The 42,508-nt window shown below is 64.3% G+C and carries 39 protein-coding genes, 1 tRNA gene and 1 pseudogene (1 of these 41 cut by a window edge); 11 read left to right on the forward strand and 30 right to left on the reverse strand.

Annotation, left to right across the window (positions count from 1 at the left end; genetic code table 11):
• Together AC1DW9_RS13045 and AC1DW9_RS13050 are read left to right on the forward strand one after the other, a co-directional pair.
• A protein-coding gene (locus tag AC1DW9_RS13045; protein ID WP_441504867.1) for an ABC transporter permease crosses the window boundary here: on the forward strand, window positions 1-464 show its 3' portion. Its footprint begins 403 nt before the window's first position; only the last 464 of its 867 coding nucleotides appear in the window; the start codon falls outside the window, past its left edge; it ends in the stop codon at window positions 462-464.
• A 49-nt stretch (window positions 465-513) separates the two neighbouring features.
• Window positions 514-1,533 (forward strand): ABC transporter substrate-binding protein, encoded by a 1,020-nt coding sequence (locus tag AC1DW9_RS13050; RefSeq protein WP_441490701.1) that lies wholly within the window; start codon window positions 514-516, stop codon window positions 1,531-1,533.
• A 267-nt stretch (window positions 1,534-1,800) separates the two neighbouring features.
• Here AC1DW9_RS13050 and AC1DW9_RS13055 read toward each other — a convergent pair whose 3' ends face one another.
• From AC1DW9_RS13055 to AC1DW9_RS13090, 8 genes are all read right to left on the reverse strand, one after another.
• Window positions 1,801-2,586: an SDR family oxidoreductase gene (locus AC1DW9_RS13055; RefSeq protein ID WP_441490700.1), complete on the reverse strand. Its 786-nt coding sequence runs from the start codon at window positions 2,584-2,586 to the stop codon at window positions 1,801-1,803.
• Window positions 2,586-3,518, reverse strand: a complete 933-nt coding sequence (locus AC1DW9_RS13060) for a dihydrodipicolinate synthase family protein (protein ID WP_476775035.1) — start codon at window positions 3,516-3,518, stop codon at window positions 2,586-2,588. The genes AC1DW9_RS13055 and AC1DW9_RS13060 overlap by 1 nt, the downstream gene beginning before the upstream one ends.
• 8 nt (window positions 3,519-3,526) lie before the next feature.
• Window positions 3,527-4,951: an FAD-binding oxidoreductase gene (locus AC1DW9_RS13065; RefSeq protein WP_476775036.1), complete on the reverse strand. Its 1,425-nt coding sequence runs from the start codon at window positions 4,949-4,951 to the stop codon at window positions 3,527-3,529.
• Entirely contained in the window at window positions 4,948-5,637 is a 690-nt protein-coding gene (locus AC1DW9_RS13070) for an aspartate/glutamate racemase family protein (protein ID WP_441490697.1), read from the reverse strand. Before AC1DW9_RS13070 ends, AC1DW9_RS13065 begins: the two co-directional genes overlap by 4 nt.
• Window positions 5,634-6,305, reverse strand: coding sequence for a flavin reductase family protein (locus tag AC1DW9_RS13075; RefSeq protein ID WP_441490696.1), 672 nt, complete (start codon window positions 6,303-6,305; stop codon window positions 5,634-5,636). Before AC1DW9_RS13075 ends, AC1DW9_RS13070 begins: the two co-directional genes overlap by 4 nt.
• A 4-nt stretch (window positions 6,306-6,309) precedes the next feature.
• A complete protein-coding gene (locus AC1DW9_RS13080; protein WP_476775037.1) occupies window positions 6,310-7,554 on the reverse strand; it encodes a hydantoinase/carbamoylase family amidase in 1,245 nt (414 codons plus the stop codon).
• Between the two features lie 11 nt (window positions 7,555-7,565).
• Window positions 7,566-8,915, reverse strand: coding sequence for a dihydroorotase (locus AC1DW9_RS13085; protein WP_441490694.1), 1,350 nt, complete (start codon window positions 8,913-8,915; stop codon window positions 7,566-7,568).
• Window positions 8,916-9,056: 141 nt separating this feature from the next.
• Window positions 9,057-10,154, reverse strand: coding sequence for a DUF917 domain-containing protein (locus AC1DW9_RS13090; RefSeq protein ID WP_476775038.1), 1,098 nt, complete (start codon window positions 10,152-10,154; stop codon window positions 9,057-9,059).
• Window positions 10,155-10,274: 120 nt separating this feature from the next.
• On the opposite strand from AC1DW9_RS13090, the gene AC1DW9_RS13095 reads away from it, so the two are divergent.
• The 5 genes from AC1DW9_RS13095 (at window position 10,275) to AC1DW9_RS13115 (ending at window position 14,346) form a co-directional block, all read left to right on the forward strand.
• Window positions 10,275-11,240: a LysR family transcriptional regulator gene (locus tag AC1DW9_RS13095; protein ID WP_441504877.1), complete on the forward strand. Its 966-nt coding sequence runs from the start codon at window positions 10,275-10,277 to the stop codon at window positions 11,238-11,240.
• Between the two features lie 108 nt (window positions 11,241-11,348).
• The gene (locus AC1DW9_RS13100) at window positions 11,349-12,224 is read left to right on the forward strand and encodes a substrate-binding periplasmic protein (RefSeq protein ID WP_441504878.1); all 876 of its coding nucleotides are present in this window, start codon (window positions 11,349-11,351) and stop codon (window positions 12,222-12,224) included.
• Window positions 12,221-12,988: an amino acid ABC transporter ATP-binding protein gene (locus AC1DW9_RS13105; protein WP_441490689.1), complete on the forward strand. Its 768-nt coding sequence runs from the start codon at window positions 12,221-12,223 to the stop codon at window positions 12,986-12,988. Before AC1DW9_RS13100 ends, AC1DW9_RS13105 begins: the two co-directional genes overlap by 4 nt.
• A 9-nt stretch (window positions 12,989-12,997) precedes the next feature.
• On the forward strand, window positions 12,998-13,672 hold the full coding sequence (locus tag AC1DW9_RS13110; protein WP_441490688.1) for an amino acid ABC transporter permease: 675 nt from the start codon (window positions 12,998-13,000) through the stop codon (window positions 13,670-13,672).
• Window positions 13,672-14,346, forward strand: coding sequence for an amino acid ABC transporter permease (locus tag AC1DW9_RS13115; RefSeq protein ID WP_441490687.1), 675 nt, complete (start codon window positions 13,672-13,674; stop codon window positions 14,344-14,346). Before AC1DW9_RS13110 ends, AC1DW9_RS13115 begins: the two co-directional genes overlap by 1 nt.
• An 89-nt stretch (window positions 14,347-14,435) precedes the next feature.
• On the opposite strand, the gene AC1DW9_RS13120 is transcribed toward AC1DW9_RS13115, so the two are convergent.
• Both AC1DW9_RS13120 and AC1DW9_RS13125 read right to left on the reverse strand, forming a co-directional pair.
• Window positions 14,436-14,738, reverse strand: coding sequence for a hypothetical protein (locus AC1DW9_RS13120; protein ID WP_476775132.1), 303 nt, complete (start codon window positions 14,736-14,738; stop codon window positions 14,436-14,438).
• A gap of 109 nt (window positions 14,739-14,847) precedes the next feature.
• Window positions 14,848-15,264, reverse strand: a pseudogene (locus tag AC1DW9_RS13125) (NHL repeat-containing protein); the annotation flags it as partial.
• A 71-nt stretch (window positions 15,265-15,335) separates the two neighbouring features.
• Here AC1DW9_RS13125 and hydA point away from each other — a divergent pair.
• Window positions 15,336-16,778: a dihydropyrimidinase gene (hydA, locus tag AC1DW9_RS13130; protein ID WP_476775039.1), complete on the forward strand. Its 1,443-nt coding sequence runs from the start codon at window positions 15,336-15,338 to the stop codon at window positions 16,776-16,778.
• A 49-nt stretch (window positions 16,779-16,827) separates the two neighbouring features.
• Here the strand turns inward: hydA and AC1DW9_RS13135 are convergent, their stop codons facing one another.
• Both AC1DW9_RS13135 and AC1DW9_RS13140 read right to left on the reverse strand, forming a co-directional pair.
• The gene (locus tag AC1DW9_RS13135; RefSeq protein WP_441504881.1) at window positions 16,828-18,264 is read right to left on the reverse strand and encodes a patatin-like phospholipase family protein; all 1,437 of its coding nucleotides are present in this window, start codon (window positions 18,262-18,264) and stop codon (window positions 16,828-16,830) included.
• Window positions 18,265-18,582: 318 nt separating this feature from the next.
• On the reverse strand, window positions 18,583-18,858 hold the full coding sequence (locus tag AC1DW9_RS13140) for a YMGG-like glycine zipper-containing protein (RefSeq protein WP_441490683.1): 276 nt from the start codon (window positions 18,856-18,858) through the stop codon (window positions 18,583-18,585).
• A 928-nt stretch (window positions 18,859-19,786) separates the two neighbouring features.
• Between AC1DW9_RS13140 and AC1DW9_RS13145 the strand changes: the two genes are divergently transcribed.
• Complete coding sequence (locus tag AC1DW9_RS13145) at window positions 19,787-20,479, forward strand: 3'-5' exonuclease (RefSeq protein WP_476767637.1); 693 nt, start codon at window positions 19,787-19,789, stop codon at window positions 20,477-20,479.
• Between the two features lie 366 nt (window positions 20,480-20,845).
• On the opposite strand, the gene AC1DW9_RS13150 is transcribed toward AC1DW9_RS13145, so the two are convergent.
• Genes AC1DW9_RS13150 through AC1DW9_RS13180 form a run of 7 tightly spaced genes read right to left on the reverse strand, consistent with a single transcriptional unit; the run spans window position 20,846 to window position 28,116 of the window.
• Window positions 20,846-22,546 carry a GMC family oxidoreductase gene (locus AC1DW9_RS13150; protein ID WP_476775040.1) on the reverse strand — a complete coding sequence of 567 codons (1,701 nt, stop codon included), beginning with the start codon at window positions 22,544-22,546 and terminating at the stop codon, window positions 20,846-20,848.
• A 40-nt stretch (window positions 22,547-22,586) separates the two neighbouring features.
• A complete protein-coding gene (locus AC1DW9_RS13155; RefSeq protein WP_441490679.1) occupies window positions 22,587-23,018 on the reverse strand; it encodes a GlcG/HbpS family heme-binding protein in 432 nt (143 codons plus the stop codon).
• Between the two features lie 3 nt (window positions 23,019-23,021).
• The gene (locus AC1DW9_RS13160) at window positions 23,022-23,927 is read right to left on the reverse strand and encodes a carbohydrate ABC transporter permease (RefSeq protein WP_476767638.1); all 906 of its coding nucleotides are present in this window, start codon (window positions 23,925-23,927) and stop codon (window positions 23,022-23,024) included.
• Complete coding sequence (locus AC1DW9_RS13165) at window positions 23,927-24,790, reverse strand: carbohydrate ABC transporter permease (RefSeq protein WP_476775041.1); 864 nt, start codon at window positions 24,788-24,790, stop codon at window positions 23,927-23,929. Before AC1DW9_RS13165 ends, AC1DW9_RS13160 begins: the two co-directional genes overlap by 1 nt.
• A 54-nt stretch (window positions 24,791-24,844) precedes the next feature.
• Entirely contained in the window at window positions 24,845-26,158 is a 1,314-nt protein-coding gene (locus tag AC1DW9_RS13170) for an ABC transporter substrate-binding protein (protein ID WP_476775042.1), read from the reverse strand.
• Between the two features lie 31 nt (window positions 26,159-26,189).
• A complete protein-coding gene (locus AC1DW9_RS13175; protein ID WP_441504887.1) occupies window positions 26,190-26,939 on the reverse strand; it encodes a GntR family transcriptional regulator in 750 nt (249 codons plus the stop codon).
• Entirely contained in the window at window positions 26,917-28,116 is a 1,200-nt protein-coding gene (locus tag AC1DW9_RS13180) for a mandelate racemase/muconate lactonizing enzyme family protein (RefSeq protein ID WP_441504888.1), read from the reverse strand. The genes AC1DW9_RS13175 and AC1DW9_RS13180 overlap by 23 nt, the downstream gene beginning before the upstream one ends.
• Window positions 28,117-28,714: 598 nt before the next feature.
• Here AC1DW9_RS13180 and AC1DW9_RS13185 point away from each other — a divergent pair.
• Window positions 28,715-28,791: transfer RNA gene (locus AC1DW9_RS13185), tRNA-Arg, on the forward strand.
• Window positions 28,792-29,654: 863 nt separating this feature from the next.
• Here the strand turns inward: AC1DW9_RS13185 and AC1DW9_RS13190 are convergent.
• Window positions 29,655-29,807 carry a hypothetical protein gene (locus AC1DW9_RS13190; protein ID WP_476775043.1) on the reverse strand — a complete coding sequence of 51 codons (153 nt, stop codon included), beginning with the start codon at window positions 29,805-29,807 and terminating at the stop codon, window positions 29,655-29,657.
• A 554-nt stretch (window positions 29,808-30,361) separates the two neighbouring features.
• On the opposite strand from AC1DW9_RS13190, the gene AC1DW9_RS13195 reads away from it, so the two are divergent.
• Entirely contained in the window at window positions 30,362-31,054 is a 693-nt protein-coding gene (locus AC1DW9_RS13195; protein ID WP_441504890.1) for a MarC family protein, read from the forward strand.
• A gap of 731 nt (window positions 31,055-31,785) precedes the next feature.
• Here AC1DW9_RS13195 and AC1DW9_RS13200 read toward each other — a convergent pair.
• The 10 genes from AC1DW9_RS13200 to AC1DW9_RS13245 form a co-directional block, all read right to left on the reverse strand.
• Entirely contained in the window at window positions 31,786-33,060 is a 1,275-nt protein-coding gene (locus AC1DW9_RS13200) for a polysaccharide biosynthesis/export family protein (RefSeq protein ID WP_441504891.1), read from the reverse strand.
• A gap of 1 nt (window position 33,061) precedes the next feature.
• Entirely contained in the window at window positions 33,062-34,327 is a 1,266-nt protein-coding gene (locus tag AC1DW9_RS13205; protein WP_441504892.1) for a hypothetical protein, read from the reverse strand.
• Entirely contained in the window at window positions 34,324-35,331 is a 1,008-nt protein-coding gene (locus tag AC1DW9_RS13210; RefSeq protein ID WP_441490654.1) for an SDR family NAD(P)-dependent oxidoreductase, read from the reverse strand. Before AC1DW9_RS13210 ends, AC1DW9_RS13205 begins: the two co-directional genes overlap by 4 nt.
• The gene (locus AC1DW9_RS13215) at window positions 35,328-36,020 is read right to left on the reverse strand and encodes a sugar transferase (RefSeq protein WP_441504893.1); all 693 of its coding nucleotides are present in this window, start codon (window positions 36,018-36,020) and stop codon (window positions 35,328-35,330) included. Before AC1DW9_RS13215 ends, AC1DW9_RS13210 begins: the two co-directional genes overlap by 4 nt.
• A 44-nt stretch (window positions 36,021-36,064) precedes the next feature.
• Window positions 36,065-37,201, reverse strand: coding sequence for a DegT/DnrJ/EryC1/StrS family aminotransferase (locus AC1DW9_RS13220; protein ID WP_441504894.1), 1,137 nt, complete (start codon window positions 37,199-37,201; stop codon window positions 36,065-36,067).
• Between the two features lie 66 nt (window positions 37,202-37,267).
• Window positions 37,268-37,987, reverse strand: a complete 720-nt coding sequence (locus tag AC1DW9_RS13225; protein ID WP_441490651.1) for a nucleotidyltransferase family protein — start codon at window positions 37,985-37,987, stop codon at window positions 37,268-37,270.
• A gap of 706 nt (window positions 37,988-38,693) precedes the next feature.
• Window positions 38,694-39,428: a hypothetical protein gene (locus tag AC1DW9_RS13230; protein WP_441504895.1), complete on the reverse strand. Its 735-nt coding sequence runs from the start codon at window positions 39,426-39,428 to the stop codon at window positions 38,694-38,696.
• 134 nt (window positions 39,429-39,562) lie between these two features.
• Complete coding sequence (locus tag AC1DW9_RS13235; RefSeq protein WP_476767569.1) at window positions 39,563-40,360, reverse strand: FkbM family methyltransferase; 798 nt, start codon at window positions 40,358-40,360, stop codon at window positions 39,563-39,565.
• A gap of 628 nt (window positions 40,361-40,988) precedes the next feature.
• A complete protein-coding gene (locus tag AC1DW9_RS13240; protein WP_441504897.1) occupies window positions 40,989-41,417 on the reverse strand; it encodes a VanZ family protein in 429 nt (142 codons plus the stop codon).
• Window positions 41,414-42,118 carry a helix-turn-helix transcriptional regulator gene (locus AC1DW9_RS13245; protein WP_441504898.1) on the reverse strand — a complete coding sequence of 235 codons (705 nt, stop codon included), beginning with the start codon at window positions 42,116-42,118 and terminating at the stop codon, window positions 41,414-41,416. Before AC1DW9_RS13245 ends, AC1DW9_RS13240 begins: the two co-directional genes overlap by 4 nt.
• Between the last annotated feature and the right edge of the window lie 390 nt (window positions 42,119-42,508).

Below are 42,508 nucleotides of genomic sequence, written 5' to 3' on the forward strand. Positions count from 1 at the left end.
CGATCGCACTCTTGCCGCTGGCATTGATCTGGTTCGGCCTCGGCTCGGGCAGCGTGATCTTCGTGCTCGTGCATTCGGTGCTCTGGGCAATCGCTCTGAACACCCATGCCGGCTTTCGGTCGGTCTCGAATACGTTGCGCATGGTCGGTCAGAACTACGGCTTGCGTGGGTTGAAGCTCGTTCGCCTCATCCTGATCCCCGCCGCCTTCCCGGCCATCCTCACCGGCCTCAAGGTCGGGTGGGCCTTTGCCTGGCGGACGCTGATCGCTGCGGAACTCGTCTTCGGCGTATCGTCCGGCTCGGGTGGCCTCGGCTGGTTCATCTATGAGAACCGCAATCAACTCGAGACGGCCAATGTCTTCGCCGGCCTCTTCACCGTGATCCTGATCGGCCTCTTCGTCGAGAACGTCATCTTCGCCACGATCGAGCGCAGGACGATCCGCCGCTGGGGCATGCAGCACTGAAACATCCAGTCACCAAGGCCGAATGGCCGCATCAAAGGGAGGACGACAGATGAAACACACAAACTGGTTCAAGGGGGCGCTTGCCGCAGCCGTGATCGGGACTGCCTTCTGCGCCGGTGCGGCGCGGGCCGAGGTCAGCGAGGTCCGCGTCTCCAAGGGCTTCGGCATCCTCTACCTGCCGCTGATCGTGATGCAGGACCAGCAGTTCCTCGAGAAGCGCGCGAAGGCGGCCGGACTTGGCGACGTCAAGGTGACGTGGCTGATGCTTGATGGCGGCAATGTCATCAACGACGCGATGATGGCCGGCACGCTCGACTTTGCGGGAACCGGCGCACCCGGCTTCGTCACGCTCTGGGCAAAGGCCAAGGGGATTCCCAATGTCGAGGTCGTCGGCGTCTCCGGCATGAGCTCGACCTCGCTCTGGTTGAACGCCAACAAGCCCGAGCTGAAGTCGCTCAAGGATTTCACGGGCAGCGACAAGATCGCGCTGCCCGGCATCAAGACTTCACTTGCGGCCGTCGTTCTGCAGATGATCGCGGCCAAGGAGTTCGGCCCCGAGAACTACGCCAAGATGGACCCGATGACGGTGAGCTTGCCGCATCCCGAGGCGCTGGCCGCGCTCATCGGCGGCAAGACCGAGATCAAGGCACATTTCACCTCGCCGCCCTTCCAGTACATCGAAGCCAAGGCACCGGGCGTGCACCGCGTCCTGAACTCGGTCGATTATCTCGGCAACATCACGCTCGACGTCACCTTTGCGCCGAAGAAATTCGTGGATGCCAACCCAAAGATGACGCAGGCCTTCATCGAAGCGATGGATGACGCCAACGCGCTGATCGCCAAAGACCAGAAGCTCGCGGCCGAGATCTACGCCAAGAGTTCCAAGGTGAAGGTCGACGCCGCCGAGATCCAGGCGATGATCGAAGATCCCGACGCCCGTTTCTCGACGACTCCGAGCGGCGTGATGCAGTTCGCCGAATTCATGCACCGTGCAGGTACGATCAAGATCAAGCCGGCCAAGTGGAGCGACATGTTCGTCCCGCAGTTGACGGGTCGCTCCGGCAGCTAGCCCCCCAATGGCTCATCGCCGGCGGCATAATGCCGGGCGATGAGCCCGGAATATCGCGATCTGAGCGCCGGCAATGCTACGGGCCCGCTGCGATCGCGGGCAGGACGAGGATCCCACCAGGCGGGCAGGCTCTGATTGCTCCGCCGAGGCACTCGCTACCGGGCCGGCCGGCGTGCCATTCTGCCGCGAACCAATTGGCGCGCGGTTGATCGGCTCACGCAGATCATACCAACGCGCCCAGGCCCCATCCACCGGGGGACGCAGCCGTCAGATCCCTCGGATCAGGCCGCCATCAACCCGAATCTTGGCGCCCGTGACATAGGACGCCCGCTCGCTGGCAAGGAACGCAACGACATCGGCGAATTCCTGTGGCTTGCCGTAGCGGCCGGCCGGAATCGTCGCGATCGAGGCCTTCGTGATCGCGTCTTTCGTCGCGCCGGCCCGCGTCGCAGCTGCGTCGTCGAGTTGATCGACGCGCTCGGTGTGGATGCGACCGGGCAGCACGACATTCACCGTCACCCCCTGCCCCGCAACCTCGGAGGCCAGCGTCTTCGACCAGCCGACGACTGCGGCACGCACGCCATTGGAGAGCGCGAGACGCGGAATCGGCTGCTCGACGCCGGAGGAGACGATGGTGACGATCCGGCCCCAACCCCGCTCGGTCATGCCAGGCAGCAGACGCTGCGCGACATGAAACAGGTTGGCCGCCATGGCCTCGAAATGCATCAGCCAGTCCAGGCGCTTCGCGTCGCGGGCCTCGCCCGGCGGAGGCCCGCCGGAATTGCCGATCAGGATGTCGACGCCGCCCTCGGCAATCAGCTTGTCGGCCAGCGCATCGATCGAGGCGATATCCGCAAGGTCGAGCGTGGCGGCGACCACGCGGCCGCGCTGCTCAGCCGGCAGCTCGCCGATCCAGGCGGCGAGCGCGTCTTGATTGCGCGCCGCCGCGATCACCGTCGCACCTTCGGCGGCGAGCGTGCGTGCGATCGTCGCGCCGAGGCCGCGGCTGGCGCCGAGCACCAATGCGCGCTTTCCGTTGAGGCCCAGATCCATCAGTTGATCTCCTTGAGGCGCCGCGCCTGACGGGCGACGAGACGTTCGATGTCGGCGATGTCGGCCGCCGAAAGGGCTGACCCGGGGCTGCGTACCATGCCCGACGCGATCGCGCCGCGCTTGGCGAGCAGATATTTGCGAATGGCGAGCCCGTGACCAGGCTGCTGCTCATAGCGCGCCAGCGGCAGATAGGCGTCGAACAGGTCATGGGCGCGTTCGACGTCCCCGGCGGCATGGGCCTTCCAGACATCGACCATCATCTCGGGATAGGCAAATCCGGTCATGGCGCCATCGGCCCCGCGCGACAGTTCCTCGGGCAGGAACATCGCGCCGTTCCCGACCAGGATCGATATGCGCCGCCCGCCGTTCTTGTCGCTGGCCGCACGCAGGGCCGAGATCTTGGCAAGCCCCGGCCAGTCCTCGTGCTTCAGCATCACGCAGCTCGGCTGCGCCGCGACGATGCGCAGGATCACCGAGGAGGCGATCTGGACATTGGTGACCAGTGGGAAATCCTGCAGCACGAAGGGGGTCTTCGGTCCGAGCGTCTTTGCGACCATGTCGTAATAGGAGACGATCTGGTCGTCCGTCCGCAAACTTGCGGGCGGCGCCACCATCACGCCCGCGGCTCCGTCAGCCATGACGCTGTCGCTCAGCTCCCGCATCGCGGCAAAGCCCGGCGCCGAGACGCCGACCACGACCGGAACACGCCCCTGCACCCGCGCCAGGACCCGCCGCACGAATATCCGCGATTCCTCTGCCGTCAGTTTCGGCGCCTCGCCCATCATGCCGAGCACGGTCAGGCCGGTGGCGCCCTTCTCGAGGTAGAAATCGACCATGCGGTCGGTGCTCGGCAGGTCGAGCGCGCCGTCCTCCGTGAACGGAGTGACCGCGATTGCATAGACGCCCTTCGCGCCTTCATCCAACAACGCCATGATGATCCTCAGTTCTCGACGGGGTCGGGCAGCAACTTGCCCGGATTGAGCAGATTGTGGGGGTCGAACAGGGTCTTGAGCGAGCGCATCAGGTCCAGCTCGATCGGCGCCTTGCAGCGCGGCATCTCCGCGACCCGAAGCTGACCGATGCCATGCTCGGCGCTGATCGATCCGCGGCGCTTGCACGTCTCGTCATGAACGATGCGGGTGAGTTCCGGTGCGAGGGCGGCGAAGTCCGCATCGCTCTGTCCCATACGCGGCAGCAGATTGTAGTGCAGGTTGCCGTCGCCGAGATGGCCGAACACGATGGGGCGCACGCCGGGAGCAGCAGCGATGACAGCCGCATCGGTGGCTGCGACGAAATCGGCCATGGCCGCGACCGGCACCGAGACATCGTGCTTGGCAGCCTTGCCTTCGCGCACCAGCGCTTCCGAGACGCCTTCGCGGATGCGCCAGAACGCCTTGGCCTGCACACCATCCTGGGCGATGGCGGCGTCGAGAACGATCTCCGTCTCGACGGCTTCTGCCAGCGCGCCTTCGAGCCGCTCGGTCAGCGCCAACTCGTCATCCGCATCGGACAATTCGATCAGCACCGCCGCAGGCGGAACGGCGCCAAGCGGCAACCGCGCCTCGGCGCTGTGCTTCAGGATGAGCGAGAGGCAATCGCCGGTCATGAATTCGAAGGCGGTCAGGCGATCGCCACAGCGCGCACGCACCGAAGACAGCAAGGACAGGGCAGCGTTCGCGTCGCGCAAGGCGACGAAAGCGGTCGCGCGCGCCAAGGGTTGAGGAAACAGTTTCAGGACCGCGCCGGTGATGACGCCCAGCGTCCCTTCCGATCCGATGAACAGATCCCGCAAGGCGTAACCGGTATTATCCTTGCGCAGCGCGGTGAGGCCATCCCAGATCCTTCCGTCCGGCAGAACGACCTCGAGCCCGAGCGTCAGTTCACGCATGGTGCCGTAGCGCAGCACGGCGACGCCGCCGGCATTGGCCGCAAGATTCCCGCCGATCGTGCAGCTCCCCTCGGCTCCAAGGCTGAGCGGGAAGAAGCGTCCAGCCGCTTTCGCGGCCTCCTGGACCTTGGCAAGCACGCTGCCGGCATCGACCGTCATCGTGTTGCCGATCGGATCGACCGCGCGGATGCGGTTCATGCGCGTCAGCGACACGACGATGGCGCGCCCCGACATATCCGGCGTCGCGCCGCCCGACATGCTGGTGTTGCCGCCCTGGGGCACGACCGGAATCCTCCGCGCCGTGCAAAGCGCCATCACGGCCGCGACCTCCTCGGTCGAGCCGGGCCGGACGATGGCGGCAGCAGCCCCCCTGTATTTTCCGAGCCAATCCGTCAGGAACGGCGCCTGCGCTTCGGCATCGACAAGCACATGCCTCTCACCGACGATGTCGGCGAGGCGCGCAACTAGATCCGTCACGCGGCATGTCCCCGAAGCGGGCGGCCGCCCCAGCCGAGCCGGGCGCGGCCGATCGCCATGGTCACCGCAGCCTGCGTCGGCTCGACCACGGGTACGCCGAGCGCCTGCTCGAGCGGGTCCCGGAAACGCGCCATGCCGGCGCAGCCCATCACCAGCACATCGGCGTGATGGGTATCGCGCAAGGTGCGCCCGACATCGGTCATCCGTCCCATGGTCCGCGCGTCATCGGCAAGCTCGGCGACCGTCAGGCCGATCGAAAGATCGCCGGCCAGGCGGTCCGTCACACCCATCGCGCCGAAATAGCGCAAGTGACGCGGGATCGAGGCCGGCAGAATGGCGATCACGCCGAAGCGCTGGCCCAGCGTCAAAGCGGTCAGGACCCCGCACTCGGCAATGCCCAGCACCGGCTTCTCGCTCTGCTCGCGCAGCGCGTACATGCCCGGGTCGGAGAAGCAGGCGATCACGAAGGCCGAAGCCTCGTTCTCCAGCGCGGCGGCCCGCCTCAGCATGGGCTGTATCAGGCCGTCGATATCGCGCTGGGACTGGATGCCAGCAGGCCCCTCGGCCAGGGTCAGGCACTCGATCGGCGGACCATCGACCGAGCGCAGCGGCGCCACCGCGGTATCGATGCCGGCGGTCACTGCCCCGTTCGAATTGGGGTTGATGACAAAGATCGTGCCGCTCACGGGGCCTCTCCTTCGGGCTTCGCACGCAGCGCGCTCTGTTGCGCGCGCCAGGTGTCGAGCGTCTGGCGCGGCGCCTGGAAGCGGTCGCGCATCGTGACATACCAGTCGGAACCATGCAGGCGGCCGACCAGGTCGAGCTTGTCGATGTCGACATGCAGCCGCTCATCGACCGCGCCATCCCGAATATGGATGTGCTGGATTTCGCCGACGACGAGGTTGCGATGGCGTGTGCCCAGCGACAGCGACACCGTCTCGCGGCATTCGAGCTGGACCGGTGACGCTGCGAGGCGTGGCGCGGCGACCTTGCGGCCGGGCGCTGTTTCAAGCCCGGCGGCTGCGATCTCGTCGACATCGCCGGGAAAATCGATCGCGCAGACCTGCATCGCGTCGACGAGCGCCCGGTCGACGAGGTTGACGACGAAACTCCCCGTCGCGCGGATGTTGCGCATCGTATCCTTCAGCGGGGCATCCCCCAGATCGCGGCCTTCGATGCCAAGCACGACGAGCGGCGGTGCGTGGCTGAAGACGTTGAAGAAGCTGAAGGGCGCAGCATTGGCGTGCCCCTGCGCATTCACGGTGGTGACGAGCGCGATCGGCCGCGGCAACACGGTGTTGACGAGCAGCTTGTAGAGATCGCGCTCGGCCAGATCGGTGACGGACCACTCCATCGCGTCAACCCAGGGTCGCGTCGAGCAGGCGCACCGTTTCACCGAGGACGCGTGCGCCATCCCCGGCCTGTTGTGGCTCGATCGACTCTTCCGGGGCGTGGCTGCGGCCATCGAGACAGGGCACGAAGATCATGCCGATCGGACCGGTGCGGGCGACGAACACGCCATCATGCCCGGCACCACTCGGCAGGTCCCGCGTCGACAGACCGAGCGAGGCCGCGGCAGCGGCGATCGCCGAGCGCACGGCCGGCGCGCAGGCCGTCGGCGGCACATGGCTGATCGGTTCCGACCGCACAGTGAGACGCAGCGCCGCCAGTGCCGGCTTCAGATCGCTGACCAGTTCCTCGCCGAACGCCTTGACCGCCGCCTCGTCGCCCGAACGCACCTCGAGCGTCAGAACCGCCTCACCAGGCACGGCATTGGCGGCATTGGGGCTGATCTCGATGCGACCAAAGGTGGCGACCAGGGGTTGGGGATCGTTCGATCGTGCGCCGGCACGCTCGTAAGCGGCCTCGATCAGCTTGGCCGCGCCGACGAGCGCATCGGCGCGCAAGGGCATCGGCGTCGCACCCGCGTGGTCGGCCCGCCCGGACACGATGATGCGCTCGCGCCGAATGCCGACGATGTCTGTAACGACACCGATCGCCGTGCCCTCGCTCTCCAGCACGCGCCCCTGCTCGATATGCACCTCGACATAGGCCGCGACGCTCTCGGCGGTACGCCGCACCGAGGCGAGCTCGTCGGGCCGGCCGCCGACGAAGCCGATACCCTCGCGCAGCGTCATGCCGTCGGGGCGCGTCATCGCCAGCATCTCGTCGGAGAGCGCACCGGCAAGCGCACGGCTGCCGATGCAGGAGAGGCCGAACTCGCTCGGCTCCTCGGCCAGGAAATCGTAAACCTCGAGCGAATGCCGCAGCCGGTCGCCGCGCTCGATTAAGCTTTGCGCGACTTCCAGTCCCGCCAGCACGCCGAGAATCCCGTCATAGCGTCCGCCCGAGGGCACCGTGTCGGAATGCGAGCCGATGATGATCGGCTTCAACGAGGGATCGGCGCCCGCAAAGCGGCCGACGAGATTGCCGCCTGCGTCGATCGTCGTCTCCAGACCGGCAGCGCGGAACTCGGCCGCCAGCCATTTGCGTCCTTCGAGGAAGCGCGGCGTAAAGGAGCGCCGCGTCCAGGGACGATCGGGATCGGTGATCTTGGACAGCGCCTCGATACGCCGCCACAAACGCTCTGCGTCGATCGACATCGTTCGCCGCTTTACGCCGCAGGCCGCAGGAAGCGGCCGTCGCCCGCTTCGTTGCAGATCTTCGCGCCATCCCAGGCAAGAGCGCCACGGACATAGGTCGCAGCCACCCGCACGCGGAATTCGCGGCCCTCGAACGAGCTCCACTTCACCGCCGCAAGGCTCTTGCTCGGATCATGGATGAAGCGGCCGGGCTCGAGCACGACGATGTCGGCATCCGAGCCTGGCGCGAGACGGCCCTTGTCGGCGAGCAGGAAGGCCTTCGCCGGGCCTTCGCAAAGCTGCTTCACCGCCATGGTCGGGGAGATGCCGCGCTCCTCGCAGCCGGTCCACAGCGCCGGCAGCAGGGTCTCGATGCCGGGACCGCCGGAGGTGTTCTTGAAGATGTTGGGGTCGCCCTTCTTCTCCAGCCCCCAGGAGACGTGGTCGGAGGAGATGAAGTCGCAATGACCGGCGGCGAGGTGGCTCCAGAGCAGCTCGCTCTCCGCCTTCGGCCGGATCGGCGGGTAGTGCTTGATCTTGGCACCGAAGCGAGGCGCGTGCTCCTCGGCGTTGAGCATGAAGTACTGCACGCAGCTCTCGACCGTCGCCCTGTAGCCGGCGCGCTTGTAGAGGTTGCAGATCTCGAAGCCGCGCGAGGTCGAGACATGGACGGCATGGGCGCGGGCGCCGGTCTCGGCGCCGATCTCGTAGATCCGCGCCGTGGCGAGGTTCTCGACCAGCGGGGTATGGGCGCGCAGGAAGGCGTCGGAGCCGGTATCGCCGGCCTCGATCAGGCGCGCGATGTTCCGGCGCGTCATCTCCTGGTCCTGGTTATGGACACCGCAAAGGAGCCCCGTCGGCTCGATCAGCTTGAACGCTTCGTAGAGCGTGTCGTCGCCGATGCGCGGGAAGCGTGTCGGGTTCGCCTCGAAGGTCGAGAACTTGAAGGCGCAGGCGCCGGCATCGACGAGGCCCGGAATGGCGTGCAGGCCGTTTTCGATGGTGATCGTGGCATAGAGCGCGACATCGACATGTGCGTCGCGTTCGACGATGGCGACCTTCTCGTTGAAGAGCCTGGCGTTGGTGACCGGCTCGGGCTCGTCATAGGGCATGTCGACCATGACGGTGACGCCACCGGCGGCGGCCGCGCGCGAGCACATGCCGATGCCCTCGTGGTTGGCCTGGCTCCCGGAATGGACCTGGCCGTCGATCACGCCCGGGATGATCCACTGACCGCGGAAATCCTGCGTCTCGCGCGCCGAAGGCGGTGTACCCGCACCGACAGCGCCGACCTTGCCACCAGTGACGGCGACATAGCCATCCTCGATGATCTGGTCGGACAGAACGACATTGCCGCGAAGAACGAGATCGAAATCACTCATGGTCAGATGCCCGGTTGATGCTGTCTGGCCCGCAGGCCATGCGTGTCACGATAGCTGCTCGGCCTCAGAGCCAAACATACCAATTTCGCCGTCGCCCATAATCGGTCGTTATTGCAACAGCGGAAGCAGTGCATGTGCGCGTCAGGCGGATCCCCCGAGCGCATAGCCCGTGAAATCCATCCCGAGCGCCTTCTCTACGATCGGGTAGACACTCGGATCCGTCACGCTGGAGCTCAGCGGGATGCGATCCTTGGCAATGCGCAGGATCGAGAGCTCCATGCCCTCAGTGACATGGCCGACGCTGACGGGCCGGCCATCCGAACCGAGCGTGGTGATGACATCGGGATAGCTCGCCAGGCGCGCGCCATCGAGATCGGTCACCGCCATGTACTCATTCATGACATGGAGAATCCGTGCCGCGGCGCCGGAGCCGACCTGGATGGTTCCGATATCAAAGGCTTCGCTGGTGTACTGCACCGACTTGCGGACAACAGTCCCACGCCCGATGATCGATCCACCGGCCTGGTCGCAGATTGCGTCGATGACCGCGGGCCCGCCCTTGGGCGTGGCGGCCAGGATGCGCTCCCCGAGCGCCAGCGCCATGGAAATACCGCCGAGCGCCGCGTGCTTGCGCACATAGGACGCCGGAACCGGGTTCCGGCAGGACGCGACGAACCCGCCCGACATGTCCGAGGCCGTGCGCAGGATCGGCGAGACCTTCCCCGTCGCGCCGCGCGTCACGAGCTCGATATAGGAATTCTTGGCGCGATTGCCGCCGACAGCCGTCTGGATCGTCGCCTCGGGGCTGTTGGCAAGGCCGATCGACCCCATGTCGCCGGTGGGATGGGCGCGGATATCACCAACGGCATCGATCACCTTCACGCCGAGGAGGGCGCTCGGGAGCCAGGCATTGAGCGTGCTCGACATGCCGTTCTGGCCGATGATCAGGCCATAGACTGGCTTGCCCAGCGCATCCTGCAGCAGCTGGACGGCCCGGACGTAGTCGACGCCCTGCATCTCCCAGTCCGTCGTGCCGGCAGGAGCGCCGATTGCAGCCGCGGTCGCGATGATCGCGTCGTCCGGCGCCTCTTCGATCGAGACCAACTCCGGCCGGCCGGCCATCACCGCTGCAGTCCCCAGCATGCGCCCGTGCTCGGCCCAGCCACCGCCGCCCGCAGCAAAGATCGAGCCGCCTGCAATAGCCGCCTCGACATCCCCAATCGTCAGAAAACGTCCCATCGGTCAGCCTCGAATCGACCTGGCATGCCGGCATCCCGCCGAGCCCGGACGAACTTAGATGGCGGCACGTCCAAGCAAGCATGCTAATTCGGCTGGAGGTCATAACTGAATGTTATTCGCATGCGATTGAACCTGCGGCAGCTGGAAGTTTTCCGCGCAATCATGATCACCGGATCGATCAGCGGCGCGGCGCGCCTGCTCTCGGTCTCGCAGCCAGCCATCAGCCGGCTCCTGGCCTATACGGAGGACCGGCTGGAGTTGCGCCTGTTCGAACGCGTGCGCGGTCGGATCCAGCCGACGCCGGAGGCGCGGCGCCTCTTCACCGAGGTCGACCAGGTCCACCAGGGCGTGCTGCGCGTCAACGAACTCGCCGAGGAACTGCGCGAGCGCGGGACCGGCACGGTCCGCATCGTCGCCAGCCCGAGCGTCGGCCAGACCATGGTTCCCGACGCGATCGCGCGGCTGCGCGAGCGCTTTTCCGATCTGCGCGTCGAGTTCGAGATCCTGACGCTGCTCGAAGTGATAGCCAAGATCACCAGTGCGCGGGCCGATCTCGGCGTTTCAGTGCTGCCGGTGGACGAGCCGACCATTCAATCGGAGGTGGTCACGGAGGGGCGCCTGATGGCGATCATGCCGCGCGACCACCCGCTGACCCGATTGCGCGTCGTCCGGCCAGCCGATATCGCCCCCTATCCGTTGATCGGTTTCGGGCCGCAGACGCCCTATGGAGACATTGTCCAAAGGGCACTGGCTTTCGGCCCCGAGCCCCTTCGCATCAGCACCGTCGTTCGCTTCACCCCCGTCGCCTGCGCGATGGTCAGAGCCGGAGCGGGGGTTGCCGTTGTCGACGAATTCGTCCTGCGCGGCCGGACATGGCCCGAACTGGTCTCACGTCCGCTCGCCCCCAAGACGCGTGTGCGCGCGCATCTGCTGACACTTCGCTACGAACCCCTGTCACGCACGGCACGCGCCTTCGTCGACATCCTGCGCGATCTTGTCCCGCCTCCGCCTGGCGGACATGGCCAGGAGGCCGACGTCGGGGACTTAACACAAGGTTATGGCAACCCGACAACAAGTGATTGGTAAGGCATGAATTCGCACTGTTAGAGTTTTGCCTCTGGGCGGCCGGATCGTTGCAAGCGACAGGCGCGGCGATCGCGGCTCCCGGAGACAACATCTAACGGGAGCAGGATGATGAGGTTTTTGTCGGTCAAAGCGGCGCGCACGGCCGTTCAGGGATTCGCCGTGGCGGCGCTCCTTGTCACCCCTGTGCTGGCCCAGGACGCCGATCATCCAGCCAATGAGAAGCTGAAAGTGGCTTGCGACCTCGGCTTTGCTCCATTCTGCTTCAAGACGGCGGCCGGCGAGACCACCGGCTTCACCTATGACATGTCGCTGGCGCTGGCGCAGAAGCTGGGCCGCCCGGGCGTCGACGTTACCGACTCGAACTTCTCGGCGATCTTCGCCGGCCTCTTCTCCAAGCGCTATGAGATGATCCCGGCGCCGACCAACATCACGCCGGAGCGCGCCCAGCAGATGCTGTTCAGCGAGCCCTATATGCCGACCGGCCTCGGCTTCCTCGTCAAGAAAGGCGGCAAGATCGCCAATCTCGAGGAGCTGAAGGGCAAGGCGCTGACCGTGAACAATGGTAGCATTTCCGACAAGTGGCTGACCGACAACGAAGCCAAGTACGGCTATACGATCCAGCGCTACAACAAGAATGCCGACGCGGTGCAGGCCGTGATGATCGGCCGTGCCTTCGCCAACGTCGCCGATGCACCGGTCTCGCGCTATGTTTCGACGCAGACGCCCGCTGCCGAGGTTGCGTTCGTGCTCGACAGCGGTCGCAATTTCGGCATCGCCTTCCGCAAGGAGGACGCAGCGTTTCGCGCCAAGGTCGAGGAAGCCCTCGAATGCATCAAGACGGACGGAACGCTCGCCAAGATCCATGAGAAATGGTTCGGCGTGAAGCCGGACGCCTCGTCCTCCTCGGCGAAGATCTATCCGGGCATCGGTGCCCCGGACTTCGAGGGCTATGACGCGACCGAGCACAAGGCCGTCTGTAAGTGAGGTCGGCGACCGCAATCACGCCTGCATCCGCAGACCCGATCGTCGCCATAGACGGTCTGCGGAAGAGCTTCGGCAATGTCGAGGTCCTGCGCGGCGTCGATCTCAGGGTCGCCAAGGGCGAGGCCGTCGTGATCGTCGGCTCGTCCGGCTCGGGCAAGAGCACCTGCCTGCGCTGCATCAACCGGCTGGAAGAGCCGACGGCGGGGACCATCCGCGTCGGCGGCGAGGAAGTGACCGGCGCCAAGGTCGACCTCAACCTGCTGCGCCGGCGCATCGGCATGGTGTTCCAGGGCATCAACCTCTATCCGCACAAGACCGCTCTGGGAAACGTGACCCTGGCGCTGCGCAAGGTGGCAGGCCTCGGAAAGGCCGAGGCCGAGCAGAAGGCGCGCCAGCATCTCGAACTGGTCGGGCTCGCGCACAAGGCCGACTCCTATCCGGCGCAACTATCGGGCGGTCAGCAGCAGCGCGTCGGCATTGCCCGCGCCATGGCGCTGGAGCCTCAGGTGATGCTTTTCGACGAGCCGACCTCGGCGCTGGACCCTGAGCTCGTGGGCGAGGTCCTGAACGTCATGGTCCGCACCAAGGAGATGGGCATGACCATGATCGTCGTGACGCATGAGATGCATTTCGCGCGCGACGTCGCCGACCGCGTCGTGTTCATGGATCATGGTGCGGTGCTGGCGGAAGGCACCCCGGAAGACATTCTGGTCTCGCCGCAACACCAGCGCATCCGCGACTTCGTCACGCGCTCCAGAGCCTGACAGCACGTCATGGACCAGATCGTCCGCTATTTCTTCGACTTCTCGCTGATGTCCGCCTATTGGCCGGATATCCTGCGCGGCTTCCTCATCACCATCGAAATGTCGATCCTGACGGTGCTGATCGGCGTGCCGCTCGGCCTCGCCATCGCGATCCTGCGGCTTTACGGCTTCAGGCCGCTGAACGCGCTGATCATCCTCTATATCGATTTCTTTCGCTCGATCCCGCAGCTCGTGCTGATCATGCTGGCCTATTTCGCGCTGCCCTCCTTCGGGTTGATGCTGGGGCCGTTCACCGCCACCGTCCTGGCGCTGGCGATCGTGCTCTCGGCCTTCTCCGAAGAGATCTTCTGGGCCGGCATCAATGCGGTCGCCAAGGGCCAATGGGAAGCCGGGCGCTCGACGGGCCTCGGCTTCAACCAGACGCTGGTCCATATCATCCTGCCGCAGGTCGTGCGTATCTCGATCCCGCCCCTGACCAACCGCGCGATCGGTATCAGCAAGGGCACGACGCTCGGCTCGGTCGTCGCGGTCCCCGAACTGCTCAATGTGACATCGAGCATTCAGTCGAACGTCGCCAATCCGACTGCCCTCACCGTTGGCGCGCTGCTGTTCCTCGCCCTGTTCCTGCCATTCGTGCGCTTCACGCGCTGGCTCGAACGCGCTTACGCTCATCCGAGGTCGTGATGGACGAACTCGTCACGACATTTCTCAATATCGACGTCCTCCGGGAAGTCTGGCCACTGCTCCTGCAGGGCTTCTGGATGACGCTGGCGCTCGCGGCGGTCGCCGTGCCGCTATCCGTCGCCTGCGGTGTCGCCATCGCGATGGCGCAGGATTCGCCCAGCAGGCTGCTGCGGATGCTGCTGGTCGCCTATGTCGACGTCATGCGGGCAATCCCGCCGCTGGTGCTGCTGATCTTCATTTTCTTCGGCCTGCCCTTCCTCGGGCTGAAGCTCAACGAGTTCACCGCGGCCGTGCTCGCACTGACCCTCAACGGGTCAAGCTACTTTGCCGAGATCTTCCGTGCCGGCATCGAGTCCGTGCCGAAGGGTCAGCGCGAAGCGGCGCGCTCCACCGGGCTGACCTGGCGCCAGAGCATGACCTATGTCGTGGTGCCGCAAGGCGCCCGCAATGTGCTGCCCGACCTGATCAGCAACACGGTCGAGCTGGTCAAACAGACCTCGATCGCCTCAGCCGTCGCCCTGCAGGAACTGCTGCGTTCCGCGCAGCTCGCCCAGGGCCTTCTGTACAACCCGACGCCGCTGGTTGCGGTCGCGATCGTTTATTTCCTGATGTTCTGGCCGTTCGTCCGGATGGTGTCGCGCCTGCAGCACAGGGCCGTCGCGCAGGCCGGATGAGCGCCGGCCCGCATCTGGACCAGCGGCGAGGTCATCCGTGTTTGCATCGGCCCTCCCGGACACCGCAACCCATTGTTCGGGCCGATGCATTAGACCGGGAACAGCCGCGTCAGGCGGTTGGGGCTGGTCTCCGCAAGGAGGATATCGCCGTTCGGCGCGAGCCACATGCCATGTGCACCGTTCAGCACCGGACGACAGCGGCCGAGCAGGGTCCCATCGGGGGCCAGCAGGCTGAGCGTGGGAATCGAGTCGCAGACATGGATGCGATCGGCGGCATCGACGACGACATCCTGCGGCCGCAGAAACCCATCCCAGACAGCGAGCAGATCGCCGGTGGCGGTGAAGGCCTGCACGCGGCTGTTCTCGCGATCGGCGACGAACGCAGATGCCATGTGGCGTCAGGAGCGCGCCGGGCGCCCTGCCGACGGAGCCCCAGCTCGACAGATGCCGCCCGGCGCGGTCGAAACGATGCACGAGCGCGTGGCCATAGCCATCCGCCACATAGAATCCTCCGTCCGGGGCAAAGGCGATATCGCTGGGATGATTGAACGGCGCGCCCGGCTGATGCGTCCCGCCGATCTGGCGCCGCACGGCGCCATCCCGGTCGCAGAACAGGATGCGGTGAGCATCACGATCGACAATGGCGATCACGCCATCGGGGCCTGCCGCAATCTTGTGCGCATCGACGCAGAGACCTTCGCCCCAGCTCGCGATCCGGCATCCCTCACGGTCGAGAACCACGACGCAGGGGCCGGGAGCGTCGACCGCGACGTCGGAGCGCAGCAGCACATAGGCGCGACCTTCGGCATCGTTCGTGACGTCGGTGATCTTTCCCGACGTTTGGGACAGATCGCCCCAAGGCCGCTCGACGCCAAAGCTCCGCTCGCCCAACCGGACGCGCAATTCCGTCTTCATCATCCCCTCGAGACTGCGGCGCAGCCGCGCCGGCTTGTGAATGGCGAGCCAGCCGCCAGAACCGGAGAACTGCAATGAGCGATTTCGATCTCGTCATTCGTGGCGGAACGACGGTGACCGCGTCCGACATCTCTGTTTGCGATGTCGGCGTCAAGGATGGGTTGATTGCCGCGATCGGCGCCGGTCTGCCTCGAGGCGACACCGATATCGATGCGAAGGGATTGCTGGTCCTTCCGGGCGGGGTCGACACGCATGTGCATCTCGACCAGCCCTTCTCGTCCGGCGCCGACATCGCCGACGATTTTGCGAGCGGGACAGCGTCAGCTGCGGCGGGCGGCACGACGACGATCGTCTGCCACGCGCCTCAGACGCGCGGCGGGTCGCTTGCCGAGGCGGTTGCGGCCTATGGCGCGAAAGCGAAGCAGGCGCGCATCGATCACGGTTTTCACCTGCTGATCAACGACCCGACGCCCGAGGTGCTCGAGCGGGAACTGCCGGCGCTGGTTGCAGCGGGGCATCGCTCCGTGAAGGTCTTCATGACCTATGAGAGCAATCGCCTCGCCGATGCGCAGATCCTGCAGGTGCTCGCGGCGGCGCGACATGCCGGAGCACTCGTCTGCGTGCATGCCGAACATCACGAACTGATCGGCTGGCTGACGCAGGCGCTGCTGGCGGCAGGGCTGAGCGCACCAAAGCATCTTGCCTGGGCGAAACCCATGGTGGTCGAACGCGAAGCGACCCACCGCATTCTGGCGCTGGCGGAGGCGCTCGACACCCCGGTCCAGGTCTTCCACGTCTCGGGCGCACAGTCCGGGGAGGAGGTGGCGCGCGCCCAGGCTCGCGGCCAGAAGGCCTGGGCGGAGACCTGCACGCAGTATCTCGTGCTCAGCGAATCCGACATGGACCGGCTGGGCTTCGAAGGCGCCAAGTTCATGATCTCGCCGGCGCTGCGGCCACCATCCGATCGCGAGGCGCTCTGGCAGCTCATCCGAGACGGCGTCATCGATATCGTCTCGTCCGATCACTCGCCGCTGCGTTTCGACGATCCGCGCGGCAAGAAGCAGCACGGCGAAACGGCCCCCTTCAACAAGATCCCGAACGGCGTTCCCGGCCTCGCAGCGCGCTTGCCGATTCTCTATTCCGAGGGGGTCGCCAAGGGGCGCATCGATCTGCGCACGTTCGTCTCGCTCGTTGCGACCAATCCGGCGCGCCGTTTCGGGCTTGCCCCGCGCAAGGGTTCCATCGCGATCGGCGCCGATGCCGATATCGTCGTCTTCGATCCGACCAAGCGCATGCGCCTGACCAACGCGCTGCAGCACCATGGCAGCGACTACACGCCCTATGAGGGGCTCGAGGTGCTCGGCTACCCCACTGCGACCTACCAGCGCGGCCAGTTGATCTTCGACGGCACCAATGTGCTTGCGCAGCCCGGAGCCGGACAGCTGATTGCGCGATCGGCCTATGCGGAAATCGCTCCCACCGGACGTTTCCCGACGCCGTTCAATCCATTTGGTTAGGCCCGGTTCTGGCAGACGCGCCGTTGTCTGTACGACAGGGGCCTCGCGATCAATTTCCCCCGCTGACGCCCGCAGCGCGGCGGACATCGTCGACCGCCTGCTTCACGGCCGCGCTCCGGTGAACAACCGTCCTTCCGGCCTCGATGAGCAGCTCGACCTGCTCGCGCGGCAGCGAGAGCCGCGTTTCGACGCGGTTCAGGTGGGACGCGACGTTCTGTTCCAGATCAGCGAATTCAAGGTGTTCGACCTTGAAATCCACCTTACGGCAGTCCCAGCCGTCAGCGCTGCCCCGGATCCGGCGCACGGTTTCCAACGGCAACCCGCAACGATAGCGGACCACCCGCTCCTTCCACCTTTCGACGGCAAAGTTCAAAGCGTCGAGACCATGGCGAGACGATGAGGTCATGCCGGTATCGATTGCCGCTTCGACCAGTGGCGCCAGCCAGGGGCCATTCATCGAAGCCCCCCAATCATCCGTCTGCCCGCGGCCAGCATCGGCAACGATGAACAGGAAATGGCGCAGCTTGACGGCCTGCTCCGCCGATAATGGTCCGTGCGGTGTCTTTGACGCGCTTCTTTCGAGGACGAAACCCGTTATGCCCAGATTGTCCGTCAGCCCGCCATCCATCAGCCGCACAAACTTGATGCCGTCTTCGGCATGATAGGAGTGCAATGCGTTGGCGTAGGCCGTCAGTCGCGTGGATGGGTTGGAGCCGCTCAGCGCCTCCTTCAACCAGGCGGGGCGGCTATAGCCGCAATCCTGTTTGGTGGCAGCCAGCACGACGGGCGCAAAGACGACAGGCACGGCGGCGGAGGCTGCCACCGCATCCGAAATCTTCAGCTTGTCGAGATCACTGCAGAGCGCCGCAAAGGTATCGTAGCTAAATAGAAAAGGCGTCCGATTGTAGATATCCGAAGCGCTGATCCAGACGGACGGTGCGTTCGCCCATTTGAAACGGGTAAAATCTGCCCCATCGAACAGATTATCGTTCAACCAGCGTGCAAAGGTATTTCGGTCATTGACGCCGCCAGCCACTGCCCGGGACAGGCTGAAGGGTGACGCCAGCGATGTTTCCATGCTCGCTTCTGCGTGCTGGAACAAGAAGCGATCATCGAAATCACGGTAATCGTCGCGGCCACGATAGCCGAAATAGGCCGCGGTAATGGCGCCGCCGGAGACCCCGGAAATCATCCGGACATTATCGACCATCGTGCGTCGATAAGGCTTCTCGTCGACGACGATATCGTCAAGCGCACGCAGGACGCCGTAGGAAAAGGCCGAAGCGCGAACGCCGCCTCCCGAGAAGGCGAGGCCAACGACCATCGAGCCGTCATCCCCGCGATCGGGGACGAATTCCGGCGACGGTGGCGGCGTCTTCTCCGCGTGACTATTGACGGGCCCGACATCCGCAGCCGAGCAGCCGCAGAGGATGAGCGTGGCCATCAGCCAGATGGCCTTCACGCCCTTCTCAGCAAGCAGCCTCATTCGCTCTCCGGCACCGTCGCACGATGACTGGTTACGTAACTGACATCCCGGCACATAGCCGATTCGGTCGAACCGCTCGATCAAATTGCAACCAGCAATCAGGTCCTGGCTCGGAATCCCGCCATTGACTGCGCCGGCATCCGACGCAGTTTCGTTCACTCATGAAGGCCGGACCGTCGCCGGTGCGACGGGCCGCCCCGATAGGGGTTGCGGTCTTGGCCCTCACGCACAGCAGCCACCCCAGCGGAGCGGCCGTGTACGAGACCAGATACTGCCAGGCGGCCCGCCCTTTGGCCCGCAGCTGCGCTCAGGCGTGCCCTATGGGCAGGGCCCCGTGAAACGGCGACCGCTCCTGTCCTGGAAGATGCAGTTGTTCGGGGTTGTCGCCCGGCCGACGACCGCACCGGTCACGCCACCAGCGAGGGCACCGATCGCGGCCCCCCGTCCGCCGCCCGCGATCCCACCAATGAGCGCACCGCCGCCAGCGCCAATTGCCGCGCCGCCAAGCGTGCGCTGCGACTGAGACTCAGGGTTGCACCCTGCGAGGAAGAGGCCGAGGCCGATAAAGCCGGCGAACGTGATCGAACGGATCATTATGGGGCTCCTTGTTCAAGAGTGCGCGCGAATGCGAACGCATCAATCTAGGCCAAGCAGCCGAACCTGCCATCGCCCTGCGTCCCAATCTATGTGCATGGCGTTTCTTGCCGCTCTGAACCGAAGGCTGAAAACCGCCGCTTGGCACGCGCCCTACGCGAGCCCGCTGCCCGCACTGGGGTCGCAACCGATTGGCCACGGATCATCGAAGCGGACCAAGCGGTCGGCGGCGCTTCGGGGCGCGGCCGGCCGATAGGCGGATGCATCCGTCGTGAAGTGGGCGTGGCCCCATCCGGCAAGCTGCTTCCTGATGATCGCAACGAGCCGCCGGTCCGCCACGGCTACCAGCCCCGGAATATCAACTTCGACTTAATCGGCCCGCCCAACAGGATTTGAACCTGCGCCCTCTCCAGTTCGGCCTTCGATCAAACGCCTGTTACCGAGCGTCCGGCAATCAGCTATCCACCATCCACGGATTGCGCCCGTAGCTCAGCTGGAAAGAGCGTTGCCCTCCGAAGCTGGATTTGAGTTTGCCGAGCGCTAGATAAATCCCTTAATTTCCAAAAGCTTCGCCTCAAAAATCCGACGCGAGTCGTGATCATGACCGCCGTCGGCACGACCACGGCACGCTCGGCTTATGGCCGCTGCTCAGCTTTGTTCTCCCGCGCGCAGGACGTGCTTCCAATGAGCCACCAGAGACACTGTCTTCGTCATCGACGGGAGCCCTTCTAAAGCGACGATTGCTGCCGATGCCCCCCGCTGTGCAGCGTCATCTCTCTAGTCCGCCTGCCGCAGATAAATGGTCAACGAGCCGCCCCGTTCGTTTATATCACCCCGCCCGAATGCCCGAGGACTTCAGGCGCGGCCGACCGTCCTTGAATGATATCCTGTCCTCGAATCAACGAAGCAGGCGCGAGGAGTCTCTACCTTGAACAGCATTCCCGGCGGACGCTTTGTCGTGCTCGACTTCGAGACGACCGGCCTCAGCCCAGCCTTGGGGGCTCGTGTGATTGAAGTATCAGCCCGCGAAGTGCTGGATGGTCGAGCGGGCCACGAGTTACTCACCTTTGTCGACCCAGGCGTTCGCGTGCCCCAGGAGATCACTCAGATCACCGGAATAACCACTGCGATGCTGATCGGAGCACCGACCTCGGCCATAGCCATGCGTCAGCTGGCGTCCTTCATTGGATCGTCGCCCGTCGTTTGCCACAACGCGGGCTTCGATCGAAAATTCTACGAGCATGAGGCGAGCGAATTCCTTGAGGGGCGGCCCGTTCGCACTCTTTGCACTCTGCTGTTGGCTCGGCGCATGTTTCCGGGCCGGAAGAGTTATCGATTGGGCGGCCTCATCGAAGAGATGGGCATTTCGTTCCCTGGACGGCTCCATCGAGCGAGTGCAGATACGTTCGTGACCGCGCACCTATTCGATCGCATCTGCGCAGACGCACGCTCTCTTTGTCGCGCCGAGCATTTCGATGACGACGTGCTGCACCGGCTGCAGCGTGTCCCGGCTGCGCGAGCGCGTGACTGGCTGGCGGCGTTAGGTAGCCCTGACGCAAAATCGCACCGCAAATTTGGATTAGCCGGTGCTGTCGCGCAGAACATCAGCTCGGTGAACTAACCCAAAATGAGTTGTTGCTTCTGAACCATCGTCGGCTTCGATTCCGCATGGACAGAAAGGACGACATCCCCTGGTACTGTCTGGGCCATTCAATCCGACGCAGGGGCCGGCACTCCTCGTCCGATCCACAGTTGGCGAGTTTTGACCAGGCGCCGGGGTTCATTGCCGCTTAGAGGGCGTGCTGCGAAATCTGCTTCGCCGCGCTCGACCAGCCCACGATCGTGCCCAACCTGACCAGTATTCGGCCGTAGATCGAGGCGCCTCGTCGTTGATCTCCGGCTGGGCGGTGGCGTTCAGCGTGCCGCTCGCTCGAAGATCGGCATGTTCGACGATGCTGCCACGTCCGTCCGCACTGGCAGGTATAGCCTAGGTTGGTCGGGCCGCGATCAGGTCTGCCATGCGCTCGGCCATCATGATCACCGGCAGGTTCAGGTTCGCGCGTGGCGCGGTGGGCATGATCGAGGCATCGACGACGCTGAGGCCGCCCACGCCATGCACCCGCCCCGTGGCGCCGTCCACGACCGCGTCGGGGTCGACCGCAGCGCCCATGCGGCAGGTTCCGCAGCAGTGCCATTGGCCGAAGGCATGTGCCTTGACGTAGGCCTCGAGGATGTTGGGCTCGTTCAGCAGCGATTGCAAGCTGATGCCGCTTGAGACGGCGCGCTGGAAGAACAGCTTTCGCAGCGGCGGCAGAGCATCGATGGCGAGCGCAATCGGCGCGGTGATCAGGTAGTTGCGCACGGTCTGGCGGCCCAGCGACTTGGCAAAGCCGCTATAGCTCGAGGCGCCCGGCATCTCGACGAGATCGGCAAGGGGCCGCGTGGCAAAGAGCCTTGCAATAAGGTGGACAGCCGCGCCCATGCGCTGGAGATCGCGATGGTCGGAGAGATAATTGAAGTCCGCTGTCGGCTCCTTGCGCGGATCCGACGATGCCAGCCGCACCTCGCCGCGCGAATGAGCCTTATTGATCCAGGAGATGATTGTGCCGATCCGCGGTCCCAGCGGATGCCAGGCGGATTTGGCGGCGACCATCAGGAACATGTCGGACGGCCCGCACTCCTCGACGCCGGAACTGTAGCGCATGCCGACATGGATATGGCGGCGCGTCGAGTTGCCGAGCCGCGCCGCTGGCTTGATGTAGCCCGAGAGCGAGATGCCGGGGTGCTCCTGCAGATTGGCGCCCACGCCCTGCAGATTGGCCCGGACCTCGATGCCGAGCGAGCGCAGATGCCCGCCTGGGCCGATGCCGGAGCGCATCAGCAGGGCCGGCGAGTGCATGCTGCCGGAGGACACCACGACCTCGCGGGCCGCCAGCCTTTCCTGGCCCTTGCCCCTTGCGATGTCGACGCCGACGACCTGATTGCCCTCCATCGCCAGAGTGAGCACCTGAGTGTTGGTCATGATCGTGAGATTGGGCCGTCGCCGGGTCGCGGCGTCGAGATAGGCCATGGCGGTCGACACGCGATGCTGCCCGTTGTTTGACAGCGTTATAGCAAAATGCCCGTCGCCGAAGGCACCGTTCTGGTCCTTGATGTCTGGTAAACCCTGCGCTTCCATGGCGGCCTCGGCGGCAATGGAGAAGGCCGGCCAGCGCTCATGCGGGATGCGGTGGATCGGGATCGGCCCGCTCTTGCCGTGCAGCGGTCCCGAATAGTCCAGATCCGTCTCAGCCTTGATGAAATAGGGTAGCACGGCGTCCCAGTCCCAGCCCTCGGCGCCGGCCTGACCCCATTCGTTGTAGTCGTCGGGCGTGCCGCGATTGGCGATCTGGCCGTTGATGCTGGAGCCACCGCCGATCAGCATCGGTTGCTCGTAGCGCTTTGCGGGCGGACGGTTGGCCACATTGTGAAGATGCGGCTGAGTCTGCACCAGCAGGTCCGGCCAGTGGTTCTGCGGGTCGAACGCGGCCTTGCCGGGATAAGTGTCGAGGATCGCCGCACCTTCCTCCCCGGGCTTGAGGTCGCGCCCGGCCTCGATCAGCAGGACCTTTCTCGATAGGTCGGCGGAGAGGCGATTGGCCAGGACGCAGCCGGCCGAACCGCCGCCCACGATGATGATATCCCACATGGTGAGGCTCACGATGCTTGCAGAGGCAGGGAAAGGCGGATCAGGCGGAGAGGCCGAGGGCAGCGAAGGCAGCCGCCCCGGCCTCGGCCACCTGCTGGTCCTGAGCGGTCGAGCCAGAGCTGACGCCGATCGCGCCGACCACCTGTGTCCCGGCTCGCAGCGGCATGCCGCCGGCGAGCGTGGTAAAGCGGCCGCCATGCATGTTCTGGATGCCGAAGCCGGGTTCACCCGGTAGGGTCTTGGGCCCGATCGCCCGGGTCTCGACCAGGGTGCCGGCCGCAGTGAAGGCCTTTGCCAGCGCGATCTCGATCGAGGTGAATTTCGCCCCGTCCATTCGGCGGAAGGCCACCAGGTGGCCAGCGGCATCGACGATCGCGATGTTCTGCGGCACGCCGATCTGCGCCGCTTCCCTGGCTGCGGCAGTGATGACGGCCTCAGCCTCGTCGCAGCCGATATTGGAGATGGTATGCATGTCTCAGCCCTTGACCGAACCCTTGGTCAGGCCGGACACGATGAGGCGGCTGAGCAGGGCGAATGCGATGAGGATGGGGAGAATGGCGAGCGTCGCGGAGGCTGTCAGAGGACCCCATTCGCGCCCGAAATAGCCGATGAAATTGTAGATCGCCGGCTGGATCGGCCGCAGGTCCGGCGTGTCGATCATCACCGAGCCGGCCACGAATTCGTTCCAGCAGGCGACGAAGGTCAGCACCCCGGCCGCGCCCAGTGCGGGCCGCGTCAGGGGCAGCATCACGCGCGTCAGGATCTGGAAATGCGTGGCGCCGTCTATGATCGCGGCCTCATCGAGTTCGCGCGGGATGGCTTCCAGCGAGCCCTTGATGATCCAAATCGCCATCGGCAGCTGGTAGGCGGTGTAGATCACCGGCAGCGTGAACCAGGAATTGGTCAGGCCCAGCCGGGTGAAATACAGATAGTTCGGGATCAGCAGGGCGGCCGCGCCGAGCGACAGCGGAATGCTGGCGACGACGAGCATGAACAGCGCCCGGCGCAGTGGGAAATCGAAGCGGTCGAAGGCATAGGCGGCAGGCAGCGCGAGCAGCAGCACGCTCGCCACCGTGACCACGCAATAGAACACGCTCATACGCATATTGCCGAGAAAGCCGCTGTCGACGACGCGCTGGTAGTTCTCGGCCGTCGGTATGAAATCAAACAGCACCGGAGGCGTCCTGAACAGGTCCGGTTGCGACTTGAGCGAGGTGAGCACGCCCCAGAACAGGGGCAGCAAATTGAGGCCGGCCAGCACCAGGAAGAGGGCGGCGATGACGAAGCCGAGCGGGCCGGGCAGGATCGCGCGGGCTCCGACCGGCTGGGCATTCTGCGCTGGGACGGGCCTGGGATGAGCGGCGGAAGAGGCAGCGCTCATCACGTCTTCCACTTCGCGAGCCTGACATAGGCCAGGACGAGCAGGATATTGCCGGCAAACATCACCAGGGCGAGCGCCGTGGCCGAGCCGAGGTCAAAACTCACGAAGGCGCGGTCGAACACCTCGATCGGCAGGATTCGTGTCGCATCGCCCGGTCCGCCGCCGGTCAGGACGAGCGGTGTCTCGACGGTATTGAGGTTGGACAGGGTCAGCACGATCGTGACCAGCAACAGCGGAGTCTTCAAGAGCGGCAGCACGATCAGCCAGAAGATCTGCCAAGGATTGGCGCCATCGATCTTGGCGGCTTCCTCGTAATCGTCGGGAATGCCCTTGAGCCCCGCGAGCAGGATGATCACGGCATAGCCAACCCGCTTCCACACCGAGACGCCAATCAGCAAGGCCATGGCGCTGCCGGGGCTGTTGAGGAGCTGCACGTCGGGGATGCCCGCCATCCGGATCAGCGATCCCACCAGCCCGATATCGCTGACGAAGACCCAGCGGAACAGCAGCGTCGCCACCACCGTCGAGATGATCCAGGGGAGGATGACGATCATCTGGACGACGAAGCCGAGCCGCTGGCCGAGTCGGTTGATCCAGACGGCGAGAGCAAGCGCGATGACCAGTGTCAGCGCGACGGCGGCGCAGGTGAACAGCGCGCTGCGCTCGAACGTGGCGGCGAGCACTGGATCGTCGAGCAGCCGTGCATAGTTTTCCAGGCCCGCGAAATCCGTCGGCGCGCCATACTGGATGCGGAACAGGCTGAACCAGAAGCCGTAGAGGACCGGCGAGAACAGCACCAGCATGAGCAGGGCCATCGCAGGCAGCACGTAATTGACGCCGGCGAGGCGCGAATACATCGTCATCGAGAGCGATCCCTGATCGAAGGCGGAGCCGGATTCGACTCCGCCTGGCTCACGTCAGCGATTGTTCTGACGGTTGAAGCGGGTTTCTGCCTCTTCGAGGGCCGCCTTGACGGCGACGCCTTCGACGATGATGCGTTGCGTCGCCTTGTTCAGCGCCTGCCGGTAGCCGCCGACATTGAACTCAATCGGAGTGAGCCAGCCATATTTGCTCGCCCCCTCGGCGGCGACGCGGATATAGCCGTTGCCCGGCTGGTCGACGAAGGGGGCGACCGCCTTCGCCGTTGATGCCATCAGGGGCGACTGCCCGCCGACGGTGACCCAGATCTTCTCGGCTTCCGCGCCCAACAGGTAGTCTACGAACTTGCCGGCCTCCTCCTTCTGCGTGCCCTTTGACCAGACGCCGACGGCCCAACCGGCCATGACAGCCGGCGAATGGGCGGACTTGCCGTTGCCCGGCCAAAGCATCAGGCCGACATTCTCCTTGCCGAGCTTGGCCTGCAACGTCGAGACGCGCACGCTCGGGCCCTGGATCATGGCGACGCGGTCGGAGGAGAACTGTTCGAAGAGGTCGTCGACCGTCCAGGTCGCCGATTGGGGCGGCGAGACATTGTATTTCTTGACCAGGTCGGTCGCGAAGGTCATGGCGGCGACGCCCGCGGGGCTGGCGAAATTGGCTTTTCCGTCCGGCTTGAACAGCGTCTCGCCCTCTCCGAGAAGATAGGGGATCATCATGTGCGGGTCGGCCTGCTGCTCGCTGAAGCCCTGGGCATAGCCATAGCGCGTCACCTGGCCTCCGGCGTTCTTCACCGTCAGCTTCTCGGCGGCGGCGCGGAAGTCATCCCAGGTCTTGATCGAAGCCGGGTCAATGCCGGCAGCCTTCATCAGATCCGCGCGGTAGACGATCGAGATGTAGTTCGGCGAGGCGAACAAGGCATATTGTTTGTCGCCCTTCTTGGTCAGGTCCCAATAGGCGCTGGCATGGTCCTTGACCTGGTCTGCCGGCCATTTTTTGATGAACAGCTCGTTGAGGTCGGCCAGCGATCCGGAGCCGATCGCGTCGCCAAGGAAATCGGTCACCACCCAACTGATGTCGGGCGCGTTGCCGGCGCGATGGGCCGCCAGGAACTTCGGTGTCATCTGATCCCAGACCTGCGTCTCCACGACGATCTTCGTGCCGGGATTGGCGGCCTCGTAATTCTTGATGATCTGCGCCAGGGCCACCTCGCGCGGCGTCGTCCCTGTGGCGCTCAGGAACGTCCACATTCGGATCGTCTTGGTCTGCGCCAAGACCGGAGCCTGTGGAACAAGCGCGCCTGCAGCCACGAAACCGAGCGCCGCCAGGCCATTTAGAACGTGACGTCTCTTCATGTTCATTTCCTCCCCATGAAAAAGCGGCCGATTAGGTTCGGCTCTGTGCGAGTTCTTCGATCAGATTGCGGGCCTTGAGATCAGCCAGCGCGTCCTTGAGCGAGCGGCCCAGATGGGCGCGCACCGCCTTCGCGTAGTCGTTGGGATTGCGGTCGCGCAGCGCTTTGATGATGGCGCGGTGCTCGACGGCTTCCGAGGCATGGCGCGTGCGCCAGGATTCGATGCCGCGCTGGATCCAGGCGTTCAGCACCTGCATCTGGATTCCGCGATAGGTCGAGAGCAGCAGGTCGTTGCCGCTGAACTCGACGATCTTGTGATGGAAGCTCGCGTTCTGCTCATGTCGATTCTTGTGCGAGATCTCCTGCGGATCGACTTCGAGGCGGCGCTGGACCTCCTCGATCGCGTCGACAGCCGTGATGTCGAGGCTGCCTTCGTTCAGGCGTCCGATCATCAGTTCGCCGGCCATCAGCTCGATTGCGAGCCGCACCTGCCAGAGGTCGAGAACCTGCTTCGCGTCGGGGTCGCGGATGTGATAGCCGCGCCGCTGGATGACCTCGATGAAGCCCTCCGCCGCCAGTCGCATCAGGGCCTCGCGCACCGGAGTCAGGCTGACATTGAAATGCTCGGCGAGCTTTTCCGGATAGAGCCGCGTGCCCCGCTCGAAGTAGCCGAAGACGATCATGTCGAGCAGCGTGCGCCGCAAGGTCTCGGCGAGCGTCTCGCCGGGCTTGCCGACGAGTTCGCCCATGTCTCCGGGGCTACGCACTGATATGGATGACATCGCCCCGCTCCGCGTTGGTCTCGAGGCCGTTCACGACGTAACGGGCAAGGCGTGCTAGATCCGGCTCGCCCCCGTGACCCGGGAAATCCTGAGCGACGAGTTGCCCGGCTTCCGTGACGAGTGGGCGCACCGCCATGTTGTCGCGCAGCGGGTTCAGCAGCCGGTTTGCCTCATAGCCATGGACGGCTGGCGCCGCCCGGCAGGTATGCACTGCCGCCGAGACGGCGACGCAGCTGCCGACGCCATGCGGTGCCATCAGGATGCCGGAGCGCGCACAGAGCGCGCCGATCGCCATCAGACCCGACACGCCACCCGCGCGTGAAATATTTGGCTGCAGGAAATCGACCGCATCGGCAGCGACCAGTTTGGCGTGAGCGGCGAGCGTAAAATCGTTCTCGCCCGCTGCTACCGGCACGGGCGAAGCCCTGCGCACCTCGGCGAGGGCCTGGGGATCATCAGGCGGCACCGGCTCCTCGAACCAGCCGATATTGTAGGGAGCGAGCGCCTTGGCGACCGCGATCGCCGTAGGCACGTCATAGGCGCAATTCGCATCGAGATAGAGCGCCTTATCAGACCCCATTTCGCCGCGCACGGCAGCGATATGATCGATATCGATCGCGAGGCCGCGGCCGACCTTGAGCTTGATGGCGGTGTAGCCCTGATCGAGATAGGCCCGCGCGGCGCGCGCCGACTTGTCGGGATGATCCTGGAAGCCGACGGGGCTGACATAGGTCGCGACCGGGCCCGGCGAGCCGCCCAGCAGCGTCGCGAGCGGCAGGCCGGCGGCCCGCGCCTTGAGATCCCACAAGGCGATGTCGACGCCGCTCAGAGCTTCGATGGCGGGTCCGCGCGTGCTGCCCATCGCCGTGAAATAGCGCTCGAGGTCCCCGAGCATCTCGTTGGGATCGCCGATCTCGGCGCCGATCAGCACCGGCGCGATGACACCGTTGATGATCGCAGTCGCCGCGCCGGCATGGGGCAGGCCAAAAGCCTCGCCATAGCCGATGGCGCCGTCATTGCTCTCGACGATGACCAGCGTCGAAACCTGGCCGGTGCGGGGAATCCGCCGAAAGTGAGCGGCCGGAGCGAGCAGTTCTGCGGGCACCTTCTCGATGCCGCCGAACACATCCGCGAACCGTGCTTCGAGCTGGATCGCCTTGAGTCGAGAAATCTTCAACGTCGCGCCTCCGATATTATAAATTATAATTTATTTTTTTTGGCGCGCCGTCAAGATGGAGTGGCCGACAAGATCGTCGCCTGCGACATGAAACTTGGCCAGGGAGCGTGCCCTCTCGTTTAGTGAGCGGCCGAGCGTATCGTCCATACGCTTCGCGCCTGGGCACTCCGGCCGATGAAGCGCATTTCGTTGGCGCGGATGAAAAGGGCTGATTTGGAGAGTGACTGGCACTCACGTCTTTTCGACAATCCGGGGAAGCAAGTCCTAAGCGCTCGCGGCATCACGGCCGCTGGGCTGGCGCCCTGCTCGATGCGCCGGATGACGGAATCATTCCAGCGGCGCCTAAGAGAGCATTGCCGACGCAGGGCAGCGGCAAGAGCTAGCCCATGGCCTTCTCCGCCGAAGGTGCGCCGCGCCTCTGCGCATGTCTGGCAACAGGCGATGAGCGGCGGCTTCGCGAGGGCGGCTTAAAATCCAGCCCCAACCGCGGCCACCCGACACGATACGAACTGGAGAGCTCTGCCAACCGGCCTTCGCCGCCTCGATCAAACGCCTGTTGCCGAGCGTCCGGCAATCAGCTATCCACCATCCACGGATTGCGCCCGTAGCTCAGCTGGATAGAGCGTTGCCCTCCGAAGGCAAAGGTCACACGTTCGAATCGTGTCGGGCGCGCCATTTTAAGATAGCCTTTGTTTTCAAGGGCTTATGCTTTGGAATCCCCTCCTCAGAGACCATCAGAATCCCTGTCTGTCGCAGCATTTGTCACAGCTGTCACAGGGTGCTTATGGCTACGATCCGCAAGAGAGGTTCCAGTTGGCAAGCTCAGGTTAGGCGCGAGGGCAGCCCTCCCGTCTCCAAGAGTTTCACCACGAAGGCTGCTGCGTCCGCATGGGCGAGAGGCCTTGAGGCTCAGATAGACACAGCCCACCTATCACCTTCGATCCGTGATCTCCGCACGATAATCGTTGCGCACCTCCTTGAGCGATATGACGAGGAGGTCAGCCCTTCCAAGCGTGGTGCTCGCTACGAGAGGGCGCGTATCAAGTTCATGCTCACGCACAAGGTCGCTGAGGAGCGCCTAGGAGGAGTCTCAGGGGTTTCCGTGGCCCGCACAGGGCAAGCCTGCCACCGTGCGCCGCGAGCTTGTCATTCTGCGGCATGTGTTCGAGTTCGCCATCAAGGAGTGGAGCATTCCGCTCCCTAGCAATCCCGTGCGAGCCATCAAGATACCCAAGGACTCTGAGGCCAGAGACAGAAGGCTTCATGAGGGCGAACTGGCCAAGCTGTTCGGCGCGATAGGCCCAAGGACCGCATGGTATCTAAAGCCCTTCATCGTCCTCGCCATCGAGACAGGCATGACGCGCGGAGGGCTTGTGTCTCTCCAGGGGGCTCATGTGGACCTCATGAAGCACACATTGGTGTAGCCATGATGCTCTTCATCACAGCGTCGGACTGGTCCGGCTTCATGAGAACGGTGACGATATAGTGAAAGATGAAGGAGGGAGCGAACGACGCGCCGCAGATCAAAATAGACTTGCCTATCTTCTGAAGGAGGCCGTCAGGACGGCTGCAATGAACGAATAGACCGGATGCTCAAGTCTCAGCAGATTCGCCAGCGCAAAGGCGAGCGTGCCTGCGAGGACGACTCGCAGGGCGAGCAGAATTCCGGCGAGCTCCGTTTGATGTTTCACGTCGCCTGAAACGCCTCATCTGGTCGGCAGACTAGCCGGTAGCACGTCGACACGCCACGAGACCGCGGCCGATCGAGCCGATTGCACCCCCGGAACCGTCACCACCATCGAGGCGCGACCGTACCTGCCGTTTGACGGCTCGTTCCAAGCCAGGGTTTGACTGACCTGCAGGCTTTGACGTCCAGATACAGCAAGGCGTACGGTGATGATCGATGGCCGAGACATGATCGCGGCGCCATACCGTGTCCACATCCGCCGCGCCAACCAAGCTTTACCAGTCGAGTAGCCGGGAGGCCGTCACAGTCCGGCTTGATGCGGTGCCCGTCCCATGGCTCCACTGGACGCGCAGCACAGCGGAGAACCTGAATAGGGTGCCATGACAATTTGAGGGCTCAGCAATGAAGGATGCGATCGGAGACGACGGTGAACGGCATCCCGTTCAGCCGGGTGGACAGGGCGACGATGCGTGCTTTGCTCTTTCCGGAGAGCTGCCTCCCGCGCAGAAGCGCCCAAACCTGTGCATCGTCAGCCCCCACCATATCGAGCCGGCTTGAATGTCCGCGGCCATCAATACGTTCCTGGTTGTGCTCGCAGCCATCTTTCCCGTGGTCAATCCGCCGGGGTCAGCACTCGTTTTCCTAGGATTGACACGCGGCGCAGTGCCCGACACCCGGCGCATCCTCGCGCGGCGTATCGCGGTGAATTCGCTCTTCGTCCTGATGGGAGCGTTCCTTTTGGGCGCGCTCATCCTGCAGTTTTACGGAATTTCGATCCCCATCCTGCGCGTGGCGGGCGGGCTGATCGTAGCGGTATCCGGATGGAAGCTGCTCAACGAAGGCAGCCAGAAGGATTTCGACGCGCATGCGGACGATGTGTCGCGCGCCAACCTCCTGACGCAGGCCTTCTATCCGCTGACCCTGCCACTGACCACCGGTCCTGGCACGATCGCTGTCACGATCAGTATCGGCCTTTCACGCGCAACGTTCACGGCGTCCTCTGGCGCGGTCGTTTTCGTTCTCGCCAGCCTCCTTGCCATCGCCGTAATCGCCCTGAGCATCTGGCTCTGCTTTACCTATGCCGTTCGCGTGCAAAAGCTTCTCGGGCAAGGCGGCACCGAAATCGCTGTTCGCCTTTCGGCGTTCATTCTGTTCTGCCTGGGCGTACAGATCCTGTGGTCAGGAGCGAGCGAATTGCTGAGCTCTCTCCTGCATGGACCGGTCGGCGCAGCCTCAGCCATGGCGACCTGATTCCAGGAGATGCCTGAGGCGAACGAACGGCATCTCCTCGCGCGCCGGTAGCAAACCGTACCGGCGATGAATGGCACTTCCCTGTCACGAGCCTGAGGACCATCACTGGAAGCAGGGGGCCGGAGCGCAGTGTTCTCCCACGCGACCTCGGCGTTCAAGCTCCACGACCGCCGTTCTGACGTGAGATCGCCAACTTGCCGGCCCCGTGTTTTTCTCGGATACTATTATCGCATGAAATGAGTTGAAAGATCGCGCGATGAGAGCTGCTCTGGTTGTTTCCAGCCTTATTCTATTGACCAGTGTTGCAGGCTGCACGCCGCGCGAGGAATTTGCCTCACCCGCCGTTGTATCCACCGCAGCGCCCCGTGCCTCGGCCGAGCGCAGCTATCTCGACGTGGGCCCCGCTCCCGGCCGAGGCGGCCCGGCCTATCTCCAGGCGAACACGGCAAGCGGACCACGGCAAACGGACTTCTTTGGCAACGACGTGCTGCCCCGCGCACCATAGGTGCCTTGGTAATTTCAAACCCGGCCCGAGCCTTTGGCAAGGGCAGGTGCCTGGCCCGGCGACATCGATTGCCCGGCCTGATCGCCAGCGTGTGCCGGCGGCCCAAAGTAGCCCCCAATGCCGGATGCGCGCGTCGAGACGCCGATGGGGAGGGCACAGCGGACGGTTGGCTCGGCGTTCCCTGACGAATGCGCGGACGGCATCGGGGCCTCGATCCTGCTGGCCGCTACTGGACGGCTGCAGCAGTGGCCCCCTCTCCGCGGAACACGGCCTCGATGACATCGCCCGGCTCGACCTCGGTGTCCTCGGTGGAGGGCAAGCGCTGCCATTGCTGGCCAGCCTTACGGACGATGACGACCTCYGAGCGAAGGTCGTTGCCTGCAGCTGGCATGGAGCTCACATTGCCGAGGGGGCGGAGCTTTTCGCTGATCGCCTGAATTCTCACGCTGAGATCCGCCAGGCGTAGATTGGAGTCCCTCAGCTCGCGCAACAGAGTGATCCGCCGCTGATTGGCGACGCGCTCGAGTTGGCGACCATATTCTTCGACCTGAAGCCGCGTCCGCATCAACTGAGCGGTGGTTTCCAGGCGGCGCGATGACGATAGGAGCAGCGCGCGTCGGCTCTCGCTGATACGCTGGCTCACGAGGGCGCCGCTTCCAAACAGCTTATTGACCCGCTCAAGCTCCTGGGAATCGGCCTGCACTCCCTTTTCCTCTTCCTGCTCGCGCTGGATCAGCACCGTGACCTGTTCGCCTGCCTCCTTTACGGCGCGCTCCAGAAAACTCCGCTCGTCGCGGAAATCGGCCAGCGAGATCTTGAGCGATTCCGCCTCGCTCTGGGCAACGCCCGAGGCCACGATCGTGGGCAGGGGCGAACTCCTCGGCGGGCGCAGATCAAAGGTCTCCTGATCATCCAATTCAGCGCGGACGCGCAGCGCGTGGAAATACTCCTTCAGATACTCGGTCCAGAGCGAGTCGTGATCGCGCCTCATATCAACAGGATCCGGGCCGAGCTGCCCGGCACGAGAGCGAAGAAGGCTGTATCCGCCGGCAACGGTAATGGCTTGCCGGACCGTCATGGTCGGCCGATAGGCCTGCTGGCCGGGGGTGAGCACGTCGCCGGCGACATAGATCGGCCGGTATTCGGCGACCCAGGTGGTCACGTCGCCCGGCCTGACGACCTGGACCTGTTCGCGGCCATCTGGAGCGCGAAATCGGAAGACCTTGGTCGGCATCAGGGCCTCCATCCGGCTCTGGAACTCCGCCGGGGTGAGGCCTGCGACGACGACCGACCCGACAGCCGGCAATGCGATCGTGCCGTCGAGCTGGACCGTCGCGCGCTGACGCTGATCCGGCAGGCCGGCCAGGGCCATTTCGATGGTATCGCCCGGAGCGAGCCGGTACGGAGCGCCGGCATGGGCTCCGCCACCCAGGCAGGCTGCCAGCAGGACACCTGATGCGAGCCTGCCGAGGCTGGAACGCTTGACTGCAAACAGGGTCATTTCACTGGCCTCTCGCGTGCTGTCCGGCAGGGGCGACCTCGTCGGGCCAATCCAGGCGCGAGACGAAATCGAAGACGGGGCCGCCTGCCTGCCCCCAGTTGCTCGACCAGATGATCTGCGACCCATCGGGTGACGGCGAAGCGTGGGTCTCGCTCCAGTAGTCATGGGGCGCGTTTCTGGTCTGTGCGATCCGCCGGAACTCGCCGCTGCCGTCGATCTTGAGTGCCAGGATTTCCTGCGCGAACGGCGCCCACCCCCCGTGGCGACCGACCTCGTCCGGCATTCCGGAATAGCTTAGGAAAACCCAACCGGGCCGTCGCATCGCCAGGGAAGCGTGCTGAGCCTCGCCATAGCGGGTCAAGGCGGTGACGACACCATCATCGAGACGCCGCTTGATGACCTGGAACTGATCGGGAGGCGCCTTGCTGATGCCGACATAGACCTCGCGGCCGTCCGCATCCACCGTCATGTCACCATGACCGGGCCGGTGGTTTTCGGTCCAGCTCTGCACCAGTGCCCCTTCGAGCGTGAAAATGAAGGTCTGGTTGGTCTCGTCCGGCAAGCTCTGGAGGCAATAGACATGCACGCCCAAGGGAGAGATGGAGCAGGCATTGCTCTGGCCTGGGAGCTTGGCGAGCGCGATGTCGGGAAACTTCGTCCGGGTCGTCAGGTCGTAGGCGAAGGCAACCAGTGCCCCACTCTCCGAAAGTGCCCGCACGACGATACGGCGACCGTCCCAGGACGGGTTTCCCTTGTAGGGGCCGAATTGAAGGTTGCGATGATGGTCTGCGGTGTAGACCACGCGCTCGAGATTGGTCCGCGGCGCCCAGAACGAAACAGTCTGCCCCCCAACGCAGATCATCAGCTCCGGATTGCGTGGGTGCCATTCGCATTCGCCGCTCCGGGTGCGCCGGAAGAGCGGCGCATAGCTGCGACCATCAAGAAAGCACAAGCCGTTGCAGCCATTGACGATGACGAGGAGGCTCTGATCCGCGTTCCAGGCCTGGGCGCTCGAATAACGATGGCTGCAGTGGCCGGGGCCGCACACGATGCCCGAGCCCAGTGGCCCCGGCCGGGTCACCCGCGTGAATGCCACGCCGAAGGCCGGGTCCGATGCAGGCTGCAGATATCCGGGCAGCGGCATGTCCACCGGCGCGACCAGCTGCGCGGCAGAGAGGTCGTCGGCTGCGGCCGCGGGCCAGAATGCCGGCACGAGCGCGGCGGCCAGGAACGCCCCAAGCCATGATCTCGGAAGAACCGACCTCATGTGATGAAGTCCTTCTGGCGGCGAACCTGCCCCGCCGCCACGCGGGTGAGCCACCACGCGATCGTCCGTTCCAGGCCCTCGCGCAGACTCGTGCGCGGTCGCCAGCCGGTTTCGCGCTCGAAGCGGGAGCAGTCGGCCAGCAGTGCCCGCACCTCGGAATTGACCGGCCGCATCCGCGTCTCGTCGCGCAGAACCGGCTTTTGGCACGCGCTCAGTTCGCGGATCAGTTCGATCAGGTCCGCAACGGTCACCGCCCGCTGACTGCCCGCGTTATAAGCGTGTCCGTAATCGACCGCGACCGCGCTGCCTGCGGCCATGAACGCCGCGACGGTGTCCTCGACGAAGGTCAGGTCCCTGATCGGCGTGGTGTCGCCCACCATGATGGCCGTGCAGGCCGGATCGAGCGCCTGGCGAATGATGGTGGGGATGATTGCCCGCTCGCTTTGACGCGGTCCAAACGTGTTGAACGGCCTGAGTGTCACGACCGGAAGCCCGAACGACCGCGCAAAGGCCTCGGCCATCATATCGGCGCCGATCTTGGACGCCGAATAGGGCGACTGGCCCTGGAGTGGATGGGTTTCGCTGATCGGCATCGTCAGCGCCGTGCCATAGACCTCGCTGGTCGAGGTGTGGACGATCCTCTCCGTGCCATGCTGGCGCGCCGCTTCGAGCACGTTCAGCGTCCCCAACACGTTGGTCTCCACATAGGACTGGGCAGCCAAGTAGGAATGGGGAATGGCGATCAGAGCGGCGAGGTGGAAAACGATCTCCTGGCCCTGCACGATTCGCCCGATGAACGCGGCGTCGCGAACGTCCCCCCGCACGAGATTCAGCTGATTGCGGGTGGCCTCTGGAACATCGTCGAGCCAGCCATGGCTGTCGAAGGAGTTGTAGAGGGCAAGGGCCGTGACCTTGGCGCCGTCGCGCACCAGCGCCTCGGTCAGATGGGACCCGATGAAACCATCGGCTCCGGTCACCAGCACGCGCATGCCGCTGTAGCTCATTGAGCTGCTCCCTCGGACTTGGTTGCTTCACGGGTTTCGGCAACACCTGGCCGGCCTGTCCGCTGAGCGGGCACGGCCTGCGACGGGACCCAGCCGAAGACGGCCAGAACGCCCCTCATGAGCCACCCAATGTCGCCGACGACGCTGTGATGGGGGAAATAGGCGAGATCGAGCCGCGCCTTGGTCGGAAACAGCACATCCCGATAGAAGCGCGTCGGGTCCATGTCCGGCGGGTAGAGACTGCCCTCGTTGCGGAACAGGATCTGACTAGGCCCCAACAGACCTGGCTTGTGCTCCAGAACCTGTTCGAAGCCATTCTGGAAGCAATCGGCAAAGGCCAGCGACTCGGGACGCGGCCCGATAATGGCCATGTCGCCCCTCAGGACGTTCCAAAGTTGCGGAAGCTCATCGAGTTTGGTCGCGGCCAGAACGCGGCCGACCGGTGTCATCCGCCCATCCTTGGCCATGGTCAGGGGACATCCCTCGGTGCCGCAGGTGGCTGCGAACTTACGGAACTTGTACATGCGAAAGGGCTGCCCGCCCTTTCCCAGGCGGGCCTGGGAAAACAGGATCGGCCGACCGCCCTCCAGCCAGATGGCGCAGGCAATGACCAGCATGGGCAAGGCCAGGACCAGGGCGGCTGCAGATGCGACGATGATGTCGAAGGCGCGACTCGCAACCGCGTTCATATCGACGCCCGCCGCAGAATGCCCGACACGGATCTGACGGGGCATCATGCGACGGCCTTGACGACGGTTTCGGCCTGCACGGCACGCGCCAATGTGTCCACGACCAGTTCGACCGTTTCGGCTTCCATCCGCGGGTGGAGCGGCAAGGTCAGCTCGCGCAGCGCGAAGTCTTCGGTCCGCGGCAGTTGCACACCGGGGCAGAGCTCACGGTAAAGCGTCATGAGATGGACCGGAGGGTAGTGTATCGTCGTCTGAATGCCGTTCTCCCGCAGGTGATCGATGACCTCCTGCCGCACCACACCGGCCGGCAAGACAACCGGCATGATGTGGAACGTGGATAGCCGCGGCTGCTGGAAAGGTACCGTAACGGACGGGCAGCGTTCGGCGATGAGCTGCCGGTAATCGGCCACCAGGCGGCTCCTGACCTCGTTCCAGCCCGGCAGCTTCCGCAGCTGGACAAGACCGATGGCGGCCCGCATCTCGTCCATGCGGTAGTTGAAGCCAAGCATGGTGACATCATAGGTCGGCGTGCGCGCGTTCAGGCGCTGGCGCGTTCCGCTGGTCATGCCGTGCCCCCGCGCCTGCCGGATCGTCTCGAGCAGGGCGGAATCGCGGGCGATGATCGCGCCGCCCTCGGCGGTGGTCATGTTCTTGTTGCCGTAGAAGCTGAACGCGGCAGCTTCGCCGAAGGTCCCGACCTGCCTCAACCCGGGCGCATGTGCAGCATCCTCGATCACCAGCAGCCCTTTCCGGCGAGCGAAGTCCCGCCAGGCCTCGCGATCGGCGAGATAGCCGGCGAAATGAACGAGAATGACGGCCTTGGTCCGCGCGGTGCAGCGGGCCTCGGCGTCGGCCAGCGACATCAGCGGAACATCCGCCGACTCGATATCGACGAAGATGGGCGTCGCGCCGACATAGACCACGCAATTGGCGGTGGCGACGAAGGTCAGGGCGGGAACCAGGACCTCGTCGCCTGGCCCCAGTCCCAGGGCATGCAGAATGAGGTGGAGGGCCGCCGTACAGGAATTGACCGCGACGGAATCCTCGACGCCATGGACTTCGGCGAAGGCCTGCTCGAAAGCTCTGACCCGGTCCCCCATGGTCAGCCAGCCACTGTCGATGACCTCTGCAAGGGCAGTCTTCTCTTCGGGGCCCAGGATGGGCTCGGCAACCAGCAACATGGAAGGCTCCATCACGCGTGGCGGACAAGTCGCCGGCGCCGAGCGGCGCCGGCCAGACCGGCGTCGTCAGGCCGCGACAGGGTGCTCGATCACAACCGACTGCTCGTCCCAGGCGACGTCCTGCGCCTTGTGGAAGTCGTCGACGCGACCGATGTCGAGCCACACACCCTCGTGCTTGAAGACGTGCACGGGCGTGCCAGTTTCCAGCATCTGGAACATCAGGTCGTCGAACCCGAAGGGCACTCCCGACGGAATGAACTCGAACACTGAGGGATCCATGCAGTACAGGCCCATGCTCACCAGATGCGGCAGCGCCGGCTTTTCCCGGAAGGTCTTGACCTCGCCATCAACCTCGTCGATCACGCCGAAATCCATCTTGATCGTGCGAGTGGTCGTCGCGATGGTCACCGGGCCCGGATGGTGCCGATGGAAGCTGGCAAACTGGCTGAGGCTGATATCGGTAAGCACGTCGCCGTTGAGCACGAGGAACGTGCTGTCGAGCTGGTCCCGCAGCAGCGAAAGTGGGCCGATCGTACCGAGCGGCTCGACTTCCTGGGTATAGGTGATCTTCATGTTCCACTGCGCGCCGTCTCCGCAGAAACTGCGAATGAGATGGCCGAGATATCCGGTCGTGACGAAAACCTCCTGGATTCCGTTCCGGCGGAGCCATTTGAGCAGCAGCTCCAGGACCGGCCTCGATCCGATCGGCATTAGCGGCTTCGGCAGGACCGAAGTATAGGGGCGCAGACGGGTGCCCTTGCCGCCGCATTGGATCACAGCCTTCATCCGAGCCTCCTATAAGTGGTCTGCGGCCACGTGCCGCTCCGGCTTGCTACGTGTGGCGCCGGGCATGACAGCGGTGGAGCGGTGTCGGAGTGCCTGACACGTCACGGCACAAGGCACCGGTTGGATCACCACGCACATAGTTCACCCGGTCATCTGGGAGAGGATGCTATGAGCGCCGTAACCCACTGTCTTCGTTCGTTTGCATGATGGAGGCGGGGCATGCCGCCATCGGCTCTTCTGCCTCCGGGCCCGGCGTCGCGTATTTCCCGCGATAGCCTTCACTCCCGGCCGGCGCGCCCCCCCGATCCCGCCTCTCCTGGAGAAGCCGGCTGGCCGGGTCCGGTGCAGGGTCCAGACGGCCCCTTCGACGAGAGGATTCCCGATGCCGCGTGTCTCTGGTCCCTCTTCAGCGACCAGGCTGCGCGACACGGGCTGCGGGAGCCCGCTGACCGCGGCCTGCACAGCGGCTGCCCTCGCCCTGCACAATCCACCTGGCGCTGAGTGATATCCTGGCTCTCACGGGCGACAGCCCCTGCCGCAGGGCCGATGATCGCGGTCGCCTCCGCCGTTGGCGGCAACTCGAGTCACCCCAGCCAATGCCTGCCCCCCGCCCCGACGCCGGATCAAAAGAATCGGCCGGTGAAATGGATTCCGGCTCTCGGGAAAGCTGGGTCATCGGACCGGAAACGGGGTCCGGTCCGATGCTCTAATGGGAGAGCGCCGCATAGCCGCGTGCTGCGGGCTCTTCCGCAACGGCTCGCGATGGGCGCATCCTGGCGAGAACTGCGGCGCTGATCCGATCGATCGACAGATTGCGGCTCGGGGCATCAATGCTGCTGACTCGGATCATGGGGAGCCCGCGCGCACCGACCAGGCCGGAGATCAGGTCGACATGGTCCACGTGGTCCAGGCTGCCTTGCAGGTCGATCTCGAGGTAGCGCTGAAGCGGGCCGATCCTCTGTCGACGATCCCGAAGGCGCGCCTCCAGGAGGGGGCGTGGCGCTTCGAAGCGGATGAGCAGGTCCGGCTTCGGCACGCAGTCGAGCGCGCGTCCGACAGGGTCGCGCTCGACTATGCCGCTGAGCAGAACGAGCGAGGCCACCGCCTGGACCATGCCCTGATCGAAGATCGTGATCGCATCCGAGGATTGCGCCGCAGTCCATTCGCGATGGAGCAGTGCCAGGTGCCAATGCAGGCGAACGCCCCATAGCCGATCCTTCGGTGGCAGTATCCTGAAGAGATCCGCGACGCCGCCGGCCGAACCGGCGGAGTTGAGCAACCGGGCGCTGGCCAGGCATTTGAGGATAATGCGTCTCAGCGGGTGAGCCCTCACGCCGATCAGGGGGGTCACGACATAGCCGAGACCGCGCAGATGGGCGGTCAGGGCGGACGCCATCGTCGTCTTTCCCGCCCCGGACGGCCCGAACATCTCGAGGATCATTACAAGCCTCTTCCTCTTGCCTTGACGCTCAGAGCCGCGTCCTGACCTCGGAAAATTAGGCCGAACAGAGAGATGTTGATCTCCATGTCCAGAAAACCGCCATGGGAGTCTGGTCTATCCAAATCGAAGAGGCCTTATATCCACTCCCTAAACAATATCCCATCTCTCTCTATCGTCTTTCGGATATTGGATTCCGCCACTACTTTGATTTCTCTCTCGAGACGTTTCATGTAAATGGAATGGAACTCTATATATGCCGCGTATAATTCTCTATGAGCTCCTGTATTTATCATATCGAATAGTATTTCGTATTCCGCACCTTCGACATCGAGCTTGAGAACGACGACATCATACAGCATTTTCTTTGCCATGATGAGGTTCGACAGCGAGAATGTCTCTACGACGTCAGAATCTGCATCCCCCGCGGCATACAGGCTGCTATTGTGCTCGGGAACGATCGATCGCCCTTCATAGGTAGGTTGGCGTCGATCCGACGGAGGCCCAAACAACTTGGTGAAGCCCTCCCGGACGCTCGCCGCCTTACCGATGATCTCGATATTCGCACTCGAACTCGCCTGGAGCGCCTGAAGATATGGCAGACAACTCTTGTTGGGCTCTATCATGATGAAATCAAAATATTCTTCGGTATAGTACCGACTGAATACGCTATATCCCTGCCCAACGTTTGATCCGCAATCGATGAAAAGCCCTCGCCCGCAAGAGCTGCTCTTTATCTTGGCGATAGCGCGCTTGGCGTCCGCTGACACGGCGATCCGCACGCGCATTGATCGAACTGGCGCGCTCAGCGATAGAGCGGACAACTCCAGAAAGCGGAGTGCACCCTCGTCCTGCAAGACGTCGGCTGACTGCTGAAGCTTGGCCGAGAGTCTGGCACTGAGACGTCCGGCTGCCCCCATTGCGGCGTTAGTCATTCCTACCTCCATGACCGCAATACGCCTTGAGCGATGTGCGGCCTCACCTGCCACGCGCCCGGCCCATTCCTATCCAAGCATCCCAACCACCCTGATCGACGGAACGTCGCTCCATGCGTCTCGTCGAGCCCCGGCGCCAATCGACTTCTGCCTGTGGCCCGAGCACATCATGGCTGCACAGTCTCGCGAAGCAGCGGGTCAGGCCGTCAGAGGACACTATGGAGACGCCTTGTGAGCGTCATCGTCCATTCGAAGGATACTGCGGACGCCCCCCGCGAAGGACCGTCAGAAATGCCATCGGATCGCTGGCGAGATCACGCCTTCGCCAGCTATCCGCCTGGAACGCCATCGCCCCCGTCAGACCACTCCGGCGTCGGAGCAAGACAGGCAACAGGCTGGCGCGCGCGTGAAAGCCTGCGGTTGCGACAGACGTCCCTGTTTGCCGCATCAGACCGGCGCATCCGCAAGGGCGTAGCGGACGGTTTCTCACCTGTCCTTGCGATGTGAGGAGAAGCGATGCAGAGCTTCCGTTCGCCGAGCTGCCCGCATCGCCGCAATGTCTTGGCTCCGCCACAGCAACCGATGTCACCAGCCCAAGTCAAATCACCAATCCGCCTCGCCGAACGTGCTACTTCGAAACCCGATATCGCTTCGACCACGCTCGGCGCAGGACGAGACCAGCCGCCAGCCCGATCATGCTGCCGACAATACTGCACGCCGCATCGACGACTCGTGGCGTGCGGCCCGGAATCCAAAATTGGGCCAGTTCGAACCCGACGGCGCCAATGATCAGCAAGGCGGCAGACAAGGGGGCGCCCTTGCGCCCGTAGACCACCGCGAAAATTCCGCCCGTGATCGCATAGGCGAACACGTGCTCCAGCTCGGGTGGCGCCCGGGTTCTGAACTCGATGCTTCCGGGCAGGATCGAGGCAATGCCGACGAGGGAGAAGGCGCACCAGGCGACAGCCCGCCAGTGCTTCCAGCGGACAAGCCTGTCGATACCGGCGCTGCGTTGCTCCGGGTCGAGGCGGCGCGCCGAAGCAAGCCCGCTCCTCACGGCAGGACCGCGACACGGGCAAGCAGCGTGACCAGCTCCGCCTGGCGCCTGGTCTGCGTCTTGGCGAAGACCGAGGCCAGCTGGGAGCGAATGGTGGTTCGGCTGAGACGCCGACTGCGGGCGACATCCGCCGGCACATCGCCGCGCGCCATTTGAATCGCCAGGCGCGTCTCGGCCATGGTCAGGCCAAACATGCGCTGAAGCATGAAGGGATTGGGCTCCAGATGAGCATCAAGATCGAGAAGCATCACTACGCTGGTGCCGTCCGGCATGTCGTCCGCGACCTGATTGAGAACGAGAGGCGCATCGTCCTTGTCCGAAATGACGATCCAGGTCAGCGGGCCGAGTGACGGGCGGTTCGGCGCGCGCGCGATCAATCGCTTGAAGGCGCTCGTCAGTTGGTCGAGGCCTTGAACCGAGCCCGCCTCACGGCCAAGGATCAGCCGGGCCGTGGCGTTGGCTTCGACGATCTTCCGGCGGTCCTCGAGGACAAGATAGCCGCAGCCGATGCGGTCGAGCATGCTCAGAGCCACGGTGCCGCGATAATTGCTTGGGGGCGCTACGCCCGCCCCGCCCTCTTCCTGGTCGAGAACTGGGGACGCGCAAAGAGGCCCGACGAGGCCGGCATTCAAGGGCATCGCATGACGGACGGACGCACCCAGGGGCGCCGGCGCTTCGACAGATCCGCTGACCAAAGACATATCGGCACTCTCCTCGATGTTCCGCATTCCGGACCAGAGACCATCCGCTTAACCTCGCCCCGCAAACCATGTCGGTTGAGATGACGCAGCTACTCACAGCGCACGTAAACTTAATCGCTGCAAGATATCGCGCACAAGGAGCGGAAGTTACTACATATTATACTCAAATTACCTTTGATTATATCGTCAGTATGGAAAATTATCTTATATATTCATACGCTCGGGATACATTACTATAGAACAATATCGGAACCATGAGGGAACAATATCAGAAAACCCCCGAGCGAAAACGCATTCAAAGGAGCCAGTCTGCCTACACCCAAAGGTTAAGGTCCCGCCCCCCCGAAAGGCCATACCGGCCGGCCTGCATACACCGGCCGCTGTCCCCGG

The organism is Allobosea sp. P4_E12, from assembly GCF_056401655.1.

Excerpts from the sequence above, each read along its gene's own strand:
- AC1DW9_RS13170 (WP_476775042.1), bottom strand. The coding sequence starts at position 26,158 with ATGAAGAGACGTCACGTTCTAAATGGCCTGGCGGCGCTCGGTTTCGTG.
- AC1DW9_RS13075 (WP_441490696.1), bottom strand. The coding sequence starts at position 6,305 with ATGGAGTGGTCCGTCACCGATCTGGCCGAGCGCGATCTCTACAAGCTG.
- AC1DW9_RS13225 (WP_441490651.1), bottom strand. The coding sequence starts at position 37,987 with ATGAAGGCTGTGATCCAATGCGGCGGCAAGGGCACCCGTCTGCGCCCC.
- AC1DW9_RS13060 (WP_476775035.1), bottom strand. The coding sequence starts at position 3,518 with ATGGCGTTGTTGGATGAAGGCGCGAAGGGCGTCTATGCAATCGCGGTC.
- AC1DW9_RS13140 (WP_441490683.1), bottom strand. The coding sequence starts at position 18,858 with ATGATCCGTTCGATCACGTTCGCCGGCTTTATCGGCCTCGGCCTCTTC.
- AC1DW9_RS13215 (WP_441504893.1), bottom strand. The coding sequence starts at position 36,020 with ATGAACGCGGTTGCGAGTCGCGCCTTCGACATCATCGTCGCATCTGCA.
- AC1DW9_RS13100 (WP_441504878.1), top strand. The coding sequence starts at position 11,349 with ATGAGGTTTTTGTCGGTCAAAGCGGCGCGCACGGCCGTTCAGGGATTC.
- AC1DW9_RS13210 (WP_441490654.1), bottom strand. The coding sequence starts at position 35,331 with ATGAGCTACAGCGGCATGCGCGTGCTGGTGACCGGAGCCGATGGTTTC.
- AC1DW9_RS13165 (WP_476775041.1), bottom strand. The coding sequence starts at position 24,790 with ATGACGATGTATTCGCGCCTCGCCGGCGTCAATTACGTGCTGCCTGCG.
- AC1DW9_RS13205 (WP_441504892.1), bottom strand. The coding sequence starts at position 34,327 with ATGAGGTCGGTTCTTCCGAGATCATGGCTTGGGGCGTTCCTGGCCGCC.
- AC1DW9_RS13245 (WP_441504898.1), bottom strand. The coding sequence starts at position 42,118 with ATGTCTTTGGTCAGCGGATCTGTCGAAGCGCCGGCGCCCCTGGGTGCG.
- AC1DW9_RS13230 (WP_441504895.1), bottom strand. The coding sequence starts at position 39,428 with ATGATCCTCGAGATGTTCGGGCCGTCCGGGGCGGGAAAGACGACGATG.
- AC1DW9_RS13115 (WP_441490687.1), top strand. The coding sequence starts at position 13,672 with ATGGACGAACTCGTCACGACATTTCTCAATATCGACGTCCTCCGGGAA.
- AC1DW9_RS13155 (WP_441490679.1), bottom strand. The coding sequence starts at position 23,018 with ATGCATACCATCTCCAATATCGGCTGCGACGAGGCTGAGGCCGTCATC.
- AC1DW9_RS13120 (WP_476775132.1), bottom strand. The coding sequence starts at position 14,738 with ATGGCATCTGCGTTCGTCGCCGATCGCGAGAACAGCCGCGTGCAGGCC.
- AC1DW9_RS13055 (WP_441490700.1), bottom strand. The coding sequence starts at position 2,586 with ATGGATCTGGGCCTCAACGGAAAGCGCGCATTGGTGCTCGGCGCCAGC.
- AC1DW9_RS13175 (WP_441504887.1), bottom strand. The coding sequence starts at position 26,939 with ATGTCATCCATATCAGTGCGTAGCCCCGGAGACATGGGCGAACTCGTC.
- AC1DW9_RS13080 (WP_476775037.1), bottom strand. The coding sequence starts at position 7,554 with ATGTCGATCGACGCAGAGCGTTTGTGGCGGCGTATCGAGGCGCTGTCC.
- AC1DW9_RS13220 (WP_441504894.1), bottom strand. The coding sequence starts at position 37,201 with ATGTTGCTGGTTGCCGAGCCCATCCTGGGCCCCGAAGAGAAGACTGCC.
- AC1DW9_RS13135 (WP_441504881.1), bottom strand. The coding sequence starts at position 18,264 with ATGAGGCTGCTTGCTGAGAAGGGCGTGAAGGCCATCTGGCTGATGGCC.
- AC1DW9_RS13195 (WP_441504890.1), top strand. The coding sequence starts at position 30,362 with ATGTCCGCGGCCATCAATACGTTCCTGGTTGTGCTCGCAGCCATCTTT.
- AC1DW9_RS13235 (WP_476767569.1), bottom strand. The coding sequence starts at position 40,360 with ATGACTAACGCCGCAATGGGGGCAGCCGGACGTCTCAGTGCCAGACTC.
- AC1DW9_RS13050 (WP_441490701.1), top strand. The coding sequence starts at position 514 with ATGAAACACACAAACTGGTTCAAGGGGGCGCTTGCCGCAGCCGTGATC.
- AC1DW9_RS13090 (WP_476775038.1), bottom strand. The coding sequence starts at position 10,154 with ATGGGACGTTTTCTGACGATTGGGGATGTCGAGGCGGCTATTGCAGGC.
- AC1DW9_RS13110 (WP_441490688.1), top strand. The coding sequence starts at position 12,998 with ATGGACCAGATCGTCCGCTATTTCTTCGACTTCTCGCTGATGTCCGCC.
- AC1DW9_RS13095 (WP_441504877.1), top strand. The coding sequence starts at position 10,275 with ATGCGATTGAACCTGCGGCAGCTGGAAGTTTTCCGCGCAATCATGATC.
- AC1DW9_RS13085 (WP_441490694.1), bottom strand. The coding sequence starts at position 8,915 with ATGAGTGATTTCGATCTCGTTCTTCGCGGCAATGTCGTTCTGTCCGAC.
- AC1DW9_RS13150 (WP_476775040.1), bottom strand. The coding sequence starts at position 22,546 with ATGTGGGATATCATCATCGTGGGCGGCGGTTCGGCCGGCTGCGTCCTG.
- AC1DW9_RS13160 (WP_476767638.1), bottom strand. The coding sequence starts at position 23,927 with ATGAGCGCTGCCTCTTCCGCCGCTCATCCCAGGCCCGTCCCAGCGCAG.
- hydA (WP_476775039.1), top strand. The coding sequence starts at position 15,336 with ATGAGCGATTTCGATCTCGTCATTCGTGGCGGAACGACGGTGACCGCG.